Genomic DNA, 57,671 nt, shown 5'->3' on the forward strand with positions numbered 1-57,671 from the left:
CAGTAGCGTTCAGGCCCTGTTTCGGATCGGACATAGCGCTCTGACCTGTCTCCCGATCCTTCCGGCGCAAAAGCGCAGTCAGAGCGCGCCGCCGTAAGTAGTCTGGGTTTTTCGAGTGCCTGCATGCCGTGATCGTTCAATAAAACTTTACCGGCGGTGCTGGTTTTGTCCTTTGCCGGGCTTGGGCTGAAGGCCGAAATGCATGGATATGTTTCGCTGCGGCGCAGCAAGAAAACACCAAAAGCAGGCATGGGTGCGCCTGTTGCATTGGTTCGGCGGCAAGCCGTATCAAGGGTTTGATGATGGGCGCTGACAGACAGGCCGGGCGGCTTTACTGAAACCTGATCGTGGATCGCCGGGCACTGAAGCCGGGGCTGTTCACAGGCAAATGAAGTGTCACTGGAGTAAAAACCCCGGGCAGGCATTGCGCGAACCGGACATTTCAAGCGGCAGGGGGCGACTATGAAATGCTGATGGCAACACAGGCGTTCGGGCAAAAAAATGCCGGATTTATCTTTTAGAGGGGGCGCTGTCTCGCTCTGGCATGGCTCAGTAGGCTGGCGCTCGCGGGTTGGATCTGGAGTTGCCCGGGGTAAGGGCCAGCGCCAATTGTGTCCGGTTACTCATATCAGTCAGGCGCAACACTTGTGATACATAGAGTTTTACAGTGTTTTCTGTAATACCCATTTCACAGGCAATCTGAAAGTTTGTCTGGCCCGTACTGACCAGTTTTGCAACTTCCAGCTGGCGCGGTGACAGTTGATCGAAGACGTTCGGTGCTACCTCGGCGCAGAAGTTAGCCCTGTCTGCAATCAGGTTTGTAGCGGCACTGGCCTGCTGCGCCTTGCCGATATCCTTGGACAGGTCGTTGATCGAATCGATCAGGCTATACAGCTTCTGACTCAGGTGCCCAAGGTCCTGGTTACCTGCTTGCCGATCGTCAAGGGCTTTCTCCCGACGCTTGAGGCCTGCCAGCAGCTCGTGAAGATCCACCGGCTTCTGGTAGTAATCAGAGAAGCCTTCACGCAAGGCCCGGATTACGTCTTGTTTGTCGCCATGGCCGGTCAGCATGATTGCCTCAAAGGCGCGGGTCTTGCCTGCCACCAGCCTCAAGGCCTGGACCAGTTCGACACCATCGTATTCGGGCATCAGTAAATCGCACAGCACCAGGCTGATCGAGGGGTCGTCGTGGAACAGTTGAATGGCCTGGCGACTGGAATGACAGGGCACACAGGTGTAGCCACTGCCTTCCAGAAACTCGCAGAGCTCATCAACAATGAAGAGGTCGTCGTCGACTACAAGTATTTTTTTTTGAGGCGAAAAATAAGACACACGCTACTCCATGTTTGGCGAGTTAAAGTTTTGCCGGACATGGATTGTAGAGCAGTTGGTCAGACGGAATCTGGCTGATCAGAGCCCAGATGTTCCAGAAGTTGCAGGCCAGTTCTCAACAATGAAAATTTCAGACCCGATTTTTGTGCGCTGGGCAGGCAAATCGTCGCGCCAGCCTTGTCAGGGCTGGCAGACGTTAAGGCCGGGCTGATCAGCTAGGTATGCGGCGCAAGAAAAAACCTGGCAGCAGCATTCAGGTCGCTGCCGGATTGCCGCCGGCTACAGCCTTTTGACCAATGCCCGCACCGCGAAGCGGGCCGGGTGGCAGGCCTCGGCGATACTGCGGGGCACGGGCATGGGTTCGTGGTTGATCCAGGCGGCAAGCATTTCCCCGGACAAGGGTGCTGTGATCAGGCCCCGGGAACCGTGGCCGCTATTCACATACAGGCCCTCCAGCCAGGGGCAGGGGGTATCCGGAACCTGACGGGCGTCTTTGCTTAATGCGCCATATGCCAGGGCAAATGCCTGCGGTTCAACCAGTGGGCCCACGATCGGCAAGTAGTCCGGGCTGGTGCAGCGAAAGGCGGCCCAGCCTTGCAGCGATTGGGGGTCCAGTTGCTCGCCCAGTCGCGTTGCCAGATCGGGTGAAATTTCTTCCAGCAGATCCAGATTGCCCTGATGGCCCTCGGGGGTAGTGGTCAAATCTTCGTTATGGAAATCGAAACTGGCCCCCAGGGTATGTTCGCCGAGCCGGCCAGGGGCCACATAACCCTCGGCGCAGACCACGGTCTTGAGCACGCTGCTGGCAGGGGTTTGGGCGAGTTGGGTGATTTGCCCGCGTATCCGTTTGAGCGGCAGTGCGCTGCTGGCGGGGAAACGCTTGACCTCTGCTGCACCGGCCAGCACCACCACCGGTGCGCAGGCCAGCACCTTGTCATCCTGGCAGGCCTGCCACTGGCCCTCGACTCTGTGCAGTTGCAATACGTCATGGTGGGTCAGCACCTGGACATTGGGGTGCAGGGCCTGGAACCGGCACAGCGCGGGAGGGTGGACCCAGCCACCTTCGGGGTAGAACAGACCGCCGTGGGCCAGTTCAATCCCGGCCAGTGCCTGTGCCTGGGGCTGGCCGAGCAAATGCACCAGTGCCGGGGGGAAGGCTGCAGCCAGTTGCGCCTGACGCTCGGCTTCCTTGGCACTGAAGCCCAGTTGCAGCACGCCACAGTCATCCCAGTCGCGTCCGCGCTGCAGGTTTTCCAGCAAGCGACGGGTGTAACCGAAACCACTGACAATCATTTGTGACAGCGTCGTTCCGTGGGCTGAAAGCTTGAGATAGAGCACCCCCTGCGGATTGCCAGATGCCTCTTTGGCCAGTCGCTCGTGGCGCTCCAGCAAGCACACCTGCCATCCACGGCGGGCCAGGCTGTTGGCAGTGGCGCACCCCGACAGACCGCCGCCAATCACCAGCGCTTTACGTTCACCGCCGACCCGGGGCGGGCGGGCGTACCAGGGTTTGATGCCGCTGCTCGCCAACGGATGCTCAGGCAAACCGGCGAAGGTTCCCCGCAGGATCTCCCACTTATGGCCGATGCCGGGTGTTCGACGCATCTTGAATCCAGCTTCGTTCAACGCCCGGCGGACCCAGCCGGTGCTGGTGAAGGTACTGATGGTCGAGTCTGGTGCTGCCAGGCGAGCCAGTTGCGCGAACAGCTCCGGGGTCCACATCTGCGGATTTTTTGCCGGCGCAAAGCCGTCGAGAAACCATGCATCAATCTGCGCATCCAGTTGCGGCAGTTGTTCCAATACATCGCCAATCAGCAGCGTGAGGGTGACCCGGCCATTGGCCAGGGTCAGGGTCTGGAACCCGGGGTGAATCGCATAATAGGCGGCCAGCAATTGTTCGCTGTAGGTGGCGAGCTCTGGCCACAGGGCGAGGGCTCGCTGCAAATCCTCACGGGTCAGGGGGTATTTTTCGACGCTAATAAAGTGCAGTCGTGCATCAGCGTGTGCGACCTGATCAAACAACTGCCAGGCACACAGAAAATTCAGGCCCGTGCCGAAGCCGGTTTCGCCGATAACCAGTTGCTCATTGGCGGGCAGGGCAGAGAAACGCTGCTGCAAGGCGTTCTGTTCAATAAAGACATAACGGGTTTCTTCGAGACCGGACTTGTCCGAAAAATACACGTCATCAAACACCCGTGAATGGGGGCGGCCTTGGTCATCCCAGTCAATCTGGGCATTGGGCATTTCAGTAGTCATGTGCGGCTCGGCAACGGCAAGGCGGCCATTCTAGCTGATCAGCAACAGCGGCACTGACCCATGACAAAGTTATGCGGTTTGTTCCGGCGCAGGCATGAGCAATCCGCTAGTCTTGTGACACTTGTCCAGGGAGCTTTCCATGTTCGAATCCGCTGAAATCGGTCACTTTATCGATAAAGAAACCTACGATCAGGAAGTTCCCGCCTTGCGTGAGGCCTTGCTGGAGGCCCAGTACGAATTGCAGCAGCTGAAAAACTGCGCAGTCATCGTATTGATCAATGGCATTGAAGGTGCAGGGAAGGGCGAGACGGTCAAACTGCTGAACGAGTGGATGGACCCGCGACTGATCGAGGTGCGGACCTTTGACCGTCAGAGCGACGAAGAGCTGGCACACCCGCCGGCATGGCGTTACTGGCGACAATTGCCGGCCAAGGGGCGCATGGGGGTGTTCTTTGGCAACTGGTACAGCCAGATGCTCCAGGGCAGGGTCCATGGCGTGTTCAAGAATGCAGTCCTCGACCAGGCAATCAATGGCGCCGAGCGCCTGGAGAAAATGCTCGCCGATGAAGGCGCATTGATCTTCAAGTTCTGGTTTCACCTGTCCAAGAAGCAGATGAAAGCCCGTTTGAGTGCCCTCAAGGACGACCCGCTGCACAGCTGGCGCATCAGTCCGCTGGACTGGCAGCAGTCGCAAACCTATGACAAGTTCGTGCGCTATGGCGAGCGGGTCATTCGCCGTACCAGCCGTGACTATGCACCGTGGAACATCGTAGAGGGCGTCGATCCCAATTACCGCAGTCTGACCGTCGGCAAAATCCTGCTGGAGGGCATGCAAGCGGTACTCAATGCGCCCAAGTCCAGAGTGCGGACCAGCAATATTCCCCCGCTGCCCGAGCTCATTGACGGGCTGAGCCTGCTGGACTGTCTGGACCTGACCCGGCGGCTTGATAAAGACGATTACCAGGAGCAGCTGATTACCGAGCAGGCACGTCTGTCGGGGTTGATGCGCGACAAGCGCATGCGCCGCCATGCATTGATTACGGTGTTTGAGGGCAATGATGCGGCGGGCAAGGGCGGCTCGATCCGGCGGGTGGCGGCGGCACTGGACCCGCGCCAGTACAATATCGTGCCGATTGCAGCCCCCTCCGAGGACGAGCGGGCGCAACCTTACCTCTGGCGGTTCTGGCGCCAGATTCCGGCGCGCAGCAAGTTCACGGTTTTTGACCGTTCATGGTATGGGCGGGTACTGGTGGAACGGGTTGAAGGCTTTTGTACCCAGGCGGACTGGATGCGTGCGTACGGCGAAATCAACGATTTTGAAGAGCAACTGCACGCTGCCGGGGTGATCGTGGTCAAGTTCTGGCTGGCCATCGATAAGCAAACCCAGCTGGAACGTTTTGAGGCCCGCGAAGAGATCCCGTTCAAGCGCTTCAAAATTACCGAAGAGGATTGGCGCAACCGCGAAAAATGGGACCTGTATCGCAATGCCGTGTGTGACATGGTCGATCGTACCAGCACCGAGATTGCGCCCTGGACCCTGGTGGAGGCCAACGACAAGCGCTGGGCGCGGGTCAAGGTGCTGCGCACCATCAATGATGCGCTTGAAGCCGCTTTTGACAAGCAGGACAAGCGCAACAAGAAGCATAAAAAATAGGCGCGGGCTTGCCCGTGATGGTTTTCGGCGCCGGGTGCATTGAGCAAGCAATGCACCCTCGTCAATCAACTACAGGGCAGGGCGAGCCCCGCCGGCTCAGTGCTTGCCGGAACCCAGCATGTTTTCCGGCCGTACCCATTGATCGAACTCGGCATCGGTAAGGTAGCCCAGATCCAGGGCGGCTTCGCGCAGGGTCAGGTTTTCTGCGTAGGCCTTTTTCGCAATTTCGGCAGACTTGTCATAACCGATATGCGGGTTCAGGGCTGTCACCAGCATCAGGCCGCGCTCCAGGTGTTCAGCCATTTTGCCGGCATCGGCTTCAAGGCCGGTGACGCAATGTTTCTGGAAGTTGCTGCAGCCGTCCGCCAGTAACTGGATGGATTGCAGCAGGTTGTGAATGATCACCGGCTTGTACACGTTCAATTGCAGGTGGCCCTGGCTGGCGGCAAAGCCGATGGTTACATCATTGCCCATGACCTGGCATGCCAGCATCGACAGTGCCTCGCACTGGGTCGGATTGACCTTGCCCGGCATGATCGAGCTGCCAGGTTCATTGGCCGGCAGTTTGATTTCGGCTATGCCTGCCCGCGGCCCCGAGCCCAGCAAGCGGAAGTCGTTGGCCAGTTTCATCAAGGTCACGGCCAGGGTTTTAAGTGCGCCGGACAGGTTGGTCAGAGGCTCATGCCCGGCCAGCGCGGCAAATTTATTGGGCGCAGTTACAAACGGCAAGCCGGACAAGGCGGCCAGTTCTGCGGCAATGGCTTCACCAAAGCCGTGGGGCGCGTTGAGGCCGGTGCCCACAGCCGTACCGCCCTGGGCCAGTTCGTACACGGCTGGCAATGCAGCGAGAATGGCGCCCTGGGCGTAATCGAGTTGCGCGATGTAGGCCGATACTTCCTGGCCGAACGTGATCGGGGTGGCATCCATCATGTGGGTGCGGCCGGTTTTCACCAGTTTCATATGCCGTGCAGACAATTCGGCCAGGCCGCCGGACAACTCATTGATGGCCGGTAACAGATGCTCGTGGACTGCTTTGGCCACGGCAATATGCATCGCGGTCGGGAAGCAGTCGTTCGAACTTTGTGAACGATTGACATGGTCGTTCGGGTGAACCGGAGACTTGCCGCCCCGGCCTGTGCCCGCCAGTTCGTTGGCTCGGCCGGCAATCACTTCGTTGGCGTTCATGTTGCTTTGCGTGCCGCTGCCGGTTTGCCACACCACCAGAGGGAATTGATCGTCGTATTCGCCGTCCAGCACTTCGTCGGCGGCCTGCTCGATCAGGCGGGCGATGTCGGCAGGCAAGTCGCCATTGCGATCATTTACCCGCGCCGCTGCCTTCTTGATCAACACCAATGCATGCAGCACGGCCAGCGGCATTCTCTCGTTGCCGATGGCAAAGTTGATCAGCGAGCGCTGGGTCTGAGCACCCCAGTAGGCCTCATCCGGAACGTTCACTTCACCCAGGCTGTCGGTTTCGATACGGCTCATCGGGTTCTCTCTCCATAGGGGTTGATCAGTGAGCTTAGGCGGTGAATTGCCCCATAGGTTCAAACTTTGGTTTTAGAGGCTTTGATCTGATTGTTGAATACCTCTGATCAGGCCCGGGGTTGAGTGCCGGAGTTTTTTAGGCGCAGAATGGGCGCCCTTGGGGTTCGTCCTCGCTTGCTAGAAAAGGAAACTCGATGACCCGTCTTCGCGCCATCTGTACTGCGGTAGCTCTGGTTTGCGCCAGTGGCCAGGTTTTCGCCGATACCGCCAGTCACGCTGCCACTGCTGAAACATTCCTCAAGCTGGCACATGCCGACAAGCTGGGTACCCCGGTGTACATGCAAGTGCAGCAAATGTTCGCCCAACGTTTTGAGCAGACCAAGGCACCGGCTTCCAAGAAAGCCCTGCTGGAAACCTACCAGGCCAAAGCCAACACCGCTCTGGACCAGGCTATTGGCTGGGACAAACTGAAGCCTGACATGGTCAAGCTTTACACCACCAACTTCAGCGAATCCGAACTCAAGGATCTGGTTGCTTTCTATCAATCGCCCCTGGGCAAGAAAGTACTGGAAAAAATGCCGCAGCTGACTCAGCAATCGGCACAAATGACTCAGGCCAAGCTGGAAAGCGCGGTGCCTGTGGTCAACAAACTGCTGGAAGACATGACTGTCCAGCTGGAGCCAAAAGCGGCCCCGGCCAAGAAGAAGTAAGCGGAGCCTGAATGAGCATGCAACATCGTATCGAAGCGGCGCTGGGCGCCTTGCAGCCCGAGCACCTGAACGTGCTGGATGAAAGCCATATGCACAGTCGTGGGTTGCAGACCCACTTCAAGGCGGTGGTGGTCAGCGAGCAGTTTTCCGGGCTCAACAGTGTCAAGCGTCACCAAAAGGTCTACGCCACCCTGGGTGACCTGATGGGCGAGTTCCATGCACTGGCTTTGCATACCTATACGCCTGATGAATGGGCGAAAATCGGTACAGCTCCGGCCTCGCCGACCTGTGCCGGCGGTGGGCACTAAGTGGCTTGTTAAGCCTGCTTTTTGCTAGAATCCGCAACGCGCCGCTCAGTCGGCGCGTTTTTTTTGCATCCGGTTCACCCTTTACGAGGGTAGCCACCTGGAGATATATGCGATGACTGCACCGATTGTGGTAGCTGCACTGTACAAATTCGTCACCCTGGAAGATTACGTCGAGCTGCGTGAGCCTTTGCTCAAGGCCATGGTCGACAACGGGGTCAAGGGCACTTTGCTGATTGCCGAAGAAGGTATCAACGGTACTGTTTCCGGTAGTCGTGAAGGCATTGACGGGCTGATGGCCTGGCTCAGGTCCGATCCGCGCATGGTGGATATTGACCACAAAGAATCCTACTGCGATGACCAGCCGTTCTACCGGACCAAGGTCAAGCTCAAGAAAGAAATCGTCACCCTCGGTGTTGAAGGCGTAGACCCGAACAAAAAAGTCGGAACCTATGTCGACCCCGAGAACTGGAACGCGCTGATCAGCGATCCGGAGGTGTTGCTGATCGACACCCGGAATGATTACGAAGTATCGATTGGTACATTTGAAGGCGCGATCGACCCGAAAACCACCAGTTTTCGCGAATTTCCTGACTACATCAAAGCCAATTTCGACCCGGCCAAACACAAGAAAGTCGCGATGTTCTGCACCGGCGGCATTCGTTGTGAAAAGGCTTCGAGCTACATGCTCAGCCAGGGCTTCGACGAGGTTTATCACCTCAAGGGCGGGATTTTGAAGTACCTCGAAGAGGTGCCGCTGGAAGAAACCAAGTGGCAGGGCGACTGCTTCGTGTTTGATAACCGGGTCACCGTGCGTCACGACCTGAGTGAAGGTGAATACGATCAGTGTCATGCCTGCCGCACGCCGATCAGCATCGCTGACCGTGAATCCGAGCATTATCAGCCGGGTATCAGCTGCCCGCATTGCTGGGACAAACTGAGCGAAAAAACCCGCCGCAGCGCCATTGACCGGCAAAAACAGATTGACCTGGCCAAGGCCCGCAATCAGCCGCATCCGATTGGCCACAACTACCGTAAACCGGCCGAGGCCTGATATGTCCGCGCGCCTGCTCTATGTGATGGACCCGATGTGTTCGTGGTGCTGGGGTTTTGCCCCCATCGTTGAGGCTCTGGTTGAGCAGGCGCAGGCTGCGGGGGTGGATTTGCACCTGGTGGTCGGAGGCTTGCGCACCGGCAGCGGCGCGGCCCTGGAGCCTGCAACTCGACGCTATATCCTTGAGCACTGGCAGGCGGTGACCGATGCCACCGGGCAGCCGTTCACGATCGAAGGTGCCTTGCCCGATGGTTTTGTCTACGACTGTGAGCCTGCATGCCGGGCCATTGTGGCGGCGCGCAGTCTGGCGCCCGATTGCGCGTGGCGGTTGCTGAAACTGATTCAGCAGGCTTTTTATGTGCAAGGTCGTGATGTGACCCAGGCCAGTGTGCTGGCTGAACTGGCGCAGACGGCGGGGTTGCCGCGTATCGAGTTCGCTGCCGCGTTCGACAGCGCCGAGCAGCACACGGCGACCGCTGCCGACTTTACCTGGGTCCAGGATCTGGGGATCGCCGGATTCCCCACCCTGCTTGCTGAACGTGACGGTCAGCTGGCATTGCTGACCAATGGTTATCAGGCTCTGGAGCCTGTCTCCGACCTGCTGGGCCGTTGGCTTGAACGCGCCAAGCGTGCTTGATTGCGGCCCGGCAACGCCGGCGCCCGAGACCACAGATCGCCTGAGCTGGAAGGAAATCCGTGGTCTGGCCCTGCGCCATAAAAAAGCCCTGTGGCTCGCCAATGGCGTGGCAGTCCTGACCACGCTGTGCAGCGTGCCGATTCCATTGTTGTTGCCATTGCTGGTTGATGAAGTGCTGCTGGGCAACGGTGATGCAGCGCTCAAAGTCATGAACCACTGGCTGCCAGCCGCCTGGCAAAGTGCGCCGGGTTACATAGGCCTGATGCTTTTCGTGACGCTGCTGCTGCGCTGCGGTGCTTTGCTGTTTAACGTGCTGCAGGCCCGGCTGTTTTCCCGTCTGTCCAAAGACATAGTGTTTCGCATCCGGTTGCGCCTGATCGAGCGTCTGAAGCGCATCTCGCTGGCCGAGTATGAAAGTCTGGGCAGCGGTACGGTGACCACGCATCTGGTCACCGACCTGGACACCCTCGACAAGTTCGTCGGCGAAACCTTGAGCCGGTTTCTGATTGCGATGCTGACCCTGGTCGGCACGTCAGCGATTTTGTTGTGGATGCACTGGCAGCTGGCGCTCTTGATTTTGCTGTTCAACCCGTTGGTGATTTACGCCACCGTGCAGTTGGGCAAACGCGTCAAACACCTCAAAAAGCTGGAGAACGACAGCACTGCGCGTTTTACCCAGGCGCTCACTGAAACCCTGGATGCCATTCAGGAAGTCCGTGCCGGCAATCGTCAGGGCTATTTCCTCGGTCGCTTGGGGAATCGGGCCCGGGAAGTGCGCGATTTTGCCACGTCATCCCAATGGAAAAGTGATGCCTCGAACCGGGCCAGTGGCCTGTTGTTCCAGTTCGGCATCGATATTTTCCGTGCCGCGGCAATGCTGACGGTGCTGTTTTCGGATCTGTCCATCGGCCAGATGCTCGCGGTGTTCAGCTACCTGTGGTTCATGATCGGGCCTGTCGAGCAACTGCTCAACTTGCAGTACGCTTTCTACGCCGCAAGCGGTGCCATGACCCGGATCAACCAGTTGCTGGCGCGGCGCGACGAGCCGCAGTACCGCGGTGGCGTCGATCCGTTTTCAGGGCGTCAGACCGTTGATATCGAAGTGCGCGACCTGAGTTTCAGCTACGGCGACGAGAAGATTCTCGACCGATTGAACCTGACCATCGCCGCGGGTGAGAAGGTGGCCATTGTGGGCACCAGCGGCGGCGGTAAAAGCACTTTGGTGCAATTGCTGCTGGGGCTCTACACGCCGCAGTCGGGCAGTATCCATTTCGCCGGTGCGAGTCAGGCCGAGATCGGCCTGGAAACCATCCGTGAACATGTGGCCGTGGTGCTGCAGCACCCGGCGCTGTTCAACGACAGCGTGCGGGCCAACCTGACCATGGGCCGCGAGCGTACGGATGAGGCGTGCTGGCGTGCTCTGGAAATCGCCCAGATGGACGGCATCGTACGCCAGCTGCCCCAGGGGCTGGACAGCATAGTCGGGCGCTCCGGGGTGCGGTTGTCCGGAGGTCAGCGTCAACGTCTGGCGATTGCGCGAATGGTGCTGGCCGAACCCAGGGTAGTGATCCTCGATGAGGCTACCAGCGCACTGGATGCCGCCACCGAATACAACCTGCATCACGCTTTGGAAAAATTTTTGAGTGGGCGCACGACTTTAATCATTGCCCACCGTTTATCTGCGGTAAAACAGGCAGACCGCGTGCTTGTGTTTGATGGCGGACGTATTGCGCAAGATGGCGATCACCAGCAGCTACTTGCAGAGGGAGGGCTCTACGCCAGGCTGTACGGGCAATTGCAGCAGAGCTGACGGCGAGGGCTCCGGACTTTTCAAGTGTGGCTGGCGCCAGTGATCCTCATACGGGTCATAAACTAGCCTAGGCTCAACTTGCTTGAGGGATTTTCTCCGGTTTTCTTCTGCCAGCCTGTGATAAAGGGAACTCATGAAGCACAAGCGTCCCCTCGGTACCCCACGCCTTTTGGGAATCGTCTGGCCCTTTATTGCGGTCGTGCTGTTTCAGGCGCTATTGGGTTGTCTCAGTCTTTATATGCTCTCAGCGGTGCGAGGCTATGTCGCAGGCGAAAGTCTGTGGTCCAAAGGACAGAAAGACGCCATTTACTACCTCCATCTGTATGCCGACAACCGCGATCCGGCGGTTTTCGAGAAGTACCTGCAAGCGATCAAGGTGCCCCAGGGCGGACACCGGCTGCGCATGGCACTGGATCAGTCACCTCCAGACCTTGCCGAGGCGCGCGAGGGCATTCTGCAAGGGGGTAATAGCCCTGAGGATGTCTCGAGCATTATCTGGTTTTATCGTTATTTCCATGATTTCAGCTATATGCGCACAGCCATTGAGAAGTGGAGTGTGGGTGATCAATACCTGATAAAACTGGATGATCTGGCGCAGGAAATTCACCGCAGTCTCAATGCCAATCAAGCCAGCGCCGCTGACGTAGCAGGCTGGCAGTCCGCTATCTCGCGGATCAATGAAAGTGTTGCCCCGCCGGCCAAAGCCTTTAGTGACGCACTGGGTGAGGGCTCGCGATTTATTCTGAAATTGTTGGTCATCATCAATTTCGCGACGGCGCTGGGGCTGATTCTTTTGGCTTTACTGCGTACCCACAAAGTGTTGAGCCAGAGCCGGGAGTTTGCCGAAGCCCTGCAGGTTGAAAAAGAGCGGGCGCAAATCACCCTTGAATCTATTGGTGACGGGGTAATAAGTACGGATGTAAGCGGTTCCATCACTTATATGAATCCGGCCGCGGAACAGTTGACGCTCTGGAAGTCCGGGCAGGCGCAAGGCGTACCCTTGGCCGCATTGTTCAAGTTGCTCGACGAAAATGTCCTTGATGATGGTTTCAAACTGATAGACCGCATTCTCGGCGGCCAGCTGGGTAATACCAGTGAACATTCAAAACTGATTCAGCGCACGGACGGCAGTACGGTTTCCGTGGCGCTGGTGGGGGCGCCAATCCTGCATGCCGGCAAGGTGAGCGGTGCGGTGCTGGTGCTGCATGACATGACCCGTGAGCGCCAATACATTGCCAACTTGTCCTGGCAGGCGACCCACGATGCACTCACCGGCCTGGCCAATCGTCGCGAGTTTGAATATCGTCTGGAGCTGGTGTTGCAGAATCTGGCGCGACAGCAAGGCCGGCACGCATTGATGTTTCTTGATCTGGACCAGTTCAAGCTGGTCAACGACACCTGTGGCCACGCTGCGGGTGACGAGTTGTTGCGGCATATTTGTGCATTGCTGCATTCGGGTTTGCGTGAGGGCGATACGCTGGCGCGTCTTGGGGGAGATGAGTTCGGTATCCTGCTGGAAAATTGCCCGGCCGATGCCGCTGAAAAAATTGCCGAGGGTTTGCGCCAGACCGTACAAAGGCTGCACTTCGCGTGGAAGGGACGCCCGTTCCTGAACACCATCAGTATCGGTCTGGTGCATATCCAGCAAGCCCCGGTGACCCTGGAAGCCTCAATGCGTGCGGCGGACATGGCTTGCTACATGGCCAAGGAAAAGGGGCGTAACCGGGTTCAGGTCTACCATGCGGATGACTCAGAGTTGTCACTGCGCTTTGGTGAAATGGCATGGGTACAGCGCTTGCACGTGGCGCTGGAAGAAAACCTGTTTTGCCTTTATGCGCAAGAGATCGCTCCATTGGGGCGGGCCCCGGAAGGCGGCGGGCACATTGAAATCCTGTTGCGCCTGAGCGATGGCAGTGGCGGCCTGATCTTGCCTGACAGTTTTATTCCGGCTGCCGAGCGTTATGGTCTGATGGCTTCGATTGACCGTTGGGTTGTGGAAAACGTATTCAAGATTATTTCTCGGTGCTCGGCGCCGCGGGCAGAACATTCAATGGCGATGTGTGCCATTAACCTCTCGGGGTCGACCATAGGCGATGATGAGTTCCTGGCTTTTTTGCTCGAGCAATTTGAATGTTATGGCGTGGCACCCGAGCTGATCTGTTTTGAAATTACCGAAACCAGTGCAATTGCCAACTTGGGCAGTGCCATCCGCTTCATAAATGAACTTAAAGGGCTGGGCTGTCACTTTTCCCTGGATGACTTTTGCGCCGGGATGTCTTCGTTCGCCTACTTGAAACATTTGCCTGTGGACTATTTGAAAATAGATGGCAGTTTCGTCAGGGATATGCTGGATGACCCCATTAATCGGGCAATGGTTGAGGTGATCAATCATATAGGGCACGTTATGGGTAAGCGGACAATTGCCGAGTTTGTTGAAAGTCCTCAGATTGAACAGGCATTGATTGAGATCGGGGTCGACTATGCTCAGGGATATATAGTTGAGCGCCCACAATTGTTTACCTGTGACAGCTTGTGGACTCGACCTGTACGCCCCAAAGCCCTGGCTTTGAAGTTGCCGGGCACTTTGCGTTGATGAGGTGTCCGATTTTGTAAATCACCTCTGAGAAGGAACTTGATTGTGATGGATGCATTTGTACGTACCGGGCCTCTTATGGAAGCGACCAGCTATCCCAAGTGGGCTCAAAAGCTGATCCGCGACTGTAGCGAGAGCAAGCGCCGTGTCGTCGAGCATGAGGTTTATGCACGCATGCGTGATAACACGCTGAGCCCGACAATCATGCGGTTGTACCTCATTGGCGGATGGCCGGTGGTAGAACAGTTTTCGTTGTACATGGGGCATAACCTGGGGAAAACCCGTTATGGGCGTCATCCCGGGGAAGACATGGCCCGCCGTTGGCTGATTCGCAACATTCGGGTCGAACTGAACCACGCCGATTACTGGGTCAACTGGGCCAATGCCCATGGCGTCAGCCTTGCTGACATGAATGCCCAGGACATACCGTTCGAGTTTCAGGCGCTGAACGACTGGTGCTGGCATACCTGCACTGCGGATTCGCTGGCGGTATCCATGGCCGCGACCAACTATGCCATTGAAGGCGCCGTGGGCGAGTGGGCTGCAGTGGTGTGTTCGCAAAACGTTTACGAGGAGTCGCTGCCGGCAGAAGGGCGCAAGCGCGCCATGAAATGGCTGAAGATGCACGCTCAGTACGATGATGAGCACCCTTGGGAAGCGCTGGAGATTATTTGCACCCTGGCGGGGATGAATCCCAGTGAAGCGTTGCAAACCGAGCTGCGTAAAGCCGTTTGCAAGAGCTATGACTACAAGTATCTGTTTTTGCAAAGCTGTCTGCAGTATGAAAAAAAGCCGGTGGTGCGCAAGCGTCCGGAATTGGTTGAGGGCTGATCCCGGGGGATTGACTTGCCCGGGTCTATAAAAAAACCGCAGCTGGCATTCATTCGCCAGCTGCGGTTTTTTTGTTGGCCGATTCGTTATTGCGCGTCGAATGCCTGGCCGTTTACGCCGGTGCTGTCCGGCCCCATCAGGTACAGGTAAACCGGCATGATGGCTTGTGGTTCCGGGTTGTTCAGCGGGTTCTCACCCGGGTATGCCAGGGCCCGCATGCTGGTGCGGGTCGCGCCCGGGTTGATGCTGTTGGAGCGTACGGCTGCCACGCCATCGACTTCGTCGGCCAGGGTTTGCATCAAGCCTTCGGTGGCAAATTTCGAAACCCCATAAGCCCCCCAATAGGCGCGGCCTTTGCGGCCTACGCTGCTGGAGGTGAAAATAACCGATGCGTCTTGGGACAATTTGAGCAGTGGCAGCAGGGTGCTGGTGAGCATAAACATGGCGTTTACGTTTACCTGCATAACCCGCATGAAGTTTTCGCCCGAGAGTTGTTCCAGGGGCGTGCGCGGACCAATGATCGAGGCGTTGTGCAGCAGGCCGTCAAGGTGGCCGAACTCGTTTTCGATCATGGCGGCCAGCTCATCGTATTGATGGGGCTGGGCGGTTTCGAGATTGAAAGGAATGACTGCGGGTTGCGGGTGGCCAGCAGCTTCTATTTCGTCGTACACCTGGCTCAGATTGGACTCGGTTTTACCCAGCAGCAGCACGGTAGCCCCGTGCGCGGCATAGGTTTTGGCTGCTGCAGCGCCGATGCCGCGGCCGGCACCGGTAACCAGAATCACCCGGCCCTGAAGCAGGTCGGGGCGAGCGGAATAATCAAACATAAAAAACCTCAACAGAAATCAAAGATCGTTCTGCGCCCGCTGTCAGCAACTGCACATCGCGTTATCCAGTACTTTGCGCAATTCGCTCGGGTGGTCGACCACTACGTCGGCGCCCCAGTGGTCGGGGTTGTCGTCGGGGTGAATGTAGCCAAAGCGTACGGCGGCGGTCTTGGTACCGGCATCGCGGCCGGATTCGATGTCGCGAAGGTCATCGCCGACAAACAAAACGCTGGCCGGGTCAAGGTTGAGCATCTTGCAGGCGAGAATCATTGGCTCGGGGTCGGGTTTGCTGCGGCTCACGTGGTCCGGGCAGATCAGTACCGCAGAGCGTTCCGCCAGGCCCAGCCGCTCCATGATTGGTTGGGCAAAGCGCACGGGCTTGTTGGTCACGACGCCCCAGACCAGGTGGGCCTGTTCAATGTCGGCCAGCAGTTGCTCCATGCCATCGAACAGCTTGGTGTGTACCGCACAGTCCTGTTGATAGCGCTCGAGGAATTCAAGGCGCAGTTCCTCGAACCCCGGTGCTTCAGGGTCCATGCTGAAGGTCACTGCGACCATGGCCCGAGCCCCGCCGGAGATCTCGTCGCGAATCAGCTTGTCGTCAATGGGCGCTAGCCCGCGATCGGCGCGCATGGCCTGGCAGATGGCGATAAAGTCCGGCGCGGTATCGAGCAGGGTGCCGTCCATGTCAAAAAGAACTGCTCTTAAACGCATGGGTCACTCCTCGCGAAGGGTCTGGATCATGTAGTTGACGTCGACATCGGCGCCCAGCTTGTAGTGCTTGGTCAGCGGGTTGTAGGTCAGGCCGGTGATGTCCTTGACGCTCAGGCCGGCCTGGCGGCTCCAGGCACCCAGTTCGGAAGGGCGGATGAATTTTTTGAAGTCGTGGGTCCCGCGCGGGATCAGCTTCATGATGTATTCAGCGCCGATAATTGCGAACAGATAGGCTTTCGGGTTGCGGTTGATGGTGGAGAAGAACACTTGGCCGCCCGGCTTGACCATGCGGTAGCAGGCGCGGATTACGGATGCCGGGTCTGGCACGTGCTCGAGCATTTCAAGGCAGGTAACGACGTCGAACTGCCCGGGCATTTCGTTGGCCAGCTCTTCAGCCGTGATCTGGCGGTATTCAACATTCACGCCCGATTCAAGCTGATGCAGTTGTGCCACTGCCAGCGGCGCTTCGCCCATGTCTATGCCGGTTACGGTTGCGCCGCGCTGGGCCATGGACTCACTGAGAATGCCGCCGCCGCAGCCGACGTCGAGCACTTTTTTCCCGGCCAGCTGCACGCGTTCGTCAATCCAGTTCAGGCGCAGCGGGTTGATGTCGTGCAGGGGTTTGAACTCGCTTTCACGATCCCACCAGCGATGGGCAAGCGCTTCGAATTTAGCGATCTCGGCGTGGTCGACGTTGCTCATGGGTAAATCCTCTAAAGCTGAAAAATCCTGGTATTACTTCAGGCACAGGCCTGAAGGTCTTGAATCAATGGGGTTGGCTGCTGATGCGCTGGCCCCAGGCCTTGGCGGTTGCGCAGAGCTGTTGCTCGTCCATTCGGGTCAGTTTGCCATCATCGAGCAAGTGTTTGCCCCCGACCCACAGGTGTTTTGCACAGTCGCGGCCAGTGGCGTAGATCAGTTGCGAGACAGGGTCGTAAACCGGTTGCTGGGCCAGCCCGCTCAGATCGAAAGCTACCAGGTCGGCAGCTTTGCCGGGCTCGATCGAACCGATGTCATTATCCAGGCCCAGTGCCCGGGCTCCGTTGAGCGTTGCCATGCGCAAGGCGCGATGGGCGTCCAGTGCGGTGGCCGAGCCTGCCACGGCTTTGGCCAGCAGTGCGGCGGTGCGGGTTTCGCCCAGCAGGTCTAGATCATTATTGCTGGCAGCACCGTCGGTGCCAACCGCGACATTGACCCCTGCCAGCCACAAACGCTCGACCGGGCAGAAGCCGCTGGCCAGTTTGAGGTTGGATTCGGGGCAATGAATCACGCTGGCGTTGCTTTCTACCAGCATTGCCAGGTCGGCATCGCTGATCTGGGTCATGTGCACGGCCTGAAAGCGTGGCCCCAGCAAGCCCAGTCGGGCCAGGCGGGCTATCGGGCGTTCGGCATGTTGCTCGACGGCCTGTTGCACTTCGAAAGCGGTTTCGTGGACGTGCATCTGGATTGCAGCATCCAGTTCATCGGCCATTACCCGGACTTTTTCCAGGTTCTCGTCGCCCACGGTATAGGGGGCGTGCGGTCCGAAGGCGATTTTGATCCGCGGATGGTGCTTCAGGTCGCCAAACAGCTCGACGGCCTGGCGCAATGCTTCATCGGCCGAGCTTGCGCCGGGAATCGGAAAGTCGAGAACCGGAATGGCGATTTGGGCACGAATGCCACTGTTATGCACGCGCTCGCAGGCGGTCCGGGGGTAAAAGTACATATCGCTGAAACAGCTGATGCCGCCCTTGAGTTGCTCGGCAATGGCCAGATCGGTGCCGTCGCGCACGAAGTCTTCATCCACCCATTTGGTCTCGGCGGGCCAGATATGCTGTTCCAGCCACGTCATCAATGGCAGGTCGTCGGCCATGCCGCGGAACAGGGTCATGGCCGCGTGGCCGTGGGCATTGACCAGACCGGGGGTGAGCAACATGTCAGGCAGCTCACGGGTTTCGCGGGCGGTATGTTTCAAGGCTTCGAGGCGCGGGCCGATGAACACGATGCGCCCGTCCGCGATGCCCACCCCATGGTCCTTGAGTACCACCCCGGCTGGCTCTACGGGCACCAGCCAGGTGGGCAGCAGCAACAGGTCGAGGGACAGGGGCAGGGTGGGCATCGAAAACGGCTTCCAGTGCGATATTAAAAGGAGGCGAAGTATACCCGAGCGTCTTAAAGGTGGGCTCGCTATAATCGGCGGCTTTGTATCTGTGTGATAGGGGTAGGCATGCGCGATCGACTGTTGGCGGCAGAAAAGGTAAAGGCCATCGATTGGCGGGGTGAGGCCCTGTACCTGCTGGATCAGCGCAGTTTGCCTTTTGATGAGAGCTGGCTGGCCCATACCAGTGCCGAAGCAGTGGCCCAGGCTATTCGCGCCATGGTGGTGCGTGGTGCACCGGCGATCGGCATCGCAGCTGCGTATGGCGTAGTGCTTGCGGCGCGTGTACGCAAGGCTGCGGGTGGCGATTGGGTCGGGGCGCTGGAAGAGGACTTCGCGCTGCTGGCGGACGCCCGGCCCACCGCAGTGAATTTGTCCTGGGCACTCAATCGCATGCGTGATCGTTTGAATCGTGCCAAAGCCAGGGCCGATGTTCTGCACATACTTGAGGCCGAGGCTGTGGCGATTCATGAAAGTGATCGCGAGGCCAATCTGACCATGGCGCAGTTGGGCGTCGATGTGATTCGCCGTCATCAGGGCAACGCTCAGACCGTACTGACCCATTGCAACACCGGTGCCCTGGCCACGGGCGGTTTTGGTACCGCGCTGGGCGTGATTCGGGCTGCCTGGCTGGAAGGCATGATCGAGCAGGTCTACGCCGACGAAACCCGGCCCTGGTTGCAGGGCTCGCGACTGACTGCCTGGGAGTTGGCGAATGAGGGCATCCCGGTGGTGCTCAATGCTGACTCGGCTGCGGCACACATCATGAAAACCAAGGGCGTGACCTGGGTGATAGTCGGCGCTGACCGGATCACTGCCAATGGCGATGTGGCAAACAAGATTGGCACTTACCAGCTGGCGGTAAATGCCATGCATCACGGTGTGCGCTTTATGGTGGTGGCGCCAAGTTCAATCATCGATATGGAGCTGGCCAGTGGTGACGACATCCCTATCGAGGAGCGTGACGCCAGTGAGTTGCTGGAGGTGGGCGGCCACTGTGTCGGTGCGCCTGTGCAGACATTCAATCCGGTATTTGATGTGACACCGGCCGATCTGATCGATGTGATTGTTACCGAGAAGGGCATCGTCGAGCGTCCGGATGCGGCAAAAATGGCGCAACTGATGTGTCGCAAGCGATTGCATTGATAAATTGCACCTGCAGGGGTTGGCGAAGGTTGCGCCGGGTTGCAAGGCCGCGCTGTTGTTGAAGGTCCTGCGTACCTGATTGCAGCCTGCGTTTGCAGCTGCAGAATCTGCTCTGCTTACCCCTTGAATCGCTTCCAGAGCCTCTCTGGGCACGCTCAGGCCCACAACCTGTCCAATTACTACGCTCCATGCGCATCTGGGGGATAGGTGCGTAGCGGCGTTTGTGATAACATTCGGCGGTTTCCAGGGTAGTCCGCAAGGGTTGCCCTTACTGCGCAAATCCGTGGCATAACTCGTTGATTTGTCGTAAGTCGCTGCATGGCACTTGGTCAGCAGCGGCGAGCTTCGTTCGTCCCGAATGGATGTGGCGAAGTTTCACCCGAAAAAGGAATCAGGCTTCTCATGGGCGAACTGGCCAAAGAAATCCTCCCGGTCAATATCGAAGACGAGCTGAAACAGTCCTATCTCGACTACGCGATGAGCGTAATTGTCGGGCGGGCACTGCCTGATGCACGCGATGGCTTGAAGCCCGTGCACCGGCGTGTGTTGTTTGCGATGAGCGAACTGAACAACGACTGGAACAAACCGTACAAGAAATCTGCCCGTGTGGTCGGTGACGTAATCGGTAAGTATCACCCGCATGGTGATACCGCGGTTTACGACACCATCGTTCGAATGGCTCAGCCATTCTCTCTGCGCTACCTGCTGGTAGACGGTCAGGGCAACTTCGGTTCGGTCGACGGCGACAACGCTGCGGCCATGCGATACACCGAAGTGCGCATGACCAAGTTGGCCCACGAACTGCTGGCTGACTTGCACAAAGAGACCGTGGACTGGGTGCCGAACTACGACGGCACGGAAATGATCCCGGCCGTCATGCCGACCCGTATTCCCAACTTGTTGGTCAACGGCTCCAGCGGTATCGCTGTGGGCATGGCCACCAATATCCCGCCGCACAACCTCGGTGAAGTGATCGACGGTTGCCTGGCGCTGATCGACAACCCGGAACTGAGCATCGATGAACTGATGCAGTTCATTCCGGGCCCGGACTTCCCGACCGCAGCAATCATCAACGGTCGCGCCGGCATCATCGAAGCCTATCGCACCGGTCGTGGCCGCATTTACATGCGTGCCCGCTCGATGATTGAAGACATCGACAAGGTCGGTGGCCGTCAGCAGATCGTGATCACCGAGCTCCCGTACCAGTTGAACAAGGCGCGCTTGATCGAGAAGATCGCCGAGCTGGTTAAAGAGAAGAAGCTCGAAGGCATCACCGAACTGCGTGACGAGTCCGACAAAGACGGTATGCGTGTTGTAATCGAACTGCGTCGCGGTGAAGTGCCGGAGGTTATTCTCAATAACCTGTATGCCCAGACCCAGTTGCAAGCGGTGTTCGGTATCAACATCGTTGCGCTGATCGACGGTCGTCCGCGGATCCTCAACCTTAAGGATCTGCTGGAAGCCTTCGTTCGTCACCGTCGTGAAGTGGTTACCCGTCGTACTGTTTTCGAACTGCGCAAAGCCCGTGAGCGTGGCCACATCCTTGAAGGTCAGGCGGTTGCCCTGTCCAACATCGACCCGGTCATTGCATTGATCAAGGCTTCGCCAACTCCGTCTGAAGCCAAGGAAGCGCTGATCAGCACGCCTTGGGAGTCCAGTGCGGTAGTGGCGATGGTCGAGCGTGCCGGTGCGGATTCGTGCCGCCCTGACAACCTGGATCCGCAATACGGCCTGCGTGAAGGCAAGTACTTCCTGTCGCCAGAACAGGCGCAAGCCATTCTTGAGCTGCGCTTGCACCGTCTGACCGGTCTTGAGCACGAGAAGCTGCTGGCCGAGTACCAGGAAATCCTCAACCAGATCGGTGAGCTGATCCGCATCCTCAATAGCGCCGTGCGCCTGATGGAAGTGATCCGCGAGGAGCTGGAAGTCATTCGTGCGGAATACGGCGACGTTCGTCGTACCGAAATTCTGGATCACCGTCTCGACCTGACCCTCGGTGACATGATTCCGGAAGAAGAGCGTGTGGTGACCATTTCCCACGGTGGCTACGCCAAGACCCAGCCATTGGCTGCGTACCAGGCTCAGCGTCGCGGCGGTAAAGGTAAATCGGCTACTGGCGTCAAGGATGAGGACTACATCGCTCACCTGCTGGTTGCCAACAGTCACACCACGCTCTTGCTGTTCTCCAGCAAAGGCAAGGTGTACTGGCTCAAAACCTACGAAATCCCTGAAGCATCCCGTGCTGCGCGTGGTCGTCCGCTGGTTAACCTGCTGCCGTTGGGTGAGGGTGAATACATCACCACCATGCTGCCGGTGGAGGATTACACCGAGGGGCACTTCATCTTTATGGCAACCGCTAACGGTACCGTGAAGAAGACCCCGCTCGAATCCTTCAGCCGTCAACGCAGCGTGGGCTTGATTGCGCTGGAGCTGGACGAAGGTGACGTACTGATCAGTGCCGCGATTACCGATGGTGAGCGCGAAGTCATGCTGTTCTCCGATGGCGGCAAGGTGACTCGCTTTAAAGAGTCCGACGTGCGTGCCATGGGTCGTACGGCCCGCGGTGTTCGCGGCATGCGTCTGCCAGAAGGTCAGAAGCTGATTTCGATGCTGATTCCTGAAGAAGGCAGCCAGATCCTCACCGCTTCGGCGCGTGGTTATGGCAAGCGGACAGCGATCAGCGAGTTCCCTGAGTACAAGCGTGGCGGTCAGGGCGTTATCGCCATGGTCAGCAACGACCGTAACGGCCGTCTGGTCGGTGCCGTTCAGGTGCTTGATGGCGAAGAGATCATGCTGATCTCCGATCAGGGCACCCTGGTGCGTACCCGTGTCGATGAAGTGTCGAGCCTGGGTCGCAATACCCAGGGCGTCACCTTGATCAAGCTGGCCAGCGATGAAACGCTGGTCGGGCTGGAGCGGGTTCAGGAGCCGTCGGAAGTCGAAGGTGAAGAGCTTGAAGGTGAGGTCGATGGTGGTGTTGAGCTCGATGACGAGGTCATCCACGATGGCGTCGACGACGAGCAGCCGCTAGAGGCTGGCGCTGACGAAGAAGAGCCGCAGGAATAAGCGGGTACACAGGGGGCGGATGAAGATTCGCCCCCTTGTTGTATGTGTGGAGGCGATATTGCTCGCGATGAGTGACTGTTGCACCGCAGTCGCCTGCAAGCCCTCACATTGAACAATGTGTCGATAATTGATTTATTGCGTGACCCACCAAATCAGAGTGAGAGTGGATGTGAGCAAACGAGCCTATAACTTCTGCGCAGGTCCTGCTGCGCTGCCTGAAGCTGTCCTGTTGCGTGCCCAGTCCGAGTTGCTCGACTGGCATGGCAAGGGCCTCTCGGTCATGGAAATGAGCCATCGCAGCGATGAGTTCGTGTCCATTGCGACCAAGGCTGAGCAGGATCTGCGTGACCTGCTGTCTATTCCCTCGAACTACAAAGTCCTGTTTCTGCAGGGTGGCGCAAGCCAGCAATTTGCCCAGATCCCGCTGAATCTGCTGCCGGAAAATGGCAAGGCGGATTACATCGATACCGGTATCTGGTCGCAAAAAGCCATTGAGGAAGGTTCGCGCTTTGGCCACATCAATGTGGCTGCCAGCGCCAAGCCTTACGATTACTTCGCGATTCCCGGTCAGAATGAATGGAACCTGTCGAAAGACGCGGCCTACGTTCATTACGCGCCCAATGAAACCATTGGCGGCCTGGAATTCGACTGGATTCCGCAAACGGGCGATGTGCCGCTGGTTGCCGACATGTCTTCTGACATTTTGTCGCGTCCGGTCGATATTTCCCGCTTCGGCATGATCTACGCCGGCGCCCAGAAAAACATCGGTCCGAGCGGTATTGTGGTCAACATCATTCGTGAAGACCTGCTGGGCCGGGCGCGCTCGATCTGCCCGACGATGCTCGACTACAAGGTCGCGGCAGACAACGGCTCGATGTACAACACGCCTCCGACGCTGGCCTGGTATCTGTCCGGCCTGGTGTTCGAGTGGCTCAAAGAGCAGGGTGGTGTAGAGGCCATCGGCAAGCTTAACGAAGTCAAAAAACGCACTCTGTATGACTTCATTGACGCCAGCGGCCTGTACAGCAACCCGATCAACAAGACCGACCGCTCGTGGATGAACGTGCCGTTCCGTCTGGCTGACGATCGTCTCGACAAGCCGTTCCTGGTGGGTGCTGAAGCGCGCGGGTTGTTGAACCTCAAAGGGCATCGCTCGGTGGGTGGCATGCGGGCTTCGATTTATAACGCTGTGGACATTACTGCGGTTAACGCGCTGGTGGCTTACATGGCAGAGTTTGAGAAGGAACACGGCTAATGTCCGAGCAAGAGCTTAAGGCGCTGCGCGTGCGCATCGACAGCCTGGACGAAAAGGTTCTGGAGCTGATCAGCGAGCGTGCCCGCTGCGCCCAGGAAGTGGCGCGGGTAAAAATGGCAAGCCTGGCTGAAGGCGAAGTGCCGGTATTTTATCGGCCCGAGCGTGAGGCTCAGGTGCTCAAGCGGGTAATGGAGCGCAACAAAGGTCCGTTGGGTAACGAAGAGATGGCGCGTCTGTTTCGCGAAATCATGTCTTCGTGCCTGGCGCTGGAGCAGCCACTGAAAGTGGCTTACCTCGGGCCGGAAGGTACCTTCACCCAGGCTGCAGCAATGAAGCACTTCGGGCACGCGGTCATCAGCAAGCCGATGGCGGCGATCGACGAGGTGTTTCGTGAAGTGGCGGCAGGCGCCGTCAACTTTGGCGTGGTGCCGGTGGAGAACTCCACTGAAGGTGCTGTGAACCACACGCTGGACAGTTTTCTCGAGCACGACATGGTTATCTGTGGCGAAGTTGAGCTGCGGATCCACCATCACCTGCTGGTCGGTGAAAACACCAAGACCGATAGCATCAGCCGTATTTACTCCCATGCCCAGTCGCTGGCCCAGTGCCGTAAGTGGCTGGATGCGCATTATCCGAACGTCGAGCGAGTTGCTGTGTCGAGCAATGCCGAGGCGGCCAAGCGGGTCAAGGGTGAGTGGAATTCGGCAGCGATAGCCGGCGATATGGCTGCAGGCCTCTATGGTTTGACCCGGCTGGCGGAAAAAATTGAGGATCGCCCTGACAACTCGACGCGATTCTTGATGATCGGCAGTCAGGAAGTGCCGCCGACCGGCGATGATAAAACATCGATTATCGTGTCAATGAGCAACCGTCCGGGCGCCCTGCATGAATTGCTGGTGCCGTTCCATGAGAACGGGATCGATCTGACACGTATCGAGACGCGTCCTTCGCGTAGCGGTAAATGGACCTATGTATTCTTCATCGATTTTGCTGGCCATCACCGTGACCCTTTGGTCAAAAGTGTTCTGGAGCAAATCAGTCAAGAAGCAGTGGCGCTTAAAGTGCTGGGTTCCTACCCGAAAGCGGTTCTCTGAGGCGGTCATACATGAGCGGTGATTTTCTCGCCCTGGCGCAGCCGGGCGTACAACAACTTTCGCCTTACGTCCCGGGCAAGCCTGTGGATGAGCTGGCGCGTGAGCTGGAGATTGATCCGGCCACCATCGTCAAGCTGGCGAGCAATGAAAATCCTATGGGGGCAAGTCCGAAGGCGCTGGAAGCCATTCGCAATGAACTGGCGGAGCTTACTCGCTATCCGGATGGTAACGGTTTTGCCCTCAAGAGCTTGCTGGCTGAGCGTTGCGGTGTGCAACTCGATCAGGTGACCCTGGGCAACGGCTCCAACGATATTCTGGAACTGGTGGCTCGGGCCTATCTGGCGCCGGGCCTGAATGCCGTGTTCAGCGAGCATGCCTTCGCGGTGTATCCGATTGTGACCCAGGCGGTGGGTGCACAGGCGCGAGTAGTGCCGGCCAAGGACTGGGGGCATGACCTGCCTGCCATGCTTGAGGCGATTGACAGTGATACCCGGGTGGTTTTCATCGCCAATCCGAATAACCCTACCGGGACCTGGTTTGGTGTCGATGCACTGAACGAGTTTTTGCAGGACGTCCCCGAGCGGGTTCTGGTGGTGCTGGACGAGGCCTATATCGAATATGCGGAAGGCGGCGAGCTGCCGGACGGTCTGGAGTTTCTCTCGGCCTATCCTAATCTGCTGGTCTCTCGTACGTTTTCCAAGGCTTATGGCCTGGCTGCCCTGCGGGTTGGTTATGGCCTGTCGACAACGGTTGTGGCGGATGTGCTGAATCGGGTTCGTCAGCCCTTCAATGTCAACAGTCTGGCGCTGGCTGCGGCCTGTGCTGCACTGCAGGATGCTGACTATCTGGCTGAAAGCCGCCGTCTTAACGAGGCGGGCATGCAGCAGTTGCTGGACGGTTTTCGTGAGCTGGGTCTGGGCTGGATTCCATCCCGCGGTAATTTCATTGCGGTGGATCTCGGTCAAGTGGCTGCCCCGGTTTATCAGGGGCTGTTGCGCGAAGGTGTGATCGTGCGTCCGGTGGCCAATTACGGTATGCCGAACCACCTGCGCATCACTATTGGTCTGCCGGCGGAAAATACCCGTCTGCTTGAGGCGCTGGCCAAGGTTCTTGCTTGTGGTTGATGTAATGTCCTTGAAATCTGTAAAGCCTGTTGTGGGTCGGCTGGTGGTTGTCGGGCTCGGCCTGATTGGTGGCTCCTTTGCTAAAGGCATGCGCGAGAGCGGGTTGTGCGCTGAGGTGGTCGGAGTCGATCTGGACCCTGCGTCGCGCGCCCTGGCTGTAGAACTGGGTGTGGTTGATCGCTGCGAAGCTGATCTGGCAGTCGCCTGCTGTGGTGCTGATGTCATCCAGCTGGCAGTGCCGATTCTGGCCATGGAGAAAGTGCTCGGGTTGCTGGCGGGCATGGATCTGGGGTCGGCCGTTCTGACTGATGTGGGGAGTGCCAAGGGCAATGTCGTGCGTGCTGCGACTCAGGCCTTTGGCGGCATGCCGCCACGCTTTGTTCCCGGGCACCCGATTGCCGGATCCGAGCAAAGTGGTGTCGAAGCCTCCAATGCGGTTCTGTTTGAGCGGCACAAGGTTATTTTGACCCCCGTGGCCGAAACCGACTCCGGGGCGCTGGCCCTGGTGGACGCAATGTGGCGCGCTCTGGGGGCGGACGTCGAGCATATGCAGGTCGAACGCCATGACGAGGTGCTGGCTGCAACCAGTCATTTACCGCATCTGCTGGCATTCGGGCTGGTGGACTCTCTTGCCAAGCGCAATGAGAATCTGGATATCTTTCGTTACGCAGCGGGAGGTTTTCGCGATTTCACAAGAATCGCAGGAAGCGACCCGGTAATGTGGCATGACATTTTTCTCGCGAACCGCGAGGCGGTGTTACGTACATTGGATACATTTCGCAGTGATCTCGACGCCTTGCGCGATGCGGTCGATGCGGGAGATGGGCATCAATTGCTGGGCGTCTTTACCCGCGCCCGGGTTGCTCGCGAGCATTTCAGTAAAATCCTGGCCCGCCGGGCATATGTGGACCCTATGAATTCAAATGATCTGATTTTCCTGGCTGAGCCAGGTGGCAAGGTAACTGGCAAGATTCGTGTACCTGGTGACAAGTCCATTTCTCACCGTTCAATCATGCTTGGTTCTTTGGCTGAAGGTACAACCGAAGTCGAAGGTTTCCTTGAGGGCGAAGACGCTCTGGCAACCTTGCAGGCATTCCGTGACATGGGTGTGGTGATTGAAGGCCCGCATCATGGGCGCGTGACTATCCATGGTGTGGGGCTGCATGGCTTGAAAGCTCCGCCAGGCCCGATTTACCTGGGTAATTCCGGAACCTCGATGCGTCTGTTGTCGGGTTTGCTGGCTGCGCAGAGCTTTGATACGACCTTGACCGGCGATGCTTCGCTGACCAAGCGCCCGATGAATCGTGTGGCTAATCCGCTGCGCGAAATGGGGGCGGTGATTGAGACTGCTGCCGAAGGTCGTCCGCCGATGACTATTCGCGGCGGTCACGCGCTTAAAGGGATGGATTACACCCTGCCGATGGCCAGTGCCCAGGTCAAATCCTGCCTGCTGCTGGCGGGTTTGTATGCTGAAGGCAAGACCTCGGTCACTGAGCCGGCGCCAACCCGTGATCATACCGAGCGCATGCTGCGTGGCTTCGGCTACCCGGTCAGTGTCGAGGGTGCCACGGCTTCTGTTGAATCAGGCCACAAGCTCACGGCTACCCACATTGAAGTACCTGGCGATATTTCATCCTCGGCGTTCTTTTTGGTGGCCGCCTCGATTGCCGAAGATTCCGATCTGGTGCTCGAGCATGTCGGCATCAACCCGACCCGCACCGGCGTTATCGACATCCTGCGTTTGATGGGGGCGGATATCACCCTCGAGAACCAGCGCGAAGTGGGTGGCGAACCTGTAGCTGATTTGCGTGTGCGCGCAGCCAGGCTTAAAGGTATCGAGATTCCTGAAGAGCTGGTACCGCTGGCGATTGATGAATTCCCGGTACTGTTCGTGGCGGCGGCAGTGGCCGAAGGTCGCACGATCCTGCGCGGCGCTGAAGAACTGCGGGTCAAGGAGTCTGACCGGATTCAAGTCATGGCTGACGGCTTGCTGGCGCTGGGCGTGAAGTGTGAGCCAACTGCGGACGGTATCATTATCGATGGTGGCTCCATTGGTGGCGGGGAAGTTCATGGTCACGGTGACCACCGCATTGCGATGGCATTCAGCATCGCTTCTCTGCGGGCAACGGCTCCCATCCGTATTCACGACTGTGCCAATGTCGCGACTTCGTTCCCTAACTTCCTAGCCCTGTGCAAGCAGGTAGGCATTCGCGTAGCGCAAGAGGTGCAGTCGTGATGGTCCCGCCGGTTATCACTATCGACGGCCCAAGCGGTTCCGGCAAAGGCACCGTGGCTGGCAAGCTGGCCAAGAGCCTGGGCTGGAATCTGCTGGATTCCGGTGCCCTGTATCGTTTGCTGGCATTCGCTGCGAGCAATCATGGCGTTGCTCTGGATAACGAAGCCTTGCTCGAGAAACTTGCTGCGCATCTTGATGTGCAGTTCGTCGGAGCGACGGACGGCAAGCATGCGCGCATTATTCTGGAAGGTGATGACGTTACTCACGCGATTCGCAGTGAGACCGTTGCTGCCGGGGCTTCCAGAATTGCCGCCTTGCCGGCTGTTCGTGAGGCTTTGCTGCAGCGTCAGCGGGCATTTCAGGAACTTCCCGGTCTGGTTGCCGATGGTCGCGACATGGGAACTGTGGTGTTTCCGGACGCGCCGTTGAAGATATTTCTGACGGCTAGCGCGGAGGAACGTGCCCGTCGCCGTTACTTGCAGTTGAAGGCCAAGGGCGATGATGTTAGTCTCTCGGGTCTGCTAGATGAGATTCGTGCCCGCGATGAGCGTGATACGCAGCGTGCAATAGCCCCGCTTAAACCGGCGGCTGATGCAATACAGCTGGACTCCACGGAGTTGTCGATCGAGCAGGTGCTTGAAAGAATCATGAGTGAAATCGCCCTGCGCGATATCACTGGATGACCAAGAAAGCGTGCAGGAGACCAGAAATAGTCCTGCATGCCTTCTTTTATATGAACGTAACCCACATTGTCTGGAATGTGGCAGATGGGCGTATCCTTCGCCCTTGATCAACAGGAATTAAAATGAGCGAAAGCTTTGCAGAACTCTTTGAAGAAAGCCTAAAAACCCTGAATCTTCAGGCTGGCTCTATCATCACCGCTATCATCGTTGATATCGATTACCAAGCTGGTTGGGTAACCGTTCACGCTGGTTTGAAGTCTGAAGGCCTCATCCCGCTGGAACAGTTCCACAACGACGCTGGCGAACTGAACATCAACATCGGTGATGAAGTTCACGTTGCGCTGGACGCGGTCGAAGACGGCTTTGGCGAAACCAAGCTGTCCCGTGAAAAAGCCAAGCGCGCTGAATGCTGGATCGTTCTGGAAGCAGCCTTCGCAGCAGAAGAAGTTGTCAAGGGCGTTATCAACGGTAAGGTTAAAGGCGGCTTCACTGTCGACGTTAACGGCATCCGTGCGTTCCTGCCAGGTTCTCTGGTTGACGTTCGTCCAGTGCGCGATACTACGCACCTGGAAGGCAAAGAGCTGGAATTCAAGGTCATCAAGCTGGACCAGAAGCGCAACAACGTTGTTGTTTCGCGTCGTAGCGTGCTTGAAGCAGAGAACTCGGCCGAGCGTGAAGCTCTGCTGGAATCCTTGCAGGAAGGTCAGCAAGTTAAAGGTATCGTTAAAAACCTCACGGATTACGGCGCATTCGTCGATCTGGGCGGTGTTGACGGCCTGTTGCACATCACTGACATGGCCTGGAAGCGCATCAAGCATCCTTCCGAAATCGTCAACGTTGGCGACGAGATCGATGTCAAGGTTCTGAAGTACGATCGCGAACGCAATCGTGTTTCCCTGGGCCTGAAGCAGCTGGGCGAAGATCCATGGGTTGCTATCAAAGCCCGTTACCCAGAAGGCACTCGCGTTACCGCTCGTGTTACCAACCTGACCGACTACGGCTGCTTCGCTGAGCTGGAAGAAGGCGTTGAAGGTCTGGTACACGTCTCCGAAATGGACTGGACCAACAAAAACATCCACCCTTCGAAAGTCGTACAAGTCGGCGACGAAGTGGAAGTTATGGTTCTGGACATCGACGAAGAGCGTCGTCGTATCTCCCTGGGCATCAAGCAGTGCAAATCTAACCCATGGGAAGATTTCTCTGGCCAGTTCAACAAGGGCGATAAAATCTCCGGCACCATCAAGTCGATCACCGATTTCGGTATCTTCATTGGTCTGGACGGCGGCATCGACGGCCTGGTTCACCTGTCCGACATCTCCTGGAACGAAGTTGGCGAAGAAGCCGTACGTCGTTTCAAGAAGGGCGACGAGCTTGACACCGTTATCCTGTCTGTTGATCCAGAGCGTGAGCGCATCTCCCTGGGTATCAAGCAGCTGGAAAGCGATCCGTTCTCCGAGTACGTACAAGAGAACGACAAAGGCGCAATCGTTAAGGGCATCGTGAAAGAAGTTGACGCTAAAGGCGCCATCATCACTTTGGCTCCGGATATCGAAGCAACTCTGAAAGCCTCCGAAATCAGCCGTGACCGCATCGAAGATGCACGTAACGTTCTGAAAGAAGGCGAAGAAGTAGAAGCCAAGATCATCAGCGTTGATCGCAAAAGCCGCGTAATCCAATTGTCCATCAAGTCGAAAGACGTTGAAGACGAGAAGGAAGCAATTCAGAGCCTGCGCGACAAGCCAGCTACCTCTGAGCCTGCTGCTGGTCCGACCACTCTTGGCGACCTGCTGCGTGCACAAATGGAAAAACAGAACTAAGTTCTGATTTACCATAGAAAAAGGGCGACTTAGGTCGCCCTTTTTTGTGCCTGAAATTTGAGCTGGCCAGGCTTGGCTCGCCAGCACAGCCCCGGCCCTGGGGGGTGGCCTGATACAGGCCTTATGGGGCAGCGCTATACGAGACGTATATGATTGATGGAATTCCTGAGCCGCAGGCTTGCAGCGTCGTCTGCAGCTGTCAGCGATCGCCAGAGCGAGGCTAAAGAGCCTGCGGCAGTGGTTATGGGTTCAAGGTGGCGGTCGCATGCCTGTTTTTCTGCTCTGCTGGCTGTTTGGCATCTATCTGATGCCTTTAAAGATAAGTCAATCCCTGGGCTGTTCAAACCCTTTCGATCATGCTAAAACCTTTGAAGCGCTGATCTAGCTGCTTGAAAAAGAAGGGAAAAATATGACGAAGTCGGAGTTGATCGAACGAATTGTCACCCATCAAGGGCTGCTTTCATCCAAGGATGTAGAGTTGGCTATCAAGACTATGCTTGAACAAATGTCACAGTGTCTGGCGACCGGGGATCGAATTGAGATCCGTGGCTTTGGCAGCTTCTCGCTGCACTATCGTGCGCCGCGTGTAGGCCGTAACCCAAAGACCGGCCAGTCTGTCAGCCTCGATGGCAAGTTTGTTCCTCATTTCAAGCCGGGCAAAGAGCTCCGGGATCGAGTTAATGAGGATGAGGAAGACGATATTTAATCCTTAAGGACCTAGGAGTTACTGATGCGTGACTTTAAACGTGCAGTGTTGGGGGTGTTCGCCCTGGCTGTTATTTTCGGGACTGTAATATTTATCCTCGAAAACCAGCAGCCTACCTCATTGATGTTTTTGGGGTGGCGTTCGCCTGAGTTGCCAGCATCGCTATTTTTTATCGGTGCCTTACTGCTTGGCATGCTCTTCGGCCCGGTATTGGGGTTTGTGGTCTATAAGCGAAAATCTGCGAAACTAAAACGCAGCCTGCTGGCCCATTCGTAGGCCTTTTTACATATTGATTGTGTCTTAGCGCAGACAATGCGGCCGGGAGAGGGCTGCAGCGCAGGTTGAGAGCTCAAATGTAAATGGCACACTACAAAATTCATGTCGCGCCCCATAGATTTATTACACTTTGTCAGGCTTGTATAGTTTCGAGATACTGGCAAAATGCTTCAGATTCTCGATGTACAGTTATTTTTATGCTTCTTCAGGTGTGCATGAAGCTAAGGCCTGATGTTAGAAAGTTATATAAGCGCGTATGAAAATCGCTGCATAACGAGCCCGCAGTTTCTTTTAGAAGGCAGGTCTTGGTTGTGAGTAGTCTCTCCCGTATCCCGAATGCTCCTTCGTCCAATGAAGTGGATTTACTCCCTTTGTTTTTGATGGTCTGGCAGCAGAAAAAAATCATTCTTGCTACGGCTGCTCTCTTTGGTCTGGTTGCTTTGGGCTATGCTTATTTAAGTACGCCTGAATATCAGGTGAGTAGCGTTCTGCGCCCGGCAGCCATCAACGAGCTGGATGCACTCAATCGATCGGGTGTATACACCCTGCCTCCCAATGAGGCTCTGTTGAAAGTAGGGTCGTCGCTGGAGTCATACGATAATCGACTGGGTTTTTTCCGGAGCAATCAAGAGCTATTCACTCAATTCAAGCGTCCGGGGCGCACCCTTGAGCAAAGCTTCGAAGATTTCAATCGCAACTCGCTAAAGCTGATTTTTCCTGATTCTAAAAAAGCGGATTCCCAGAACGCTGCGATTAGCATGGAGTTGACATATCCCGGGGGAGTGGACGGGGTAAAGATCCTCAATGGCTTTGTCGATTACGCCATTGATGCAGAGCGTAAGCAAATTGCCGCTGACCTCAAGGTTATCGTCAATAACCGTTTGACCGAGCTAAAAGGCAAGCTGGACGCAGCCCGCTCCAGCTATGAGATAGACAAGGAGGCGCGCATCGCCGCCTTGAACGAAGCCGACAGCATAAAGCGTGCGCAATTGCAGGATGAGCTCAAGGCGTTGCGTCAGCAACTCAAGGTTGTGCGCACTGATCGTATGGCGCAACTGAGTGAGGCTATTGGCATCGCGAGGGCCTTGAATATTCAAAAGCCTACCACGCCCTCGGCGTTGGGTGATTCGGCTGGCACTCGCGGATCCAGTAGTATGCGAACCGAAATCAGCAATCAGCAAATCCCCTTGTATTTTATGGGTACAGAAGCGCTTGAAGCAGAACGGACCGTTCTGCAGCAGCGCAAAACTGACGATTTCACCGAGGGGCGCGTAGCCCAGATTGCCCGAGAGCTGCAACTGTTGCAAAGCAACCGTGAAGTTGAAGCACTTAAGCAGCGTCAAAATGAAGACCTGTTCTTAAGTGGTGTAGAGCCGTTGCGCGCTGAAATTGTGCGTTTGGGGAATTTGAGTAACCTCGATAGCAGCAACATGAAGTTGGTCTCAATCGATCGCAAAGCCCTGGAGCCAATGCAGCCAGTCAAACCCAGGAAGGCTTTGCTCATACTGTTGGGTTTGTTGCTGGGTGGCATGCTTGGCGTGTTGATTGTTTTGGTCAGGTACTTTGTGGCTACGCGTCAGCAGGGGTGACCCTGTAGGGTTCGCTCCGTTAGCGGACACATAAGGCAATGGGAAAGTCCTGCAAAACGATCAGCACTAATGCAGTTTTTGGTAGATGATTATCAGGGCGGTTTTATGGGGTATTTACCGATATTTGTGGCCATGAGAAAGCAAGCCGCTGGCTACTTAAAGTGGCTTCAGAAGTGTTGCGTTTGGTCTCTTAAAGCGCGATTAGTTTTGTTCAGGTGCTTACATCAATGTCAGCCTGTGCGATGATTAAATTTTACGTTGCAAATGTATTTATGCCCTTTTGGCGGGGCTTGCCCTAGGCAAGGCCACACTGGTGCTTTCGGTAGTGAAATCAGCCCTGTAAAAATCATCACGGAACGCATCCGTTATTGTTTGTCGAGGAATCGAAATGAGTCAAAAGCCGGTATTCGTCACACAGCCTTATCTTCCTCCTCTGGAAGAGTTCCTTCCCTATCTTGAAGAAATCTGGTCTAACAAGATTCTGACAAACTGCGGGCCGATGCATCAAGAGTTGGAGCGGCAGCTGTGCGAGTACCTGGGTGTTGAGCACATTGCGTTGTTTAATAATGGCACCATTGCTCTTTTGACGGCCCTGCAATCTTTGCGTGTGGCTGGAGAGGTAATTACAACGCCTTATTCCTTTGTGGCAACGGCACACTCGCTGTTGTGGAATGGCATCAAGCCTGTATTTGTTGATATTGATCCAACCACATTGAATATGGATCCTGCCAAGATTGAGGCTGCAATCACTCCGCAAACCACCGCGATCATGCCTGTGCACTGCTATGGTCATCCCTGCAATGTAGACGCCATTCAGAAAATCGCAGATGCCTATAACATCAAAGTTATTTATGATGCCGCGCATGCATTTGGTGTTAAGGATGCGGGGGGGAGCATCCTGCGTCACGGAGACTTAAGTGTGCTGAGCTTTCATGCCACAAAGGTGTTCAACACTTTTGAGGGGGGCGCCATTGTTTGCCCTGATGCAAAAACAAAACAACGTATCGATCATTTGAAAAACTTTGGTTTTGTTGATGAGGTGACCGTTGTTGCTCCAGGAATCAACGGCAAAATGAGTGAAGTGAACGCCGCATTTGGCTTGCTTCAGTTGAAGTACATAGACACTGTTATTGCTGAGCGTGGCGACATCGATAAATGTTACCGGCGTGAGCTTGAGGGCGTTCGTGGCATTACAGTAATTGAAGAGTCAGGCCAAAAATCTGCAAACTTCTCATACTTCCCAATTCTTGTAGGGCCGGAATACCCCCTGACTCGCGATGAGCTGTATCAGAAGCTTAAAGATAACAACTTTTTTTCCCGCCGTTATTTCTACCCGCTGATAAGTGAGTTTCCGATGTATCGCGGGATGCTCTCAGCCAGCCCTAAAAATCTCCCTGTGGCAACTGCGATGGCTCTGAAAGTATTGTGCCTGCCCATTTATGCTGGCATCACGGAAGAACAACAGATGGAGATTATTTCGGTAATCAAGGACATCTAGAATCTTAAGTGCTCACCAATAAATTAGGTTATTGTGTTATCTCGCGTCGATGCTCTGATGATTTGGTCTCACGTGAAGCACGGGCCCTTACAGTTGTCTGAGGAGGATATCCTCAAGCTGAGAGGGATCGTTCACAAAGGGAAAAAATTGGCGCGGTTGGGGTCTGGCTGAAACCCTGTGACGACATGCCCGCGTGGGCTCGGTAAAAGTGGTGGCCGAAGGCCGGGGGGTAACCTGAACCGGCTATGAACGTTGTCAATAATGGTTCGGCAAAGGTTTTTTGGGGCTGTTTGATGTGCACCGCTAAGGTGCTCCTGGCAAGCTGGCGGACTATATGACGACCATTGATGAGTGGGCGAAAACAAGCCCTTTGAGCGCCAGTGAGGTGCATCACTGCCTAGTTGAAGAAATCGACATTGCGGTGCGCTTGAATCCCGAGAAAGCGCTCTTAAACATCTCGAGATCGCCCGCAAACGTAGCCGTTACAGCCATTGAAAACCGTGACCCACAGGCTTTCGCCAGGAGCGGTGAAGAGCTTGAGCAACTGATTTGGAAGGCCCAAGAAGGAGAAATTGAATTGGTTTACATGGATGAGACGGACTTCTCTTTGTCATCGTCGGTGCGCAGCGTCTGGATCTGGCGCGGCAAGCCCCGCAACCCTCTGCTAAAGAAAGCAGGCCGTCTCAACGTCATGGCGGCAATACTGAGTTCTGGTGGGTTTTACTTGTTGTGGGCTTGGGGAGCGATGGCATCGCTAGCTTTTGCTGGCTTGTTGAGTCAGTTGAAAATGCGCACATCCATGTCTCCAGTCGTGGTGCTGGACAACGCCTTAACGCATGCGGCGAGAGCGGTGTCGGAGCGGTTCCAGCTTCTTGAGTTCAAAAGGCTGTCCCATGACTTCTTGCCTCATTATTTCCCAGAGCTAAATCGGGTCAAGATACGCTGGGGCAAGATAACGTATGCATGGCTGACTATTCGAAAACATACACGGACAGAGCCACAAAGCTCGCTTGATTGTATCCAGTTCGGATTTAGCAAAGATTACAAGCTGACTTTTTGATGACCGCTTAAGCGCTCAGCTCAGGTTTGCAACGAATAATATTATCTTATGCGGAAGGTTGCTGGGTTGAGCTTAAAATTAAACATTCTCGCGGGTTATGCTAGCCAGATTTACGTGACCTTGGTCGGCATCGCGATTCTGCCTCTCTATATAAAATATATGGGGGCGGAAGCGTATGGGCTGGTCGGCTTTTTCACGATGTTACAGGCTTGGTTTACTCTGCTGGATATGGGCTTGACGCCCACCATCAGCCGCGAAACTGCCCGGTTCAAGGCTGGTGCTATCAGTTCTTTGGCATACCGCCAGCTATTTCGTGCGCTGAGCAGTATCTTTTTTGGTATCGCTCTTGTCGGTGGTGGGGTGCTGATGTTGTTGTCAGCACATATAGCGGATAGCTGGTTGAAGGTTCAGACCCTGTCTCAATTTGAGGTGCAGACAGCTCTGCAAATCATGGCTGTAAGTGTCGCTATGCGCTGGCTCGGCGGGCTGTACAGAGGCGTGATTACTGGGGCAGAACATATTGTCTGGCTAAGTGCCTACAGTGTGGTTTTAGCCACACTGCGTTTCGTAATTGTGTTGCCCGTCATGTGGTATTTTGGTTACACACCTCTGGTGTTTTTCACTTATCAGCTAGCGGTCGCGCTGCTTGATACGTTAGGCATGTGGCTTAAGACGCTGACGCTGCTACCTCCGTTGGATAAAAGCGTGGAGGCGATCGGGTGGTCACTTGGGCCTGTAAAGCCGGTATTGAAATTTTCCATTGCCATTGCCTTTACATCATCTGTTTGGATACTTGTAACCCAGACAGATAAATTAATCTTATCAAGTATTCTACCCTTGTCCGATTACGGGCATTTCACAATGGCAGTATTGGTCGCTAGCGGCATTATGGTTGTGAGTGGTCCGATAAGTGGTGCGATCATGCCCCGTATGGCCAGGCTTTACACCGAAGGGAAACTCGATGAGCTGGTGCTGGTTTACCGCAATGCTACTCAGTTAGTGAGTATTCTTGCGGGTACGGCTGCGATAACCTTGGTCTTCTGTGCGGAGCCTTTATTGGCCGCATGGACCGGTGACGCCGTTCTCGCAAAACAGATAGCACCGATCCTGAAGCTCTATGCCGTCGGTAACGGTTTAATGGCGGTAGGTGCATTTCCCTATTACCTTCAATACGCCATCGGCAACCTCAAATACCATTTAATTGGAGCTGCCGGGATGGTGGTGGTATTGATCCCTAGTGTTATCGTTGCCGCGAATATGTATGGTGGTTTAGGAGCTGGTTTTGTATGGCTTTTGATGAACCTGTTATTTTTGCTCGGTTGGGTTGCTTATGTTCATTATAAAATGATGCCGGGAATGCACGTTGGTTGGTTGTGGGGCGACATTGTGAAAGTGGTTGCGCCAGGTGTGGCAGTGGCTTTGTTGGTGAGTCAAGTTGGATTTGACACTAGCGGATTGCTCAACGGACTTCTCTATAGCCTGTTTTTAGGCGGCGCTGTCTTGTGCGCAATTATGGTGTTTTCCTATTACGTTTTTCCTCTGACCTTGCTCAAGAAAGTAAGGGGCTGACCAATGGTTTTTCTACCTTTTTTTATAGTGCTGATAATGTTTCTGGTCTACCAAGTAAAAAATAGATTTTACTTTGGTGTGGTGAGTTACTTACTAAGCATCTATCTGGCATCTTTTTTTTGCTCTATTGTTCTCAGTGAGGCCTTCGACTATTCCAAGAGCTTTAATCTTGATACGGAGGCGGTGCTCTATTTTTCTGCACTTGTTTTTGTTCTTTTGTCGGGGTTTACAATCTTCAAGGATGCTGAGGTTGAATGTATTTCGCTTGATAATTTCAGGGCGCTGAAGATTATCGAGTGGTTAATGATTCCATTGTCGCTTTTCGCTCTGTTATTTTTTGCGATGAGCGCCGCTATCGCGTTGGCTGGAGACGTTGAGTCAAACCGTAATATGATCGCCGCTGGCGGCGTTTCATATGTTGAGCAATACGGAGTGATCAATACAATTTGTTCATTGATCGCGAACCTGTTCCTGCTGAATATGTTATTTGCGTTTTTGAATCTTTCTGAAGGCTATCCTGGGAGCAGGCTGAAAGCGTTTGTGCACTTGTTCTGCAGTACCGTATATATATTTTATATATTGTCTTATGTCGGGCGTGACGGTTTTGTGTACTGGGCCATGTCGCTGGGTTTTTTTCTGTTGTTTTTTCGAGGGTTTATGCCCAAGAGAAACATACTGCTGCTAGTAGTGTGTGCGGCAAGCCTGGCTGTTCCGGCACTGTTGGTATTTATTAAAATTACGATGTCACGCTTTGGTGGAGAGGGTTCCTCCGAAGTGCTGGGAGCGCTGCTCGACTATGCGGGGCAGCAGGTCTTTCACTTCAGTGAGCACTACCTGGTCGATGCACCACCGTTAGGTGGCAAGATGGATTTTGCACCGGTCAGCGTACTGAAAGCAGCGTTATTTGGTGAGGTTTATGAGCCCTTTGATCGTGAGGCATGGTTTGCCATTTATTTGGACAAGGGCGTCACTCCCTGGGTGTTCACGACAGTAATCGGCTCTTTCCTGCACGATTTTGGCCGCATTGGTTGTGTTGTAGCGATTGTGCTTATATTTTTGCTGGTTCGGACATTGCTTTACCGTGCCAAGGTCAGTGGCATTTTCAAATTGTCTGAACTCATTATGTTTATTTTGATGTTTCAGATTGTTTCGTGGGGTGTGTTTTACTATCGGCAATATTCAGCATTCTTTTATATTGTTGCGATGCTGCTTTTATTCTTGTTTTTCAAACTTTCGGGTGGGACGAGGACCTTGTTGATATTTAAGGTGGCGAAATGAGTATGGCATCCAAGCCTGTCGTTAGCGTTGTATGTGTTGTTTATAATCAAGAACAATATATTTCGCAGGCGATTGAGTCGTTTTTATGTCAGGAGACCAATTTTTGTTATGAGATTGTTATTCATGACGATGCCTCGACTGACCGTACACCTGATGTGATCAACCGGTACTGCGAACAATACCCGGGCAGAATAAAGTATGTAAGGCAGCCCAAAAACGTCTATTCCCAAGGGGCGCGAATTTTTGATACCGCCATCGCCTTTTCCTCGGGGGAGTTTGTTGCTCTCTGTGAGGGTGATGACTTTTGGACGGACCCGAAAAAGTTGCAGCTTCAATATGATTACCTGGTGGCCAACCCTGACATGGGCGCAGTGTTCGGTGATGCAAATGTTTATTACCAGGCATCGGGAGTGACCCTGTTTGCCCACGACCGCTCCCGTGGGGTAGTGCCGCCGGCAGGATGGGTCAAGGAGTCGCTGCTGAGAGCAAATCCCTACAAAACATGTACAGTCATGTTGCGACGCGAAGCCGTGCAGGGCTATGCGGTTCACGCTAGCAGGCTACAGGCTAAAATGGATGACTATGTGGCGTGGCTCCATATTGCCGGACATTACAGGATAGGCTATTTGCCAGAAGTATTGGGCACCTACCGGGTACTCGAACAGAGTGCTTCGCATTTTTCAGAAGGAAAGGGCAAGCTCCGATTCGAGAGAAGCGCTTATAAAGTATCGACTTATTTTTGTGATCGATACGGAAGTGCTCTGCCCAGAAACGTGTTGAGGTCCGGCTACTCCTTTAATATGTTCATGTATTTTTGCAGGGCTAGAAAGTTCAAGGCGGCTCTGGGCTATGTCTATTGTTCAGCGGAGTTCTTCCGGTTACTTTGGGCTGGGGTATACCGTGCCGTATGGAGAAAAGCCAAACGGCTACGCGGTGGCGTAGACCGTAGCAGAGTGACGCAGTGATGCACGCGGTGTCGAAGGTGGCGTTCGGTAACGGCATATATTTAGATTGCCAAACTTCGTGGGGTGGCATGTGAAAAAAGTGATAGGTGGTGGCCTTCTTGCGAAGAGCTTTTCTGGCCTTGGTTTCTCTGCCGATTGCCTTATTCTTGCTTCTGGGGTTTCCAATTCAGCGGAGCAACGGGCGTCCGAGTTCCGCCGCGAGTTTGAGCTTGTGCGGAATCAGATTGAAGATAATCCAATGTTGCCTGTAGTTTATTTCTCTACCTGCAGCGTTTATCAGAAAAAGCAGACACCCTACACGCGTCATAAACTGGAAATGGAAGAGTACGTCTCGAAGCATGCGGATTCGTTTTATATTTACCGATTACCGCAGGTGGTAGGTGTCGTAAAAAATCTTACGCTGATCAGTTATTTGGTGAATGCGGTTCTTGATGGTGAAACGGTTACCGTTCAGAAGTATGCAAAAAGAAATCTCCTGGATATCAAGGACGTTGTAAGGCTTTCTCACTATCTTATTGAAAATAAGATAGGGTGTAACACTATTCAAAACCTGGCGTCGATTGCGGCTGTTCCAATTGCAGATATTTTGTCTGAGGTCTCGAGCATTCTGGGTGTAAGTGCGCGCTCAAATGTGGTTGAACTGGGTGAGAGCTATGATATTTCTGTTGATTTCATCATCGAGCAATTTGGCAAGGCTGACCCGGTTTTGAGTGACAACTACTGGACACAAGTGCTGCGCAGCTACGTACCACTGCTTTCAAAGGGAACTGATTGATGGGATATCCTCTATGACAAATCCAAGCGCCCCCAAGATTCTGATCAATTGCTCCAACTTGCACGTTGGGGGGGCGGTTGCAGTGGCATCGTCATTTATTGATTGTCTCAGCCGATTTGAGGACGTTCGCGCAGACATATCGTTGCTGATTTCTTCGCTGGTCCTGAAAAATCTTAATTCATTGGGGACCGATACCTCGATTTTCAAGAGTGTGATAGTGCTGGATTGCTACGGAATTAAATCGCTGTGGCAGGGCGTCGATAAACACTTTATCGGCCAGGATGTTGTATTTACTGTGTTCGGCCCGTCCTATTTTTTGTTTAAACGTACCCATCACTTATTTGGATTTGCTCAGCCGTCTATTATTTATCCGAATAATTCGATGACTGAGCGAATGGGCTTGATACCGCGCCTAAAGCTAAAGGCAAAGTTCAAGCTGCAGGAGTTGTTTTTTTCGCGAGCTGATCAGTTTGTCGTAGAGCTTGAGCATGTGAAAGTGGGGCTTGAGAAGTTGTACTTCTTTCAGGGTAAGCCGATCGATGTTGTATATAGTACGGTGGACTCGGTATTCAGTCAGCCTGAGCGCTGGCAGCCGGTGGCCATTCCCGATACGACGTCTATCAAGCTTGGTATCATCTCGCGCAACTACCCGCACAAGAATCTGGCTTGCCTGCCGATGTTGAAACAGGTACTGCGCGAGCGCCATTCTCTTGCTGTTGATTTTTTTGTGACGTTCCCCGAGCAGGAGTGGAAGCAATGTACGCCATTTTTCAGGGCGAATATCGTCAACGTAGGTCCCTTGACTCTCACTCAGTGTCCAAGTTTCTACACCGCGATGGACGGAGTTATTTTTCCGAGCCTGCTGGAGTGCTTTTCTGCTGTTCCGATCGAAACCATGATGATGAAACGGCCGCTTTTTGCTTCTGATCTGCCCTTTATCAGGGACTGTTGCCATGAGCATGCACACTATTTTGATCCGCTGAACGTTGATGCCATGGCTGACGTAATCGCTGACTATTACTCAGCTTTGCCAGCAGCACACGAAAAACCGCTTGCAGATGCTTACGACTTTGTCCAAGGCTACCCGGGGCCGAATCAGCGGGCCCAAGCGTATCTTGATCTTGTGCTCAAAGCTGCAGCGCAGCGTTAACAACATTAATACCTATTTTGATATTTTTACCGAATTCGGGGGATGTATATGTTTAAAGATAAAACCCTTTTGATTACCGGTGGGACCGGCTCGTTCGGGAACGCTGTGCTCAAGCGCTTTCTCGATGGTGATATCGGTGAAATTCGTATCTTCAGCCGGGACGAGAAAAAGCAAGACGACATGCGCAAGCGTTATGCAAGTTCGAAGCTGAAGTTTTACATTGGTGATGTCAGAGACTATCAAAGTGTCCTTAACGCCACGCGTGGTGTTGACTTCATTTATCATGCCGCCGCTCTCAAGCAGGTTCCATCCTGTGAGTTTCACCCGATGGAAGCTGTCAAAACCAACGTTATCGGCACCGATAACGTTCTTGAAGCTGCTATCCAGAACCAGGTCAGCCGGGTCGTGTGCCTTAGCACCGACAAAGCGGTTTACCCGATCAATGCCATGGGTATTTCCAAGGCAATGATGGAAAAGGTGATGGTTGCCAAGTCGCGCAACGTCGATGAGAAAAAAACCGTCATCTGCGGGACGCGCTACGGCAACGTGATGGCGTCCCGTGGCTCGGTTATTCCGTTGTTTATCGAGCAGATCCGTGCCGGTAAGTCGCTGTCGATTACCGATCCGAACATGACACGCTTCATGATGACGCTTGCTGACGCCGTGGATCTGGTTCTCTATGCATTTGAGCATGGCAACAACGGTGATCTGTTCGTGCAAAAAGCACCCGCTGCGACGGTTGAGACACTCGCCCATGCATTGACGGATCTTCTGGGCAAGCCAGACCATCCGGTGCAGATCATCGGTACTCGTCACGGCGAAAAGTTGTACGAAGCGCTGTTGAGTCGCGAAGAAATGGCCTGCGCCGAAGATCGCGGTGATTACTTCCGTGTACCGCCAGACCTGCGTGATCTCAACTACAGCAAGTTTGTTGAAGAGGGCGAAGAAAAGATCTCCCGCACCGAAGACTATAACTCGCACAATACTCAGCGCCTGGATATTGAGGGTATGCAGAAGTTGCTGTTGAAGCTTGACTTCATGCGCGCCATCCAGCGCGGCGAGCATGCTACGCCCGAGGAGTGATCATGAAAGTTCTTATCACAGGTGCGAACGGGTTCGTCGGTAAAAATTTGACCGTCCATTTAGGCGAACGCAAGGACGTCGAAGTTTTTCGTTTTTCCCGGGAAAATGACCCCCAGGAGCTGGCTCCACTGGTAGCACAGGTTGATTTTGTATTTCACCTGGCAGGTGTGAACCGTCCGCAGGATCCAGAAGAGTTCAAAACCGGGAATGCTGATCTGACCCGTGAGTTGGCAGAGGCGATTGCCGCCAGTGGCCGCAAGATCCCTCTGATCTATACCTCGTCGATCCAGGCAGCCCAGGATAATGCCTATGGTTCAAGCAAGCGTGCTGCCGAAGAGGCATTGAACAAGCTCGCTGCCGAGCACGGCTCGCCTGTGTACCTGTTCCGTTTGCCTAATGTCTTTGGTAAATGGGCGCGTCCGAACTATAACTCTGCGGTCGCCACTTTTTGCCATAACATCGCCCGTGGGCTTCCTGTACAGATCAACGATCCCGGCGCAAGTATTACGCTTGTCTATATCGATGATGTAATCAGGAGCTTTATTTCGGTGATGGACGGGCTGGTCGTGCCGGCGCCATTCAACGAAGTGGTGCCGCAGTATCAGATTACGGTCGGAGAACTTTCGCAGCAGTTGCAAGCTTTCCGCGACAGTCGTGGCACTTTGATCACCGAGCGTGTGGGAACGGGCCTGACTCGTGCTCTGTACTCTACCTACCTCAGCTACCTGCCTCCGGAAAGCTTTACCTATGAGGTGCCTAAATATGGTGATCCTCGTGGTGAGTTTGTGGAAATGCTCAAAACCCCTGATGCTGGGCAGTTTTCATTTTTTACCGCCCATCCGGGTGTCACGCGGGGCGGGCACTATCACCATTCCAAGACTGAAAAGTTCCTGGTCATCCGTGGTGAAGCCTGCTTCAGATTCAGGCATATCGTTTCCGGCGAGTTTTATGAGCTGTTCACCGATGGCGTGAAACCGGTCATTGTTGAAACGGTACCTGGATGGACGCACGACATCACGAATGTGGGTGAAGGCGAAATGATAGTCATGCTTTGGGCAAATGAAATTTTTGACCGGGAGCATCCTGATACTTACGCCTTGGCGGTCGGTACGCAGGCTTGAGGGGAAGAGGCGGAGAATGAACATGAAGCAGATGAAAGTTGTAACTGTTGTAGGTACTCGACCGGAGATTATCCGTCTGTCGCGCGTGATGGCGGCCTTGGACGAGCATTGTGAGCATATTCTGGTCCACACGGGCCAGAACTATGACTACGAACTCAATCAGATTTTTTTTGATGATCTGGGTATTCGTAAACCGGATTTCTTCCTCAATGCAGCAGGTGCCAGCGGTGCGGAAACGATCGGTAATGTGATCATTGCAGTCGATCGGGTACTGGCAGAAGTGAACCCTGAGGCACTCTTGGTGCTGGGGGACACTAACAGCTGCATGGCTGTTATTCCTGCCAAACGTCGCAAGATTCCTACGTTCCATATGGAAGCCGGTAATCGTTGTTTTGATATGCGCGTTCCGGAAGAGATCAACCGCCGCATTGTTGACCACACCGCGGATATCAACCTGACGTATAGCACCATTGCGCGTGATTACCTGTTGCGTGAAGGTTTGCCGCCAGACATGGTCATCAAGACCGGTAGCCCGATGTTTGAAGTACTTCAATACTATCGTCCGGGTATTGAAGCGTCTGATGTACTTGAGCGCCTGGGTCTTGAAGCCGGCAAGTTTTTTGTGGTCAGCGCACACCGTGAAGAGAATATCGATTCCGATAAGAACTTCCTGAAGTTGGTGGATGTGTTGAACGAGGTCGCCGCACATTTCGGGTACCCGGTAATCGTTTCAACCCACCCTCGCACGCAAAAACGCGTTGACGCGCTGGGCATCACATTTCATGAAAATGTGCGTTTGCTCAAGCCGTTGGGCTTCAAGGATTACAACAAGCTGCAACTGGAGTCCAAGGCAGCACTGTCTGACAGCGGTACCATCAATGAAGAATCGTCGATTCTCAACTTCCCGGCCCTGAACCTGCGCGAAGCCCATGAGCGTCCAGAGGGTATGGAAGAGGCGGCGGTGATGATGGTTGGCCTGGAAGTGGAGCGCGTAATGCAGGGCCTGCAGTTGCTCGACAGCCAGGAGCGCGGGACTGACCGTACGTTGCGTCTTGTCGCAGATTACAGCATGCCAAACGTTGCCGCTAAAGTGGTTCGAATCATTCACAGCTATCGTGATTATGTGATGCGTGTAGTCTGGAAAAGGTATTAATTAAATGGCAGTCCGTGTTTTGCTTTTGACTCAGTGGTTCGATCCAGAACCCACATTCAAGGGATTGGTTTTTGCACGAGAGCTGGTGAAGCAGGGATTTGACGTCGAGGTGGTTACCGGATTTCCCAACTACCCAGGCGGCAAGATTTATCCTGGCTTCAAGATGCGCTTGATTCAGAAAGAAGTAATTGATGGAGTCAAGGTTACACGGCTGCCTTTATACCCAAGTCATGGTCAAAGTGGTTTGGGCAGGGTCGCGAACTATATAAGCTTTGCGGCCACAAGTTTATTCTACGGTTTGTTTGGTGCAAAACGTCCGGATGTGATCTACGCCTATCATCCGCCGTTGACGGTGGGTATTGCCGCCGTGTTCATCAGGTTTTTTCGCCGTGTGCCAGTGGTCTATGACATTCAGGACATGTGGCCTGATACGTTGCGGGCAACGGGGATGTTTTCAAACGAAAAGGCATTGAATGTCGTTTCAAAAGTATGTGATTGGGTCTATCGCCATGTTGATCAAGTCGTGGTCCTGTCGCCGGGCTTCAAGCGTCTGCTGATCGAGCGTGATGTGCCCGAAAAGAAAATCGAGGTTATTTATAACTGGTGCGCCGAAGATCAGATTACGGCAAGCACCCACCAGGTTCCGGACGGTTTTCCCGACGCATCGCGCTTTCGTGTGCTTTTTGCCGGGAATATGGGGAAAGCCCAGGCACTCGATTCGGTGCTCGATGCGGCCAAAATTTTGCAGTTGCGCGACAAGGCCATGGTTTTCGTATTTCTGGGTGGCGGTGTCGAAGTCAAGCGCCTGGAGCAAAGGGTGAGCGATGAGGGGTTGAATAATGTGGTGTTCCTGCCGGCGGTTTCCATGGCGCAGGTCGGCAACTACCTGAGCAGCGCGGATGCGTTGCTGGTCCACCTTAAAAAAGACCCATTGTTTACTATCACCATTCCCTCCAAGACGCAGGCGTACATGGCAGTGGGCAAGCCGTTGCTGATGGGTGTGGATGGTGATGCGGCGGACCTGGTCAACCAAAGCGGATGTGGCCATATTGCACAATCACAAGATCCTGATTCATTGGTTGATGCGGTTGATAAACTCATGAACGCCACACCCGCCGAGCGCGCTGCGATGTCCGAGAACGGACGTGATTTCTATCGCGCCAATTTGTCCTTGCGCAAGGGTGTCGAAAGTTTTGCAGTGATCTTCAAGCGACTGGCCGGGAAGCGTGGTCAGTGACAGCCTTGGAAGTTAAAGTGTCAATATCAGGACAGAGTGCGGGATTGCCAGATGCTTAAGCGGTTATTTGATGTAGTTGCGTCGTTTTTCGGGCTGTTATTGCTTTCGCCCGTCATTGCTGTTGTCGCCTGGCAAGTCCGTCGGAAGCTGGGCACACCTGTACTTTTTCGTCAGGTACGTCCGGGGTTACATGGCAAACCCTTTGAGATGATCAAGTTCCGCACCATGAAAGACGCGTGGGACGCGCATGGCAACCCACTCCCTGACTCTGAACGCATGACAGCATTTGGCTCGTTCCTGCGTTCCAGCAGTCTGGATGAGCTTCCAGGCTTGTGGAATGTTTTAAAAGGCGAGATGAGCTTGGTTGGGCCGCGTCCGTTATTAATGGAATACCTGCCGCTTTACAACGCGCAACAGTACCGCCGGCACGAAGTTCGTCCTGGTGTAACCGGCTGGGCACAAGTCAACGGACGTAATGCGTTGAGCTGGGAAGATAAGTTTAAACTCGATGTATGGTACGTAGACAACCGGAGTATCTGGCTGGATGTGAAGATTGTCTTCCTGACGCTGAAAAAAGTGCTCATCCGAGAGGGGATCAGTGCCGATGGTGAAGTAACCATGTCGAAGTTTACGGGGGGGCAATAATGAAGCGCTTAGCCATTGTCGGCGCCGGGGGCCATGGCAAGGTCGTTGCTGATACGGCGGAGTGTTGTGGCTGGGAAGTTGTCGAGTTCTTTGAAGACAACTGGTCTGGTCGAGAGACGAACGGCGCCTGGCGTATTGCAGGTGATACTTCGACTTTGTTGAACCATGCCCGTGATTACGATGGTGTCGTTGTGGCCATCGGAAACAATGCGGTACGCCTCGCCAAGCTCAAGGAGCTGGCGGGGGCAGGGGCGCAGTTGGTTTCGTTGATCCACCCCGACGCAACAATCAGCCGTTATGCTGCGATAGGTACGGGGTCGGTGGTTTTCGCAGGCGTAGTGGTGAATGCCGGTGCGCAAGTCGGATCAGGTGCGATTCTTAATACGGGATGCAGTATTGATCACGACTGCGTACTTGGTGATGCTGTACATGTCAGTCCGGGCGCCAGACTTGCTGGCACTGTCCAGGTTGGCAGCATGAGCTGGATCGGTATCGGCGCCTGTGTCAGACAGTCCACACAGATCGGTTCTCATGTGATTGTGGGTGCAGGTGCGGCGGTAGTCAGTGATGTAGCTGATTCGCAGACAGTCGTTGGCGTACCGGCCAGGCCACGTTAAGCGGGCATGCGGTGTGTTGACCATGGGTGGCCATAAATAATTGCGGCGGACGAACCGGCGAATAATACGGCCCTTACTTTCTTCATCGAAATTAAGGGGTAATGTGTTGCGCTGACACTCTCTTGTTTTTCCCCCTGGCCGTCTTTTACTACTGAAGAAACCGACGCGAAACGCGATGTCATCGTTCAAAAAGGGCAATTATTTGATCGGCAAAGACTGCCAATAATTTTGAAATAATTTACTGCCTGGTCTGGCACCGAATATGCAACTGTGTTGCAAACAGCAATGTTATTCTCGATTTGGCACTGTTGGTGTCGGATCGTGATGGTTGAACTTCATCGGAAACAAATCGGATAACGCCGGCTCCTGGTCATTTACACGAATGAGGCCGCAATACCTGCCATTCAAGCAGCAGATCAGAGCAGCAGATCACAATCGTTGGGCGAATGGTGAGCGGATCTGGCAGATCCCGGCCAGCGAGTGATTGTTTTTTTGCGTATGAAATGCGCGCCAGTGGTCGTACTGTCATTTACTTGAAGGCCAGACAGGTATCCCCAAAGGCCTAATGTACCTTTTGGCTGTCTGCCCGCTTAAGGCATCCCGGGTACAGGAGATACAAAAGCAAGGTCCGCAACGCGGTGATGTTGAATTGAGAGGTGAGAACTGTATCATCCGCGCAGGGTTCTAAATTTTGGCGATCATTGAGCCTGTGCACATCCATAGAATTCACATGAATGCGTTTCAGGTAGGGGTCTATAGCCTGAGCAGATAGGGTTGGTGCTTGACTAGATGGTGGCATAACGAGCATCGGCAAAGGAACTGTTGACGCTGTGTCAAATTCATCACTCATTCGTCGACGTTCCGATGCAGTCGGGGTGAACCCGCAGCGGTGATTCTATTTGGCCGCTATGGAAAAGAAACAAGCCAGATGCGAGGCACTGGCGATTGCACCATACAATGGTAAACGGAAGACCCATTAATGAAATGCCCATGTCCATAACAAGCCCCGCAGCAGCCTGCGTGGCCATTACATCCAAGCCAGGCGACTGGTACTTGGTGCAGTGCAAACCCAGACAAGACGAGCGGGCTGAAGAAAACCTTCAGCGCCAGGGTTATGACTGCTCGCGCCCATCCTGCCGGCGCGAAACCCTCGTACGTGGTCAATTGCAATCCACTCGAGAGTCCTTATTCCCAGGCTATCTGTTTATACACATGCCCCAGGGCGCTAACTGGGCACCCTTGCGTTCCACGCGGGGCGTAGCTCGCATAGTGGCTTTTGGTGGCCGGCCTCTGGCCGTTAGCCATGATCTTATTATTCAACTGCAAGAACGCGCCAACACGCACGCTATCGCCGCGTACAGCCCAGGCAACAAAGTTGCCATTCTTGATCAGGGCTTCGCAGGTATTGAGTCCATATTCATGACCATGGACGGAGAAGAAAGAGTCATTCTGCTTATCAATTTGATGAATCGTCAGCAACAGATCAGTTTGCCAGTGACCAGTATTGGCAATCGCTAAGTAAAACTCAGGCTATGGCCTGAGTAATGAGAAACCCCGTTTTCAGGAAATCGACGTTGAATCCTGGGGCGGTAGCGTGTTTTTCAAAATAAAATTCAAACGATCACCTGTTGGCATCAAAGGTGGTTTAGCCGAATAGTTAAGGAAGAGCCAGAAACATGACCACCATTAAGCGTAAAGGCATCATTCTCGCTGGCGGCTCAGGTACACGCCTGCACCCGTTGACTTTAGGCGTCTCCAAACAGATGTTGCCTATCTATGACAAGCCGATGATTTTCTACCCTCTATCGGTCTTGATGTTGGCGGGCATGCGAGAAATCCTGATTATCTCTACCCCGGAAGACCTGCCTTGCTTTAAAAAATTGCTGGGTGATGGCAGCCAATACGGCATTGAACTCAGCTACGCTGAACAGCCGAGTCCCGATGGATTAGCGCAGGCTTTTATCATCGGCGAGGAGTTCATCGGTGAAGATCCAGTCTGCCTGATCCTTGGCGACAACATTTTTTATGGTCAATATTTTTCCGACAATCTGCGTTCGGCCATGTCCCGCACGACAGGCGCAACGGTCTTCGGCTACCACGTCTCCGATCCTGAGCGTTTTGGTGTTGTTGAATTCGACGCTGCCGGTTGCGCGATCAGTATTGAAGAAAAGCCAGCAATACCAAAATCCAAATATGCTGTTACGGGCTTGTATTTTTACGATAATCGCGTCGTCGAAATCGCAAAAAAAATAAAACCCTCTTCACGGGGCGAGCTTGAAATTACAGACGTCAATCGAGCGTATTTAGAGACTCAAAGCTTAACTGTTGAACTGCTGGGGCGTGGTTTTGCCTGGCTAGATACAGGAACGCATGAGTCTTTGCTAGAAGCGAGCCACTTCGTGCATACGATTGAACACCGACAGGGATTGAAAGTCGCTTGTTTGGAAGAGATAGCGTTCAATAAAGGATGGATCACGCCAGAAAAACTAGAGGCCCAAGGACGAAAACTTGAAAAGACAGGTTATGGCCAATATCTGTTGAGACTCTTTTTTGAAAGTAATCAGAAATGAAAATAACCCGCGCTGAAATCCCCGATGTTCTCATTATAGAGCCTGTTATTTATAAAGACTCACGTGGTTGGTTTATGGAGACTTTTAACCATAAGCAATTTGCAGAAAGTTTACAGTCCTTAAATATACCCAGCCCTGAGTCATTTGTTCAAGATAATCACTCATGCTCTTCCAAGGGCGTCTTGAGAGGGCTCCACTACCAAGAGTCACCGCATGCGCAAGGAAAACTGGTGAGGGTCGTGAAGGGATCCGTATATGACGTGGTTGTGGACATCCGAAAAGACTCACCCAGTTATTTGCAATGGTTCGGGATTGAGCTGAGTTGCACTAACAATCTTATGCTGTGGATTCCTGAAGGCTTTGCTCATGGTTTCGTTGCCTTGGAAGAAGATACACATTTTTTGTATAAGACAACTGACTATTATCATAAAGAATCTGAGCGCTCAATTTTATGGAGTGACCCTGCATTGGGCATTCGCTGGCCTGAGTTGGGGGGGTACAAAATCAGCGAAAAAGATGCTGAGGCTTTGCCGTTTGACGCTGCACATTGATACTCGGGAGCGGAGAGTCTGTTCTGGTATGAGTCTCCCGTGGTGAACACCGCCACGGCATGGCTTCTATAGGCAGTGCAAGAATGTAAAGCTGTGGAGAGTGCGGTATACGCAGCTATAAACGGTTTAGTGCACCGCGACTGTTGGCACAGGTGTTGTGGCTTTTGCTGGGGGGCAAGTCCGGCGCGGCGACTGGTTGTGGTTTTATCCTGAGTCCCGCCTGCAGTATCGATCACGATTGTTTTTTGGACGAGTGTGTTCAGGTTAGTCCCGGCGCGAGGCTTGCCGGGACAGTACGTGTTCTCCGCTTGCGCTGGATCGGTATTGGTGCGAGCGTAACCCAGTCTATAAATATCGGCTGTAATATCAATATCGATGCCGGTACCGCGTTTTTGAATCACTTGACGAAATAAGAGCCGTTGCAGTTATTCCTGCTAGCGGCTTGGGGAGATGAATGCACTCCCGGTATGCACAGACTGCTTTTTAACTTTTATTCGTGGGTACTGAATTGTGTTGAATACACCTTTTTCTCCTTGGCCTTCCTTCACCGTAGAAGAGGCTGACGCTGTCCGCGATGTCATATTATCCAATAAGGTCAACTACTGGACCGGTCAAGAAACGCGGACTTTTGAAAAAGAGTTCGCGGCCTGGTCAGGTACTGAATATGCAATTGCCCTTGCCAACGGCACTGTAGCCCTTGACCTGGCATTAAAAGCGCTCGGGATCGGAGCGGGTGATGAGGTGATAGTTACCTCTCGTACGTTCCTGGCTTCGGTTTCAAGCATCGTCAATGCGGGTGCGGTACCCGTTTTCGCAGATGTCGACCTGGATTCGCAAAATTTTACGGCTGAAACCATCCGTGCAGTTTTGACTCCGCGTACCAAAGCGCTGATCTGCGTTCATTTGGCCGGCTGGCCATGTGATATGGATCCGATCATGGCGTTGGCCAATGAGCATGGGCTAAAGGTGATTGAAGATTGTGCCCAGGCCCACGGTGCTCATTACAAAGGCAGGCCGGTCGGTTCTATCGGCCATGTAGGTGCCTGGTCATTCTGTCAGGATAAAATCATGACCACCGGCGGCGAAGGTGGAATGGTCACCACTAATGATCGACAACTGTGGGCTGATATGTGGGCTTACAAAGACCACGGCAAGAGTTGGGAAGCTGTTTATGAGCGAGACCATGCCCCTGGCTTCCGTTGGCTGCATGAAAGTTTTGGTACGAACTGGCGTATGCTCGAAGTACAAGCCGTTATTGGACGTATTCAATTGCGTCGCATGCAGGACTGGCAAGCGTCTCGCCTGAGCAATGCCATGCGTATTTGGGATGCGGCTCGGCAATTGCCAGCACTGCGGGTTCCTGTACTACCTGCCGATGACGTGCATGCTGCGTACAAATGCTACGTGTTTGTGCGTCCTCAAGACTTGAAGGCTGGCTGGTCCCGGGATCGCATTCTGAATGAAATGGTCTCTCGCGGCGTGCCGGCTTTTTCCGGTTCATGTTCCGAGGTTTACCTTGAGAAGGCTTTTGACAATACGGGCTGGCGGCCTGAGCAACGCCTTGCCAATGCGAAGGAGCTGGGTGAGACGAGCATGATGTTTTTGGTGCATCCAACACTCACAGAACAGGAAATCAGTTTGACCTGTAAGGTATTGAGTGAAGTTGTTGAGGAAGCATCACTGGTGTGAGATATAACCTTGCGATGGGTAGCCAGGAGCATTGAGCAGTAGAGTGTTGATGGTTTTTTTTGTGCAGCATAGGTGTTCAAGGGTTTATGGATAAAATTCGAACGTACTTACTCAACCTGTCACGGCGGCAAAAACGCGTTATTCAAGTGGCCACAGATGTGATTCTTGTCTGGATTGCCCTGTGGCTGGCTTTTGTCGTGCGGCTAGGTATCGAGGAAGCGCTTTTTCCATTCGAGATGCACCTTTCTCTTTTCGCTTTTGCGCCCCTGATAGCCATTCCTCTATTTGTCCGGTTCGGTATGTACCGCGCCGTGATGCGCTATTTCGGCAACGATGCCCTGATAGCGATTGTCAAAGCAGTAAGTCTGTCATCGCTGGTTCTGGCTGTAGTGATGTATTGGTACAGCAATCCCGAAAACCTTGTGCCGCGCTCGATAGTTTTCAACTACTGGTGGCTGAGCCTGATCATGCTGGGCGGTTTGCGTCTGGCCATGCGGCAATACTTCCTGGGTGACTGGTTCTCTGCTGCTCAGCACGTTCCCTTTACCAGCCGGGACGACGGCTTGCCCCGTGTTGCCATTTACGGTGCCGGCGCTGCGGGTAATCAGCTGGTCGCGGCCCTGCGCATGGGCAGAATCATGCGCCCTGTAGCTTTCATCGATGATGATGAAAGCATCTCTGATCGTGTTATCTCCGGTTTGCAGGTGTTCAAGCCTGAAAACATGCAGCAGATGATTGATCGGACAGGTGCACAAGAACTCTTGTTGGCAATCCCTTCTTCGTCCCGCGGTCGCCGTCGGGAAATTCTGGGTCTGCTTGAAGGCTTCCCGCTTCATGTGCGCAGCGTTCCAGGTTTCATGGATCTGGCCAGCGGCCGGGTCAAGGTCGACGATATCCAGGAAGTGGATATTGCCGATTTGCTGGGGCGTGATGCGGTACCTGCCCAGGGGGAGTTGCTGGAGCACTGCATTAAAGGTCAGTGCGTACTCGTGACGGGGGCGGGCGGCTCCATTGGTTCAGAGCTGTGTCGGCAGATCCTGGCACTTCGACCAACGACGTTGCTGCTGTTTGAACACAGCGAATTCAATCTTTACAGCATCTGTTCCGAACTTGAGCAACGGGTTACTCGTGAGTCACTGTCGGTGAGGGTATTACCGATTCTGGGCTCGGTGCGTAATGCGCACAAACTGCTGGAGGTCATGAAGACCTGGGGTGTCGATACTGTGTATCACGCTGCCGCGTACAAGCATGTCCCAATGGTTGAGCACAACATTGCTGAAGGCGTACTGAATAACGTTATTGGCACGCTCAATACGGCCCAGGCTGCTTTACAGTCCGGGGTTGCGAACTTTGTGCTGATTTCTACTGACAAGGCTGTACGTCCGACCAATGTGATGGGCAGCACCAAGCGCCTGGCCGAGATGACGCTTCAGGCGCTCAGTCGAGAAGTGGCGCCTGTACTGTTTGGCGATGCAGCTAATGTTTCGCGGGTTAATAAAACCCGCTTCACCATGGTTCGCTTTGGCAATGTACTGGGCTCTTCGGGATCGGTCATTCCGTTGTTTCACAAACAGATCAAAGCCGGCGGGCCACTGACTGTGACTCATCCCAAAATTACCCGCTACTTCATGACTATCCCGGAGGCCGCACAGCTGGTGATTCAAGCCGGTTCCATGGGGCAGGGCGGTGATGTGTTTGTGCTCGATATGGGCGAGCCTGTGCGTATTGTCGAGCTGGCCGAAAAAATGATTCACCTTTCCGGCCTCAGTGTTCGCTCAGAGAAGAATCTGCATGGCGACATCGAAATCGAATTCACGGGCCTGCGCCCGGGCGAAAAGCTTTACGAAGAGTTGCTGATTGGTGACAACGTAGTAGCGACCCAGCACCCGATGATCATGAGTGCCAATGAAGACATGTTGCCCTGGGATGAACTCAAGCAGCGGCTGAGACAATTGCTTGAAGCGGTGGATCAGGACGACTATCCGCTGGTACGGCAGCTATTGCGCGATACGGTCAGTGGTTATGCCCCCGAGGGCGAAATTGTCGACTGGATCCATCAACAACGTCGTTCAGAGTTGTTATGACTACATACTCTGCAACGCAGTGATTTTTGACACTCCGCTTCCATCACCTACGTTTGGAGTACAGCTCAGGAAAGCTGTTTCTACTTAACGATGTAAAGGAGTGTCACTTATGCGTATTAGCTTTCTGTCTTCGATGTTTTTGGCCCTGATGGTGGGTATTTCCGGCGTAGCTCATGCTGCGCCCCAGGCGGAGGTACCCAAGCCGACTGTAAGTGCCCATGCTGAGCCAGAAGCACAGCTGGTAACGGTCAACCTCAACACTGCAGATGAGGCGACACTCCAGCGTGAACTCTCTGGTGTAGGGGCCGCCAAAGCCAGGGCCATAGTGGCTTACCGTGAGGCCAACGGGAACTTCGCCTCGGCAGATGAACTGCTGGAAGTGACCGGGATAGGCAAGGCCATTTATGACAGGAATCGCGATAAGGTCGCGGTGAACTAAGCCAGCCGGTGGAAAGTAAAAAGGCCAGTCATTGACTGGCCTTTTTACGTCTGGTGTTCAAGCCTGCTGGTCTGATTGCTTCAATGCATTACGCGTTACTGCAAGAATCTTCTCTCTGAGTGCATCGCTTTGGGCTCCGCGAGACAGGACCAGAGCCCCAACCAGTGTTGCAAGTATCACAATGCTCCGGTCTTGAGCATCCGGCTCCTCAAGGGCGCCCTCAATCTGTTCAAGTCTGGCGTTGATTACGTAGTCCGTGGTGGAGCTGGGAAGCCCTTGTTGGGCCATTTCAGCGGACATTGTTGGTAGCGGGCAGCCTTCATGGGGAGAAGTGACGTGCCATTGGGACAAGTAAGTGTCGATGAATGCATTGAGTGGTTGCGGCTGGCTGAATAGTTGTTCGCAGATGGTGTCCACTTCATCAGCCGCATGCTGCAGGGCTTTTTCTACCAGTTCGTTTTTCGACGAAAAGTGTGCATAAAAGCCACCGTGGGTGAGGCCCAGGGATTTCATGAGGGGTTGTAGCCCCGTGGCGCCAATCCCGTCTCGCCGGAAGAGCCCGGATGCTTCTTTGATGATGCGTTTGTGGGTTTGGGCTTTATGACCTGGGGAGTACCGCATGGCTGCTGTCTCTTATGCAATCAAGCATCATAGCCTTGGGCTCCAGGGAGATGTACAGGTGTTTCATTCCAGGGCATGTAGATATTTATAGTCGACAACCCAGCCCATGGGCTGGGTAAACATAGTCAGACTGTCTCAGCGGTCCTTCGACTCTTTCTCATCCATTTCGGCGTTACGTTCGGCTACACGTTTACGCTGTTCATCGGTCAGTTCAACTTTGTTGGCGGTTTCACGTAAAGTCATCAGCGCGCCAACGATGGCGCCGATAGCTACGATCAGAATTAACCAGGCATACCAGGGCATAGTGTTCTCCTTGTTGAGTGAACCGCTGTGCAAGGCGTTCGCAAAGCGGGTTGCAGTCTGTCCTTTTGAGTCTGTGACTACGCAGTGGTTTCATTGTAGGCCGGTTAATCCGCTGCGGGTCTTATAACTCTTTAGATGACTAAAATTGTGAAATTGCGATCATCGGGTGCCGGTAAGCGGCTGGTTCCGCTACAATGCGCGCCGATTTCGACCAGCCTGAGAACCCGCTAATGTCCGACTGCCAGACTCCTATTATCGTCGCCCTGGATTTCCCAACGCGTGACGCCGCACTGAAACTGGCTGATCAGTTGGACCCGAAGCTGTGCCGGGTGAAAGTGGGTAAAGAGCTGTTTACCAGCTGTGCTGCGGAAATTGTCGGCACTTTGCGTGACAAGGGTTTTGAGGTGTTTCTGGATCTCAAATTCCACGATATTCCCAATACCACAGCAATGGCGGTTAAAGCTGCCGCCGAAATGGGCGTGTGGATGGTGAACGTTCACTGCTCGGGCGGGATGCGGATGATGGCCGCGTGCCGTGAAGTGCTCGACAAGCGTACCGGCCCGCAACCGCTGCTGATTGGTGTGACAGTGCTGACCAGCATGGAGCGCGAAGACCTGGCCGGGATTGGCCTGGACATCGAGCCTCAAGAGCAGGTACTGCGGCTGGCTGCCTTGGCCCAGAAGGCCGGTATGGATGGCCTGGTCTGCTCGGCACTGGAAGCGCAAGCGCTCAAGGCTGCGCATCCAGCGCTAAAACTGGTGACCCCGGGGATTCGTCCTGCAGGCAGCGCCCAGGATGATCAGCGCCGTATTCTGACCCCGCGCCAGGCGCTGGATGCAGGCTCTGACTATCTGGTAATCGGCCGCCCGATCAGCCAGGCTGCGGACCCGGCCAAAGCTCTGGCTGCGGTGGTCGCCGAGCTGGCCTGACTGCGCGCTAATTAATACTGATTCTGTAACAACGGCTTGCCTGCGATGCTCTCGCGGTCAGGCCGTTGCCAATTCAGGGGGGGCACAATGATCAAGTGCCGGGTCAGACCTTCAAGATCAACTTGCCGAAGTTTTCCCCGCTGAACAGTTTCATCAGGGTTTCGGGAAATGTTTCCAGCCCTTCAACAATATGCTCCTTGCTTTTGAGTTGGCCTTTGGCCAGCCATCCGGCCATTTCTTGCCCTGCTGCTGCATAGCGGTCGGCATAGTCCATCACCACAAACCCTTCCATGCGTGCGCGATTCACCAGTAGCGACAGATAATTGGCCGGCCCTTTTACGGCTTCCTTGTTGTTGTACTGGCTGATGGCGCCACAAATCACTACGCGGGCTTTAAAGTTCAGGCGGCTAAGTACTGCATCGAGAATATCGCCGCCGACGTTGTCGAAAAACACATCGACCCCTTTAGGGCATTCGCGCTTAAGACCTGCGATGACGTCTTCGCTCTTGTAGTCGATAGCCCCGTCAAAGCCCAGCTCTTCAATCAGTAACTCGCATTTCTGTTTGCCCCCGGCAATACCCACCACGCGGCAGCCTTTGAGTTTGGCGATTTGCCCGGCAATGCTGCCGACCGCACCGGCGGCGCCGGAAATCACGACGGTGTCACCCGCTTTAGGTGCGCCGACTTCGAGCAAGGCGAAATAGGCGGTCATCCCGGTCATCCCCAGTGCTGATAAATACACTGGCAAAGGTGCGAGTTTCGGATCGACTTTGTAGAAGCCCCGGGGTTCGCCCACGAAGTAGTCCTGCACCCCCAGCGCACCGTTCACATAGTCACCGACTGCAAAACCGGGATGTTCGGAGGCAATCACCTGACCGACACCCAGGGCGCGCATCACTTCGCCCAAACCGACCGGCGGAATATAGGATTTGCCTTCGTTCATCCAGCCGCGCATGGCCGGGTCGAGCGACAGGTATTGATTCCTGACCACTAT

The 57,671-nt window shown here is 54.5% G+C and carries 50 protein-coding genes (1 of these 50 only partly in view); 40 read left to right on the forward strand and 10 right to left on the reverse strand.

The window, feature by feature from the left end:
- Positions 1–549 precede the first annotated feature (549 nt).
- Together B195_RS07875 and mnmC are read right to left on the reverse strand one after the other, a co-directional pair.
- Positions 550–1,332: a response regulator transcription factor gene (locus tag B195_RS07875; RefSeq protein ID WP_003447056.1), complete on the reverse strand. Its 783-nt coding sequence runs from the start codon at positions 1,330–1,332 to the stop codon at positions 550–552.
- Between the two features lie 279 nt (positions 1,333–1,611).
- Entirely contained in the window at positions 1,612–3,588 is a 1,977-nt protein-coding gene (gene mnmC / locus B195_RS07880; RefSeq protein ID WP_003447058.1) for a bifunctional tRNA (5-methylaminomethyl-2-thiouridine)(34)-methyltransferase MnmD/FAD-dependent 5-carboxymethylaminomethyl-2-thiouridine(34) oxidoreductase MnmC, read from the reverse strand.
- A gap of 139 nt (positions 3,589–3,727) precedes the next feature.
- Between mnmC and pap the strand changes: the two genes are divergently transcribed.
- Complete coding sequence (gene pap / locus B195_RS07885) at positions 3,728–5,242, forward strand: polyphosphate:AMP phosphotransferase (protein WP_003447059.1); 1,515 nt, start codon at positions 3,728–3,730, stop codon at positions 5,240–5,242.
- Between the two features lie 96 nt (positions 5,243–5,338).
- Here the strand turns inward: pap and B195_RS07890 are convergent, their stop codons facing one another.
- Positions 5,339–6,730 carry a class II fumarate hydratase gene (locus B195_RS07890; RefSeq protein ID WP_003447061.1) on the reverse strand — a complete coding sequence of 464 codons (1,392 nt, stop codon included), beginning with the start codon at positions 6,728–6,730 and terminating at the stop codon, positions 5,339–5,341.
- Between the two features lie 194 nt (positions 6,731–6,924).
- Here B195_RS07890 and B195_RS07895 point away from each other — a divergent pair, with 194 nt between their 5' ends.
- The 7 genes from B195_RS07895 (at position 6,925) to B195_RS07925 (ending at position 14,670) form a co-directional block, all read left to right on the forward strand.
- Entirely contained in the window at positions 6,925–7,440 is a 516-nt protein-coding gene (locus B195_RS07895) for a DUF2059 domain-containing protein (RefSeq protein WP_003447063.1), read from the forward strand.
- An 11-nt stretch (positions 7,441–7,451) separates the two neighbouring features.
- Positions 7,452–7,748 carry a BolA family transcriptional regulator gene (locus B195_RS07900; RefSeq protein ID WP_003447065.1) on the forward strand — a complete coding sequence of 99 codons (297 nt, stop codon included), beginning with the start codon at positions 7,452–7,454 and terminating at the stop codon, positions 7,746–7,748.
- 112 nt (positions 7,749–7,860) lie between these two features.
- Entirely contained in the window at positions 7,861–8,799 is a 939-nt protein-coding gene (locus B195_RS07905; RefSeq protein WP_003447067.1) for a rhodanese-related sulfurtransferase, read from the forward strand.
- Position 8,800: 1 nt separating this feature from the next.
- Complete coding sequence (locus tag B195_RS07910; RefSeq protein WP_003447069.1) at positions 8,801–9,436, forward strand: DsbA family protein; 636 nt, start codon at positions 8,801–8,803, stop codon at positions 9,434–9,436.
- Entirely contained in the window at positions 9,429–11,246 is a 1,818-nt protein-coding gene (locus tag B195_RS07915; RefSeq protein WP_003447071.1) for an ABC transporter ATP-binding protein, read from the forward strand. The genes B195_RS07910 and B195_RS07915 overlap by 8 nt, the downstream gene beginning before the upstream one ends.
- Positions 11,247–11,379: 133 nt before the next feature.
- Positions 11,380–13,839 carry an EAL domain-containing protein gene (locus tag B195_RS07920; RefSeq protein WP_003447073.1) on the forward strand — a complete coding sequence of 820 codons (2,460 nt, stop codon included), beginning with the start codon at positions 11,380–11,382 and terminating at the stop codon, positions 13,837–13,839.
- A gap of 45 nt (positions 13,840–13,884) precedes the next feature.
- On the forward strand, positions 13,885–14,670 hold the full coding sequence (locus tag B195_RS07925; protein ID WP_003447075.1) for a TenA family transcriptional regulator: 786 nt from the start codon (positions 13,885–13,887) through the stop codon (positions 14,668–14,670).
- 86 nt (positions 14,671–14,756) lie between these two features.
- Here the strand turns inward: B195_RS07925 and B195_RS07930 are convergent, their stop codons facing one another.
- The 4 genes from B195_RS07930 to B195_RS07945 all read right to left on the reverse strand — a co-directional run bounded on the left by B195_RS07930 (position 14,757) and on the right by B195_RS07945 (position 18,309).
- A complete protein-coding gene (locus tag B195_RS07930; protein WP_003447076.1) occupies positions 14,757–15,497 on the reverse strand; it encodes a YciK family oxidoreductase in 741 nt (246 codons plus the stop codon).
- A gap of 42 nt (positions 15,498–15,539) precedes the next feature.
- Complete coding sequence (gene mupP, locus B195_RS07935; RefSeq protein WP_003447078.1) at positions 15,540–16,211, reverse strand: N-acetylmuramic acid 6-phosphate phosphatase MupP; 672 nt, start codon at positions 16,209–16,211, stop codon at positions 15,540–15,542.
- A 3-nt stretch (positions 16,212–16,214) separates the two neighbouring features.
- A complete protein-coding gene (gene ubiG / locus B195_RS07940; protein WP_003447081.1) occupies positions 16,215–16,913 on the reverse strand; it encodes a bifunctional 2-polyprenyl-6-hydroxyphenol methylase/3-demethylubiquinol 3-O-methyltransferase UbiG in 699 nt (232 codons plus the stop codon).
- Between the two features lie 64 nt (positions 16,914–16,977).
- Positions 16,978–18,309, reverse strand: coding sequence for a TRZ/ATZ family hydrolase (locus B195_RS07945; protein WP_003447083.1), 1,332 nt, complete (start codon positions 18,307–18,309; stop codon positions 16,978–16,980).
- A gap of 108 nt (positions 18,310–18,417) precedes the next feature.
- Between B195_RS07945 and mtnA the strand changes: the two genes are divergently transcribed.
- From mtnA to B195_RS08095, 31 genes are all read left to right on the forward strand, one after another.
- A complete protein-coding gene (gene mtnA, locus B195_RS07950) occupies positions 18,418–19,494 on the forward strand; it encodes an S-methyl-5-thioribose-1-phosphate isomerase (protein ID WP_003447085.1) in 1,077 nt (358 codons plus the stop codon).
- A gap of 402 nt (positions 19,495–19,896) precedes the next feature.
- A complete protein-coding gene (gene gyrA / locus B195_RS07955) occupies positions 19,897–22,560 on the forward strand; it encodes a DNA gyrase subunit A (RefSeq protein WP_003447086.1) in 2,664 nt (887 codons plus the stop codon).
- A gap of 169 nt (positions 22,561–22,729) precedes the next feature.
- Complete coding sequence (gene serC / locus B195_RS07960; protein ID WP_003447088.1) at positions 22,730–23,815, forward strand: 3-phosphoserine/phosphohydroxythreonine transaminase; 1,086 nt, start codon at positions 22,730–22,732, stop codon at positions 23,813–23,815.
- The gene (gene pheA, locus B195_RS07965; protein WP_003447098.1) at positions 23,815–24,909 is read left to right on the forward strand and encodes a prephenate dehydratase; all 1,095 of its coding nucleotides are present in this window, start codon (positions 23,815–23,817) and stop codon (positions 24,907–24,909) included. Before serC ends, pheA begins: the two co-directional genes overlap by 1 nt.
- A gap of 11 nt (positions 24,910–24,920) precedes the next feature.
- Entirely contained in the window at positions 24,921–26,033 is a 1,113-nt protein-coding gene (gene hisC, locus B195_RS07970; RefSeq protein WP_003447100.1) for a histidinol-phosphate transaminase, read from the forward strand.
- Between the two features lie 4 nt (positions 26,034–26,037).
- Positions 26,038–28,269 (forward strand): bifunctional prephenate dehydrogenase/3-phosphoshikimate 1-carboxyvinyltransferase, encoded by a 2,232-nt coding sequence (locus tag B195_RS07975; RefSeq protein ID WP_037001955.1) that lies wholly within the window; start codon positions 26,038–26,040, stop codon positions 28,267–28,269.
- Complete coding sequence (gene cmk, locus B195_RS07980; RefSeq protein ID WP_003447104.1) at positions 28,269–28,952, forward strand: (d)CMP kinase; 684 nt, start codon at positions 28,269–28,271, stop codon at positions 28,950–28,952. Before B195_RS07975 ends, cmk begins: the two co-directional genes overlap by 1 nt.
- 122 nt (positions 28,953–29,074) lie before the next feature.
- Positions 29,075–30,769, forward strand: a complete 1,695-nt coding sequence (rpsA, locus tag B195_RS07985; protein WP_003447106.1) for a 30S ribosomal protein S1 — start codon at positions 29,075–29,077, stop codon at positions 30,767–30,769.
- Between the two features lie 178 nt (positions 30,770–30,947).
- The gene (locus B195_RS22845) at positions 30,948–31,154 is read left to right on the forward strand and encodes a hypothetical protein (RefSeq protein ID WP_127195908.1); all 207 of its coding nucleotides are present in this window, start codon (positions 30,948–30,950) and stop codon (positions 31,152–31,154) included.
- 24 nt (positions 31,155–31,178) lie between these two features.
- Positions 31,179–31,475, forward strand: a complete 297-nt coding sequence (ihfB, locus tag B195_RS07990; protein ID WP_003447108.1) for an integration host factor subunit beta — start codon at positions 31,179–31,181, stop codon at positions 31,473–31,475.
- 24 nt (positions 31,476–31,499) lie between these two features.
- Complete coding sequence (locus B195_RS07995; protein ID WP_003447111.1) at positions 31,500–31,751, forward strand: lipopolysaccharide assembly protein LapA domain-containing protein; 252 nt, start codon at positions 31,500–31,502, stop codon at positions 31,749–31,751.
- Positions 31,752–32,062: 311 nt separating this feature from the next.
- A complete protein-coding gene (locus B195_RS08000) occupies positions 32,063–33,340 on the forward strand; it encodes a Wzz/FepE/Etk N-terminal domain-containing protein (RefSeq protein ID WP_083912808.1) in 1,278 nt (425 codons plus the stop codon).
- A 388-nt stretch (positions 33,341–33,728) separates the two neighbouring features.
- Positions 33,729–34,838 (forward strand): DegT/DnrJ/EryC1/StrS aminotransferase family protein, encoded by a 1,110-nt coding sequence (locus tag B195_RS08005; protein WP_003447115.1) that lies wholly within the window; start codon positions 33,729–33,731, stop codon positions 34,836–34,838.
- Positions 34,839–35,172: 334 nt separating this feature from the next.
- On the forward strand, positions 35,173–35,898 hold the full coding sequence (locus B195_RS08010) for a transposase (protein WP_003447116.1): 726 nt from the start codon (positions 35,173–35,175) through the stop codon (positions 35,896–35,898).
- A 66-nt stretch (positions 35,899–35,964) separates the two neighbouring features.
- Positions 35,965–37,467 carry an oligosaccharide flippase family protein gene (locus B195_RS08015; protein ID WP_236010194.1) on the forward strand — a complete coding sequence of 501 codons (1,503 nt, stop codon included), beginning with the start codon at positions 35,965–35,967 and terminating at the stop codon, positions 37,465–37,467.
- Between the two features lie 36 nt (positions 37,468–37,503).
- Positions 37,504–38,745 (forward strand): hypothetical protein, encoded by a 1,242-nt coding sequence (locus B195_RS08020; protein WP_191985168.1) that lies wholly within the window; start codon positions 37,504–37,506, stop codon positions 38,743–38,745.
- Positions 38,742–39,710, forward strand: a complete 969-nt coding sequence (locus B195_RS08025; protein ID WP_003447119.1) for a glycosyltransferase — start codon at positions 38,742–38,744, stop codon at positions 39,708–39,710. The genes B195_RS08020 and B195_RS08025 overlap by 4 nt, the downstream gene beginning before the upstream one ends.
- A 70-nt stretch (positions 39,711–39,780) precedes the next feature.
- The gene (locus tag B195_RS08030; protein WP_010656177.1) at positions 39,781–40,485 is read left to right on the forward strand and encodes an NAD(P)-dependent oxidoreductase; all 705 of its coding nucleotides are present in this window, start codon (positions 39,781–39,783) and stop codon (positions 40,483–40,485) included.
- A 13-nt stretch (positions 40,486–40,498) separates the two neighbouring features.
- On the forward strand, positions 40,499–41,635 hold the full coding sequence (locus tag B195_RS08035) for a glycosyltransferase (RefSeq protein WP_003447121.1): 1,137 nt from the start codon (positions 40,499–40,501) through the stop codon (positions 41,633–41,635).
- 48 nt (positions 41,636–41,683) lie between these two features.
- On the forward strand, positions 41,684–42,718 hold the full coding sequence (locus B195_RS08040) for a polysaccharide biosynthesis protein (RefSeq protein ID WP_003447122.1): 1,035 nt from the start codon (positions 41,684–41,686) through the stop codon (positions 42,716–42,718).
- 2 nt (positions 42,719–42,720) lie between these two features.
- Positions 42,721–43,839 carry a capsular polysaccharide biosynthesis protein CapF gene (locus tag B195_RS08045; RefSeq protein WP_003447123.1) on the forward strand — a complete coding sequence of 373 codons (1,119 nt, stop codon included), beginning with the start codon at positions 42,721–42,723 and terminating at the stop codon, positions 43,837–43,839.
- 22 nt (positions 43,840–43,861) lie between these two features.
- Entirely contained in the window at positions 43,862–44,992 is a 1,131-nt protein-coding gene (wecB, locus tag B195_RS08050; protein WP_003447124.1) for a non-hydrolyzing UDP-N-acetylglucosamine 2-epimerase, read from the forward strand.
- A gap of 4 nt (positions 44,993–44,996) precedes the next feature.
- The gene (locus B195_RS08055) at positions 44,997–46,229 is read left to right on the forward strand and encodes a glycosyltransferase family 4 protein (RefSeq protein WP_003447125.1); all 1,233 of its coding nucleotides are present in this window, start codon (positions 44,997–44,999) and stop codon (positions 46,227–46,229) included.
- Positions 46,230–46,280: 51 nt separating this feature from the next.
- The gene (locus B195_RS08060; RefSeq protein WP_003447126.1) at positions 46,281–46,874 is read left to right on the forward strand and encodes a sugar transferase; all 594 of its coding nucleotides are present in this window, start codon (positions 46,281–46,283) and stop codon (positions 46,872–46,874) included.
- Positions 46,874–47,491 (forward strand): acetyltransferase, encoded by a 618-nt coding sequence (locus B195_RS08065; RefSeq protein ID WP_003447127.1) that lies wholly within the window; start codon positions 46,874–46,876, stop codon positions 47,489–47,491. The genes B195_RS08060 and B195_RS08065 overlap by 1 nt, the downstream gene beginning before the upstream one ends.
- Positions 47,492–48,481: 990 nt before the next feature.
- Positions 48,482–49,009 carry a transcription/translation regulatory transformer protein RfaH gene (rfaH, locus tag B195_RS08070; RefSeq protein ID WP_191985169.1) on the forward strand — a complete coding sequence of 176 codons (528 nt, stop codon included), beginning with the start codon at positions 48,482–48,484 and terminating at the stop codon, positions 49,007–49,009.
- A 158-nt stretch (positions 49,010–49,167) separates the two neighbouring features.
- A complete protein-coding gene (gene rfbA, locus B195_RS08075; RefSeq protein ID WP_003447135.1) occupies positions 49,168–50,061 on the forward strand; it encodes a glucose-1-phosphate thymidylyltransferase RfbA in 894 nt (297 codons plus the stop codon).
- Positions 50,058–50,612 carry a dTDP-4-dehydrorhamnose 3,5-epimerase gene (gene rfbC, locus B195_RS08080; protein WP_003447137.1) on the forward strand — a complete coding sequence of 185 codons (555 nt, stop codon included), beginning with the start codon at positions 50,058–50,060 and terminating at the stop codon, positions 50,610–50,612. The genes rfbA and rfbC overlap by 4 nt, the downstream gene beginning before the upstream one ends.
- A gap of 510 nt (positions 50,613–51,122) precedes the next feature.
- Complete coding sequence (locus tag B195_RS08085; RefSeq protein ID WP_003447140.1) at positions 51,123–52,301, forward strand: DegT/DnrJ/EryC1/StrS aminotransferase family protein; 1,179 nt, start codon at positions 51,123–51,125, stop codon at positions 52,299–52,301.
- An 86-nt stretch (positions 52,302–52,387) separates the two neighbouring features.
- Positions 52,388–54,385, forward strand: coding sequence for a nucleoside-diphosphate sugar epimerase/dehydratase (locus B195_RS08090; RefSeq protein ID WP_003447142.1), 1,998 nt, complete (start codon positions 52,388–52,390; stop codon positions 54,383–54,385).
- 109 nt (positions 54,386–54,494) lie between these two features.
- Complete coding sequence (locus B195_RS08095) at positions 54,495–54,824, forward strand: helix-hairpin-helix domain-containing protein (protein ID WP_003447144.1); 330 nt, start codon at positions 54,495–54,497, stop codon at positions 54,822–54,824.
- Positions 54,825–54,881: 57 nt separating this feature from the next.
- On the opposite strand, the gene B195_RS08100 is transcribed toward B195_RS08095, so the two are convergent.
- A complete protein-coding gene (locus B195_RS08100; protein WP_003447146.1) occupies positions 54,882–55,445 on the reverse strand; it encodes a TetR/AcrR family transcriptional regulator in 564 nt (187 codons plus the stop codon).
- A gap of 135 nt (positions 55,446–55,580) precedes the next feature.
- Entirely contained in the window at positions 55,581–55,748 is a 168-nt protein-coding gene (locus B195_RS08105) for a DUF2897 family protein (protein ID WP_003447148.1), read from the reverse strand.
- A gap of 230 nt (positions 55,749–55,978) precedes the next feature.
- On the opposite strand from B195_RS08105, the gene pyrF reads away from it, so the two are divergent.
- Positions 55,979–56,677 carry an orotidine-5'-phosphate decarboxylase gene (gene pyrF / locus B195_RS08110; protein WP_003447150.1) on the forward strand — a complete coding sequence of 233 codons (699 nt, stop codon included), beginning with the start codon at positions 55,979–55,981 and terminating at the stop codon, positions 56,675–56,677.
- Positions 56,678–56,780: 103 nt separating this feature from the next.
- On the opposite strand, the gene B195_RS08115 is transcribed toward pyrF, so the two are convergent.
- Positions 56,781–57,671 carry the 3' portion of an NADP-dependent oxidoreductase gene (locus B195_RS08115; RefSeq protein ID WP_003447151.1) on the reverse strand. Its footprint extends 114 nt past the window's final position, so only the last 891 of its 1,005 coding nucleotides appear in the window; its start codon lies beyond the right edge, outside the window; its stop codon occupies positions 56,781–56,783.

Origin of the sequence: Pseudomonas sp. Lz4W (assembly GCF_000346225.2) — a bacterium.
Classification (GTDB): Bacteria; Pseudomonadota; Gammaproteobacteria; order Pseudomonadales; family Pseudomonadaceae; genus Aquipseudomonas; species Aquipseudomonas paraversuta.

What these genes read in the sequence shown, in the direction of transcription:
- B195_RS07910 (WP_003447069.1), top strand. Translation starts at nt 8,801, where the DNA reads ATGTCCGCGCGCCTGCTCTATGTGATGGACCCGATGTGTTCGTGGTGC.
- B195_RS08060 (WP_003447126.1), top strand. Translation starts at nt 46,281, where the DNA reads ATGCTTAAGCGGTTATTTGATGTAGTTGCGTCGTTTTTCGGGCTGTTA.
- B195_RS08055 (WP_003447125.1), top strand. Translation starts at nt 44,997, where the DNA reads ATGGCAGTCCGTGTTTTGCTTTTGACTCAGTGGTTCGATCCAGAACCC.
- B195_RS08045 (WP_003447123.1), top strand. Translation starts at nt 42,721, where the DNA reads ATGAAAGTTCTTATCACAGGTGCGAACGGGTTCGTCGGTAAAAATTTG.
- rfbC (WP_003447137.1), top strand. Translation starts at nt 50,058, where the DNA reads ATGAAAATAACCCGCGCTGAAATCCCCGATGTTCTCATTATAGAGCCT.
- B195_RS08090 (WP_003447142.1), top strand. Translation starts at nt 52,388, where the DNA reads ATGGATAAAATTCGAACGTACTTACTCAACCTGTCACGGCGGCAAAAA.
- B195_RS08010 (WP_003447116.1), top strand. Translation starts at nt 35,173, where the DNA reads ATGACGACCATTGATGAGTGGGCGAAAACAAGCCCTTTGAGCGCCAGT.
- pap (WP_003447059.1), top strand. Translation starts at nt 3,728, where the DNA reads ATGTTCGAATCCGCTGAAATCGGTCACTTTATCGATAAAGAAACCTAC.
- B195_RS08065 (WP_003447127.1), top strand. Translation starts at nt 46,874, where the DNA reads ATGAAGCGCTTAGCCATTGTCGGCGCCGGGGGCCATGGCAAGGTCGTT.
- B195_RS07890 (WP_003447061.1), bottom strand. Translation starts at nt 6,730, where the DNA reads ATGAGCCGTATCGAAACCGACAGCCTGGGTGAAGTGAACGTTCCGGAT.
- gyrA (WP_003447086.1), top strand. Translation starts at nt 19,897, where the DNA reads ATGGGCGAACTGGCCAAAGAAATCCTCCCGGTCAATATCGAAGACGAG.
- mtnA (WP_003447085.1), top strand. Translation starts at nt 18,418, where the DNA reads ATGCGCGATCGACTGTTGGCGGCAGAAAAGGTAAAGGCCATCGATTGG.
- mupP (WP_003447078.1), bottom strand. Translation starts at nt 16,211, where the DNA reads ATGCGTTTAAGAGCAGTTCTTTTTGACATGGACGGCACCCTGCTCGAT.
- B195_RS08100 (WP_003447146.1), bottom strand. Translation starts at nt 55,445, where the DNA reads ATGCGGTACTCCCCAGGTCATAAAGCCCAAACCCACAAACGCATCATC.
- B195_RS07930 (WP_003447076.1), bottom strand. Translation starts at nt 15,497, where the DNA reads ATGTTTGATTATTCCGCTCGCCCCGACCTGCTTCAGGGCCGGGTGATT.
- B195_RS07895 (WP_003447063.1), top strand. Translation starts at nt 6,925, where the DNA reads ATGACCCGTCTTCGCGCCATCTGTACTGCGGTAGCTCTGGTTTGCGCC.
- B195_RS08020 (WP_191985168.1), top strand. Translation starts at nt 37,504, where the DNA reads ATGTTTCTGGTCTACCAAGTAAAAAATAGATTTTACTTTGGTGTGGTG.
- B195_RS07945 (WP_003447083.1), bottom strand. Translation starts at nt 18,309, where the DNA reads ATGCCCACCCTGCCCCTGTCCCTCGACCTGTTGCTGCTGCCCACCTGG.
- rpsA (WP_003447106.1), top strand. Translation starts at nt 29,075, where the DNA reads ATGAGCGAAAGCTTTGCAGAACTCTTTGAAGAAAGCCTAAAAACCCTG.
- B195_RS08040 (WP_003447122.1), top strand. Translation starts at nt 41,684, where the DNA reads ATGTTTAAAGATAAAACCCTTTTGATTACCGGTGGGACCGGCTCGTTC.
- pyrF (WP_003447150.1), top strand. Translation starts at nt 55,979, where the DNA reads ATGTCCGACTGCCAGACTCCTATTATCGTCGCCCTGGATTTCCCAACG.
- ubiG (WP_003447081.1), bottom strand. Translation starts at nt 16,913, where the DNA reads ATGAGCAACGTCGACCACGCCGAGATCGCTAAATTCGAAGCGCTTGCC.
- rfbA (WP_003447135.1), top strand. Translation starts at nt 49,168, where the DNA reads ATGACCACCATTAAGCGTAAAGGCATCATTCTCGCTGGCGGCTCAGGT.
- hisC (WP_003447100.1), top strand. Translation starts at nt 24,921, where the DNA reads ATGAGCGGTGATTTTCTCGCCCTGGCGCAGCCGGGCGTACAACAACTT.
- rfaH (WP_191985169.1), top strand. Translation starts at nt 48,482, where the DNA reads ATGTCCATAACAAGCCCCGCAGCAGCCTGCGTGGCCATTACATCCAAG.
- B195_RS07905 (WP_003447067.1), top strand. Translation starts at nt 7,861, where the DNA reads ATGACTGCACCGATTGTGGTAGCTGCACTGTACAAATTCGTCACCCTG.
- B195_RS07900 (WP_003447065.1), top strand. Translation starts at nt 7,452, where the DNA reads ATGAGCATGCAACATCGTATCGAAGCGGCGCTGGGCGCCTTGCAGCCC.
- ihfB (WP_003447108.1), top strand. Translation starts at nt 31,179, where the DNA reads ATGACGAAGTCGGAGTTGATCGAACGAATTGTCACCCATCAAGGGCTG.
- B195_RS07920 (WP_003447073.1), top strand. Translation starts at nt 11,380, where the DNA reads ATGAAGCACAAGCGTCCCCTCGGTACCCCACGCCTTTTGGGAATCGTC.
- cmk (WP_003447104.1), top strand. Translation starts at nt 28,269, where the DNA reads ATGGTCCCGCCGGTTATCACTATCGACGGCCCAAGCGGTTCCGGCAAA.
- wecB (WP_003447124.1), top strand. Translation starts at nt 43,862, where the DNA reads ATGAAGCAGATGAAAGTTGTAACTGTTGTAGGTACTCGACCGGAGATT.
- B195_RS07975 (WP_037001955.1), top strand. Translation starts at nt 26,038, where the DNA reads ATGTCCTTGAAATCTGTAAAGCCTGTTGTGGGTCGGCTGGTGGTTGTC.
- pheA (WP_003447098.1), top strand. Translation starts at nt 23,815, where the DNA reads ATGTCCGAGCAAGAGCTTAAGGCGCTGCGCGTGCGCATCGACAGCCTG.
- B195_RS08025 (WP_003447119.1), top strand. Translation starts at nt 38,742, where the DNA reads ATGAGTATGGCATCCAAGCCTGTCGTTAGCGTTGTATGTGTTGTTTAT.
- B195_RS08095 (WP_003447144.1), top strand. Translation starts at nt 54,495, where the DNA reads ATGCGTATTAGCTTTCTGTCTTCGATGTTTTTGGCCCTGATGGTGGGT.
- B195_RS07995 (WP_003447111.1), top strand. Translation starts at nt 31,500, where the DNA reads ATGCGTGACTTTAAACGTGCAGTGTTGGGGGTGTTCGCCCTGGCTGTT.
- B195_RS08005 (WP_003447115.1), top strand. Translation starts at nt 33,729, where the DNA reads ATGAGTCAAAAGCCGGTATTCGTCACACAGCCTTATCTTCCTCCTCTG.
- mnmC (WP_003447058.1), bottom strand. Translation starts at nt 3,588, where the DNA reads ATGACTACTGAAATGCCCAATGCCCAGATTGACTGGGATGACCAAGGC.
- B195_RS08035 (WP_003447121.1), top strand. Translation starts at nt 40,499, where the DNA reads ATGACAAATCCAAGCGCCCCCAAGATTCTGATCAATTGCTCCAACTTG.
- B195_RS08105 (WP_003447148.1), bottom strand. Translation starts at nt 55,748, where the DNA reads ATGCCCTGGTATGCCTGGTTAATTCTGATCGTAGCTATCGGCGCCATC.